Raw genomic sequence first — 57,671 nt, 5'->3', positions numbered from 1 at the left:
CTCGAAAGGCACCAATGTTGGCGCCACGCTTGCGGCAATAAATGGCTTGCACCGTGGTGCGAACCTGATTTTATTGGTTGGTGGTGTTGGCAAAGGTGCAGACTTTAGCCCGCTTGCCCCAGCGATGGCGCAAGCTTGCAAGCTAGTTATTGGCTTTGGGCGCGATGGTGCCAGTATCGCAAACCTCGCTCCAAGGCGTTACGTCTGCGAAACCTTGCAGGATGCCGTTGCCTACGCATATGGCCAAGCAGTGTCTGGTGATGTGGTGCTGTTATCGCCAGCCTGTGCGAGTTTCGATCAGTTTGATAGCTTCGAACACCGTGGTGATACCTTTGTGCGCTTGGTAAAGGAGCTTTAATGAACGCAGTAATCGCGCATTTAAAAGCCTCTATTCGCCAAACTTGGTGGCTGGATCGCTGGTTGTTATTAGCAACCTTGGCGCTGATTACTTTTGGCGTTGTGATGATCACCTCTAGTGCGGTCGATTTTGCTGCCCGCATTGGTGATCCATGGTTCTTTGTGCGCCGCGAAATCGTTTACCTGTGTTTGGCAACCATTGTTGCGATTGCCTGCATGCTCACACCTAGTCACCTAATTTACCGCTACTCAGCGATATTGCTAGCGATAGGACTAATACTGCTGGTTGCGGTGTTGATTCCTGGTATTGGCAAAGAGGTAAATGGCAGCCGGCGCTGGATCCCCTTGGGTTTTATGAACTTCCAGTCTTCGGAAGCGGCAAAAATGTGTTTGGTGGCTTATTTAGCAGCGTATCTCGTGCGCCGCGGCGATGAAGTTCGGTCGGGTTTTTATGGTTTTGTGAAGCCAATTATCATTATGATCGGCTATGCCGTATTGCTGCTGCTCGAGCCGGATTTTGGTGCCACCGTGGTGATTGTGGGTATGACCGGTGGTGTGCTGTTCTTGGCTGGGGCGCAAATTTATTGGTTCTTCTTAGCCATGCTGCTGTCGGTGTTGGCATTGTTTTTAGTGTTTTGGTTAGAGCCTTACCGCATGCAGCGTTTTACCGCGTTTTTAGACCCGTGGAGCCCTGAGCATGTGTTTGGCACCAGTTATCAGTTAACCCAATCGCTTATTGGCATCGGCCGCGGCGGCTGGTTTGGTGTTGGTTTGGGCAATAGTATTCAAAAACTTGCCTTCTTACCCGAGGCCCACACTGATTTTGTTTTCGCCATCATAGGTGAAGAGCTAGGTGTGCTTGGGCATGTCATCGTCTTGGCGTTATATGGTTTATTGGTGTCTCGAATGATGCGCATTGGTTGGTTGTCGGAGCAAGCCGGCAAACAATATGGTGCTTACCTGTGTTATGGCTTTGCATTGATTATGGCTTTGCAGGTGGCTATTAACGTTGGTGTAAATATTGGGCTGTTGCCAACTAAGGGGCTTACTTTGCCGTTTTTAAGTTGGGGTGGCTCAAGCTTGTTGGTTTCCGTTGCCATGGTGGCTATTTGCCAGCGTGTGCATCACGAGTTGCACGCAGGAGGTGAGCAATGAGAGCACTGATTATGGCCGGCGGTACCGGTGGTCACATTTATCCCGGTCTAGCAATAGCTAAAGCCTTAAAAGCCAAACAATGGCACGTATCCTGGCTGGGTAGTCGCACCGGTATGGAGATGGAGTTGGTGCCGGAGCACGACATTGAGATCTCAGCACTGTCGGTGAAGGGGATTCGTGGCAATGGCATTAAACGCAAATTACTAGCGCCGTTTATGATTTCGCAGGCAGTTGGTCAAGCAATGGCTATTTTGCGCCATTTGAAACCAGATGTAGTGATTAGTTTTGGTGGTTTTGCCGCTGGCCCAGGTGGCATTGCTGCACGCTTGTTGCGCATTCCATTATTGGTGCACGAGCAGAATGCGATCGCGGGTACCACCAACCGTTGGTTGACGCGTTTGGGTGGGCAGCCGCTTACTGCTTTTGCTGGCGCTTTACCGAACTCGCTACAGATCGGTAATCCGGTTCGGGCTGAGTTAACGCATTGTCCAGGGCCACAAAGCCGCTGGGTGAGCAAGACTCGCCCACCTTTTAATGTGTTGGTGCTAGGCGGTAGCCGAGGTGCTAAGCAACTAAACGATGTATTGCCTACGGCGCTAAAGAAGCTGGAGCAGGTGAACGTTTGGCATCAAGCTGGGGCAAAGAACTACGAACAGGTAAAAGCTAATCAAGGTGAGTTGCCTGGGCGATATCACCTAGTGCCGTACATTGAGAATATGCGCAAGGCATATGAATGGGCAGATGTGGTCATTTGTCGAGCTGGTGCCTTAACCGTTTCTGAAGTGTCGGCGGTGGGTGTCCCAGCAATATTTGTACCCTATCCACATGCTGTGGATGATCACCAATATCACAATGCCAAACAACTCGTTGATCAAGGTGCTGCCAAGCTAATTCGTGACCACGAGTTAACCGAAGAGGTGGTGCACGCAACCTTGATGCCAATGCTAAACGATAAAGAATTAATGCGCATGGCCATGCTGGCCCGCGCAGCCGCGAAGCCATATGCGGCCAGAGATATGGTTGCTATTTGTGAAGAATTAATAGGAGATGCGCGTGAGCGAGCAAATCACCGTATATGAAGTGCCTGAAATGCGCCGAATGCAGCGTATCCATTTTGTGGGTATTGGCGGCGTAGGCATGTGCGGTATTGCCGAGGTGCTACTGAACCAAGGTTACCAAGTTAGCGGGTCAGATATTCGCCCATCGGCCGCAACCAAGCGCTTAGAGCAACAGGGTGCCAAGGTGTTTATTGGTCACCATGCTAGCAATGTTATTAACTGCCACGTGGTGGTGGTATCCAGTGCCATCAACGAAAAAAACCCAGAGGTGGCAGCAGCTCGTGCGTCTCGCATCCCAGTCATTCCGCGGGCACAGATGCTAGCTGAGTTAATGCGCTTTAGGCATGGTATTGCTATCGCGGGAACACATGGCAAAACCACAACCACTAGCTTGATGGCAACCGTGTTTCACGAAGGCAAGTTAGATCCAACGTTTGTGATCGGCGGCCAGTTAAACGCTGCCGCGACCAATGCCAAATTGGGCACCAGTCGCTATTTAGTGGCTGAAGCAGACGAAAGTGATGCATCGTTTTTGCACTTGCAGCCAATGGTGTCGGTGGTGACCAACATCGATGCGGATCATATGAGCACCTATGGTGGTGATTTTGAAAATGTTAAGCAGGCTTTTGTTGATTTTCTCCACAACTTACCGTTTTACGGCTTGGCCGTACTCTGTATAGACGATGAGAATGTGCGTGAAATACTGCCAAAAATTTCTCGTCCAGTGACCACCTATGGTTTGTCTAATGATGCCGATATTCGGGCGGTTAATGTAACCGAGCTTGGTGTACAAACGCAGTTTATTGCCAAGCGCAAAGGGCACGCTGACTTAGACATTACCTTGAACATGCCTGGTACGCACAATGTACAAAATGCTTTGGCTGTCATTGCCGTGGCAACAGATGAGGGCGTGAGTGATGAAGCCATTAAAGCTGGCTTGATGCGCTTTCAAGGGGTTGGTCGCCGCTTTCACCAATATGGTGATATTGAAACACCCGTTGGCAAGATTACTGTTATTGATGATTATGGCCATCACCCAAAAGAGTTGGAAGTGACCTGGCAGGCACTGCAGAGTGCGTTTCCAGAACGCAGAATCGTTTGGCTCTTCCAGCCACACCGTTATAGTCGCACCAAAGACCTATTTGAAGATTTTGCCAAAGTGCTTTCGCAGTGCGAAAAGCTGCTGCTGCTCGAGGTATACAGTGCCGGTGAAGAGCCGATCCCAGGTGCTGACGGGCGACACCTAGCTGCTGCCATTCGCGAGCGCGGTAAGGTTAACCCAGTATTTATTGAAACAATTGAAGAAGTGACCTCTGTGCTGCCGAACGTTTTACAAGCTGGTGACGTGCTAGTGACCCAGGGAGCAGGTAATGTGGGTGCTTTGGTGAAAGAGTTAGTGAACAAGAAGTTGGGGTTTGAGCAATGAGTCAGTTGTCCATTGCCGTGTTGTATGGCGGAACGTCTGCCGAGCGTGCTGTGTCATTGCAAAGTGGCGAAGCCGTCGCTGAAGGTTTGTTGGCGGCCGGTCATAAGGTTGAGTTGATCGACACACAAGCGCCGTTTATCTCTAGGTTGCTTAATGAATCTTTCGATTTGGCATTTATAGCGCTGCATGGCCGCGGTGGCGAAGACGGTGTCATTCAAGGCCTGCTGGAAAGCATTAAGCTGCCTTACACTGGCAGTGGCGTTGCGGCGAGTGCGCTAGCAATGGATAAGCACTGTAGCAAGGTAGTGATGGCTGCAGCCGGCGTGCCGGTAGCGCCTTCCATTACGTTGAATGCTGATGATGTGGTAGCACCGCATGAGATTGCTGCCGAGTTGGGTTTGCCATTATTTGTTAAGCCTGTTCGCGAAGGCTCTAGTGTTGGTATGAGCAAAGTAAATCAGGCGCAAGATCTAGTGCAGGCAGTGTCGCTAGCGCGAGAGTTTGACCAACAAGTATTGGTTGAAGCATTTCTTGCCGGACGTGAATACTCGGTACCCATTTTAGCGGGGCGTGCGCTACCTGTGATTGGTTTGCAGCCGGCAACAGAGTTTTACGATTATGCCGCCAAATATGAACGAGATGACACGACTTATGCGCTCCCTAGCGGCTTAAGCCAAGCTGATGAAGTTAAGGCACAGCGTATTGCCGAGCAGGCGGCGCATGCATTAGGTTGCCGTGGTTGGTGTCGAGTGGATGTTATGGCTGATGCGCAAGGCGAACTGTTTGTTTTGGAGGTCAATACGTCGCCAGGCATGACAAGCCATAGTTTGGTGCCTATGGCGGCCAAAGCAGAAGGCAAGTCTTTCTCTGAGCTGGTCGACCATATTGCCCACTTGGCCTTGGAAACTGCATGAAACATGGCGCCACTCGCATTCGCGAACCCATGCAGATAAAGCTACCCAAGCCACCTAAGTGGCTTGGGCGCGCATTGTTAGCGGTGACAATTATTGCGTTGGTTTTAGGTGGCAGCTGGTGGAGTATTCGCCAAATTCAGTGGCAGGTAGCTGAGGTTAGGTTGCTATCAAGCCTGCAGTATGGTGACGAGGCCGTGCTGCAAAAGCGACTGCAACAATTTGAGGGGCGCAGTTTATTTGATTTGCCGCTCGTGCAGGTTAAAGAAGCGTTAGAAGCCGATCCATGGATTTATTCGGCCTCGGTACAGCTATTGTGGCCCAATACCATTGAAGTGACCGTGGTGGAGCAGCAGCCGGTGGCGCGCTGGAATGAGCAGTACTTCATCAGTAGCCGGGGCGATGTGTTCGGCCCAGTTGAGCAAAATCTTGGTTTGCCCAAGTTGGTGGGGCCCCAAGATCAAGCTGAAACAGTGGTGGCTGAGTACTTAACATTTAGCCAAATGTTCGCACCACTGAGCGTTGGTATTCGCCAGCTTGAGCTGGCAAAGCGAGGGGCTTGGACTGTGCAGCTAGACAACGGCATCACTATTTTACTAGGGGCCAACAATACTACGGCAAGAATGCAACGAGTTAAGCGTTGGTGGCAGGCAAGTGCGAACGAAAAAAGCATTGAATATATTGATGCGCGCTATGACAATGGCATAGCTATCATGGCGCCGCAAAACGAAGAAGGAAAACAACAATGAGTGCACCGTCAGGGGAAAATATTATCGTTGGCCTCGATATTGGCACATCAAAAGTGGTGTGTATTGTCGGTGCCGTAACAGCTGATAAAGGGTTGGAAATTATCGGTTTAGGCTCTGCTCCGTCGCGAGGCATGAAAAAAGGCGTTGTAAATAACATCGATTCAACCGTGCAAAGTATTCAGCGCGCTGTTGAAGAAGCGGAGTTAATGTCTGGTTGTCGAATTCACTCGGTTAATGTGGGGATTGCTGGCAGTCATATTATGTCGCAAAACTCTATTGGTGTTGTGGCCATAAAAGATAAAGAAGTATCTGAAGCGGATCTTGAGCGTGTAATCGACGCTGCACGCGCAATCGCGCTACCTTCGGATCAGCGCCCGCTGCATGTTTTGCCGCAAGAATATGTTATAGACAACCAAGACGGTATAAAAGACCCGCTAGGTATGAGTGGGGTTCGTTTAGAAGCGCGTGTTCATATTGTTAGTGCGTCAGATAATGCTATTCAGAATATTGAAAAATGTGTGCAGCGATGTAATTTAGCAATGGACTCCATAGTTTTAGAGCAACTTGCCTCAAGTTATGCTGTACTTACAGACGATGAAAAAGAATTAGGTGTTTGTGTTGTTGATATTGGTGGTGGCACAACCGATATTGCAGTGTTTACCGAAGGTGCAATTCGTCATACAGCGGTCATTCCAATTGCTGGCGACCAAGTGACCAACGATATTGCACAAGGTTTCGCCACGCCATCGCAGTATGCGGAAGATATAAAAATAAAATATGCGTGTGCATTAGCACAGCTTGCGCATGAAGAAGAAGTAATCAAAGTACCAAGTGTAGGTGATCGCCCACCAAGGCAACTTAGTCGTCAAGGGTTGGCGGAAGTCGTTGAACCAAGGTATGAAGAAATTTTTACTCTCGTTCAGTCAGAATTACGTCGAAGTGGCTATGAGGAGATGATTCCAGCTGGTATCGTGTTAACTGGCGGTACTTCTAAAATGGAAGGTGCGGTAGAATTGGCAGAAGAAGTTTTTCACTCTCCGGTTCGATTAGCACGACCATTTGGTGTAACTGGCTTAACTGATCAAATTAGTAATCCAATTTATGCAACGGGTGTGGGACTATTACTACACGCGTTACAGCAACAGGCTATACAGGCGTCGCCCACCACTAGGCGTCGCCAGCCAAGCGTGCAAAGCGAAGGTGGCTTTAAGCGCTTGATAGGATGGGTGAAACAGAACTTTTAATGAGAGGATGGCCGCGGGCCAAAAAACTCAGATATTTCACAGGAGCAGGCCATGCAAATGCATGACAACGATTTAAAAAACGATGCTGGGCCGTTTGGCTTTGCCGAAGAACCTGCTGGCAGTGCCGTCATTAAGGTGATTGGCGTTGGCGGCGGCGGTGGTAACGCTGTTACGCACATGGTTCGTAACCAAATTCCAGGCGTTGAGTTTATCTGTGCAAACACTGACGCACAGGTAATTAATAATTTAGAAGGTGCATTGCCGCTACAACTAGGTGGTGCTATTACACGTGGATTGGGCGCTGGCGCAAACCCAGAAAAAGGCCGCCAGGCTGCGCTAGAAGACAAAGAACGCATCATGGAGTCGCTTGAAGGTGCGAACATGGTGTTTATTACTGCTGGCATGGGCGGTGGCACCGGTACGGGAGCCGCACCAGTGGTCGCTGAACTAGCGCGAGAGTTAGGCATTCTAACTGTTGCAGTGGTCACCAAACCATTCAGTTTTGAAGGCTCAAAAAGAACGCGTATCTCGCAAGCTGGTCTGGAAGCGTTGAGTGAACGTGTAGACTCGTTGATCGTCATTGAAAACGACAAGCTGCTCGAGGTACTTGGCGATGATGTTGGTCTGCTAGAAGCCTTTGCAGCGGCAGATAACGTGCTTTTAGATGCCGTGCAAGGTATCTCTGACCTGATAATTCGCCCAGGCTTAATTAACGTTGACTTTGCCGACGTAGAAACCACCATGCGCAACATGGGTCTATCTATGATGGGCGTTGGTGTGGCTGCTGGTGAAGATCGCGCCGAGCGTGCGACCGAGCAAGCATTGCGTTCACCGCTATTGCAAGACGTTGATTTGCGTGGTGCCAAAGGTGTGCTAGTAAACGTTACCGCCGGGACTAACCTTGGTCTTCGTGAGTTCACACAAGTTGGTGATCTTGTGCGCCATGTGGCTGACGATAATGGTGAAGTGATTATTGGTACGGCAATCGACCCTGATCTCAAAGACGAGTTGCGCGTGACCGTTGTTGCAACGGGTATTGGTCAGCGCGATGAGGATGAGCTGACAGAGGCGCCGCAAGTAGTTGCTGAAAACCCAGAGGTGCAGGCTCCGCGTAAGCGTCTAGATACCATTCGCTCGGAAACTCAGGCGAGTAGCCGTCCGATGCGACCTGCAAAAGATGCGCGCCCTGATGTACGAGTCAGTGAGTCGAGTGAGCCTCAGCAACAAGCGGAGCGACCATCACGTAGAGCGGCTACAAGCAGCTCTTCCCAGGATGTGTTGGATATTCCGACATTTTTGCGTCGTCAAGCGGATTAAGAACGCCAGATGAATGGCAGATTGAGCATAACGGTAAAAAAACACTTATGGCTTTGTCAGTCAAATGCTCAATCTGTTATGATCCCGCGCAATTTTGTGACTCGGTTATCGGTACGGCTTAATGCTTAAACAACGGACATTAAAGAACTCTATTCGCGCAACGGGTGTAGGACTTCACTCAGGAAGAAAGGTTTATCTAACTCTGAAACCTGCTCCAGCAAACACGGGTATCGTGTTTGTCAGAACAGACTTAGACAAACCAGTGGAAATTCCGGCCCATGCGGCGAATGTTACGGACACAACGTTGTCAACCACGTTAGAGTTCGAAGGTGAGCGTGTAGATACAGTTGAACATCTAATGTCGGCATTGGCAGGCTTAGGTATCGACAATATCCGCGTAGAAGTTAGTGCGCCAGAGGTACCAATTATGGATGGTAGTTCTGGACCGTTTGTATTCTTGTTGCAGTCAGCAGGTATTGCTGAGCAGGAAGCAAGCAAACGCTTTATCCGAGTAAAAGAGAAAGTTAGCTACCGAGATGGTGATCGGTTAGCTGAATTGTTGCCATATGATGGTTATCAATTGGATTTCCAAATCGACTTTGATCATCCAGTAATCCGCGATGGTGGTCAGCACGCCGAGTTTGACTTCTCAAGCACGGCTTACATGCGTGAAGTATCGCGGGCCCGTACTTTCGGATTCATGCGTGATTTTGAAAATCTTCGCAAGAAAAACCTTATTCAAGGGGCGAGTGTGCGTAATGCCATCGCTCTAGATGAGCATCGTGTGCTCAACGAAGAAGGTCTACGTTACGAAAATGAGTTTGTGCGCCATAAAGTTTTAGACGCAATTGGCGATCTATACTTACTAGGAAGTGGCCTAATTGCCAAGTTCAATGGGGTAAAAAGTGGCCACGGTATCAATAATTTGCTGTGTCGCGCTTTGCTTGCTAAACCAGAAGCATGGGAATACGTGACTTTTGATGATGCCGAAAAGAGCCCAATCAGTTATTTGCCTGCACTAACAGTGGAGTAACTATGCAGTTAATTCTAGTTCGAAACCATGGCGCAAAAGCACGAGTGATATCTGGCTTGTGGTTGCTTGTGGTTGGTTTGGTGCTAGGAGCTGCAATGAGCGCTGGTGGTTATTGGTTGTGGCAGTCGGCGATCAACTATCAGCGCGAGCAAATGCCCGCATACTCTGAGGCAGATTTAGAAAACTTAGTTGCGCAATGGCAAGACGAGCTTAATAAGTCGCAGGCTGTTTTGCAGGCTTCGGCAAACGATGCTCAGCTGCAGCTAGATGCGCTGACGGCGCGCACCGCCTCGCTTCAAGCCCGTATTACTCGTTTAGATGCACTTGGCGAGCATCTATTGGCGGTTAGTAATATCGAGTCGGATGAGTTTAATTTCGGCGCGGATCCTGCTGTAGGTGGGCCAGAAGCCGAAGAGCTAGCTGAATTTACTGCCCCTCAATTCGTAGATGTATTGTCCTCGCTGGAGGCTGACTTACGCGACCGTCAAACCCAATTAGAACTGCTAGAAAGCTTAATTCGTAATCGAGATTTTGAGGCCGCTACTTTTGTTGCCGGTCGTCCGATCGAATCTGGCTGGTTATCTTCTCGCTTTGGTTATCGTACCGATCCATTCAATGGCAAGATTGCTTGGCATTCTGGGATCGACTTTGCTGGCAAAGAAGGCTCGAATGTCATTGCTGTTGCCTCGGGTATCGTCACATTCGCCGACGAACGCTCAGGTTACGGATTGTTAGTCGAGTTAAACCATGGTAATGGTGTGGTCACTCGCTACGCCCATTCAAAAGAACTATTGGTCAACGTTGGCGATGTCATCCACAAGGGTCAGCCGGTTGCACTGATGGGTAGCACTGGGCGATCAACTGGCCCGCATGTCCATTTTGAAGTCCTCCGCAATGGTAAGCGTGTTGACCCACTTACCTACATTCAACGCAGTGCTAGTCGATAAGACTGATTCGCGTCACATTTCTGTTGCACTAATTGCTTTCTGTTGGTTGAAATCAAAAAATTAGCCATCAATATAATGGTTAATATAAGCCGTTTATGGCTTGGCGCATCAAGACAGCCTCTATTTTTCTCGGTATAGTAAGGGCAATTTCTGCGCAGTGACGGAAAAGCAGGTATCTATGTTAAATCAATTAGTTAAGTCAATTGTTGGTAGCAAAAACGATCGTGAAGTGAAAAAGCTGCGTCGCGTTGTCCAGCAAATTAATTCTCTCGAAGATAACATCGCCCAACTGAGTGATGCGCAATTCCCCGAAAAAACCGCTGAGCTAAAGCAAAAGGTCGCAGACGGTGCTTCGCTCGACAAAGTGCTGCCAGAAGCGTTCGCGATTTGTCGCGAAGCCTCTAAGCGTGTTATGGGCATGCGCCACTTTGACACCCAGCTAATTGGTGGCATTGTTTTGCATAACGGTAAAATTGCCGAGATGAAAACAGGTGAGGGTAAAACCTTGGTTGCAACACTTGCTGCCTATTTAAATGCACTGAGTGGTGGCGGTGTGCATGTTGTAACGGTCAATGATTACTTGGCGAAGCGCGATGCTGAGTGGATGCGGCCTCTTTATGAGTTTTTGGGCTTAACGGTTGGGTTTGTGGTGTCGCAGCAGCCGGCGGACGAGAAGCGTGCTGCTTATCAGTCCGACATTACTTATGGCACCAACAATGAGTTTGGCTTTGATTACCTGCGCGACAACATGGCATTTAATGGTGATGACCGCATGCAGCGCGGGCACGTTTTTGCGATTGTTGATGAGGTAGACTCGATCTTAATCGACGAAGCGCGTACACCGCTTATTATTTCAGGGCCAGCTGAAGATAGTTCAGCGCTTTATGAGCAGGTAAACAAACTCATGCCTCTCCTTACTCGGGAAGTGCCTGAGCAAGAAGGTGTTGAGCATGTACCTGGTGACTACACTGTTGATGAAAAACAGCGCACAATTGAGTTGACCGAATCAGGTCATGAAAAGGTTGAAGGCTTGCTACGAGAAGCCAAGCTGCTTCCTGATGAAGAAAGCCTATATGCCGGCAGTAACTTGCAGTTGTTGCACCATGTGAATGCGGCGATTCGCGCCCACTCACTGTTTCAGCGCAACGTTGACTATCTGGTTAAAGGCAGTGAAGTCATTATTGTTGATGAACACACTGGTCGTACTATGCCTGGACGTCGCTGGGGCGACGGTTTGCACCAGGCCATTGAAGTAAAAGAAGGTTTAAAGCCACAGCGCGAGAACCAGACGTTGGCATCGACAACCTTCCAGAACTACTTCCGCTTGTACGACAAACTGTCGGGCATGACAGGTACGGCGGATACCGAGGCGTATGAGCTGAACCAAATTTATGGTTTAGACGTGGTGGTTATTCCAACCAATAAACCAATCGCGCGTAATGATATGAACGATTTGGTTTATGCCAATGAAGACGACAAGTACGCAGCCGTTATTGAAGATGTAAAAGCCATGGTGGCGGCAGGGCGCCCAGTACTCGTTGGTACGGCCTCGGTGGAAGCATCTGAAAGACTGTCGTCGGCGCTGAAAAAAGCCAAAATTAAACACAACGTACTGAACGCGAAGCAGCACGCCAGCGAAGCGGATGTTATCGCGCAAGCTGGTCGAGCGGGTGCGATTACCATTGCCACCAACATGGCCGGTCGTGGTACCGATATTGTACTGGGTGGTAAATTTGAAGCTGACTTGGAAGCACTCGGGCCAAACCCGACGGAAGAACAGGTCAAAAAGGCAAAGGCAGAATGGCAAGAGCGCCATGATGCGGTCATTGCTGCCGGTGGTTTGCACATTATTGGCACCGAGCGCCATGAATCTCGCCGTATTGATAACCAGCTACGTGGCCGTGCTGGTCGCCAAGGTGACCCAGGCTCGAGCCGATTCTACCTGTCATTAGACGATCCGCTTATGCGCATCTTCATGGGCGACAATATTCGCCGCATGATGGAGTCTATGGGCATGAAGTCTGGTGGTGAGCCCATTGAAGCCAAGATGGTATCGCGGGCGGTAGAAAAAGCGCAGCGCAAAGTAGAAAACCGAAACTTCGACATTCGTAAGCAGCTCCTTGAGTATGATGATGTGGCGAATGACCAGCGCACCGTGGTATATGCCCAGCGCAACGAAATTATGGATGCCACTGAAGTTCAGGACCTTGTTAAGAGCATTCGCCGAGCTGTGGTAACCGACGTGGTGAGCGAATTCGTGCCTGAGCAATCGGTGTTTGAGCAGTGGGACTTGGAAGGGCTTGAAAAAGCATGCCAAGAAAAGCTTGGGACTCAAGTTGAAGCACAAAAATGGTTCGCCGAAGACAAACAGTATAGTCATGAGCGCTTTGTCGATAAAATTACTGAGTTGCTAGAAGAGATCTACCAGCAAAAAGAAGAAGTTGTTGGTAGTGAGGCGCTGCGTCGATTTGAAAAGCAGATTACGCTACAGGTACTTGATCAGCACTGGAAAGAACACTTGTACGCGATGGACTTCTTGCGCCAAGGTATTCACTTCCGTGGTTACGCTCAAAAGAACCCTAAGCAAGAGTATAAGCGTGAAGCGTTTGAACTGTTCCAGCAGATGCTGCAGCAGATTCGCCACGATACCATTCGTGTACTGAGCTCAGTTAAAGTGCGTACAGCCGAAGAGGTGCAAGAGGAAGAGCGTCGCAAGCGTGAACAAGTTGCTCGTCAAATGCGCTTCCAGCACGATCAAGCCAAGGGTATCAATGAATCCAATGACGCGGCAGCCGAGCAGGAAAAGCCAAAGACGGTTCGCCGAGACATGCCTAAGGTAGGACGCAACGATCCATGTCCGTGTGGATCGGGTAAGAAGTTTAAACAATGCCACGGTAAATTAAGTTAAGGAACTATCATGGCCGTCGGACCAGAAACAATTAGCCAGTTACTGCCAGTAGCTGGCGTAGAGATTGCTATTGCCCAAGCTGGGGTGAAAAAACCAGGTAAAGATGATGTGACGGTCATGCGCTTATCGCCTGCGACCTCAGTAGCAGGGGTTTATACAGCGAATGCGTTTTGTGCAGCGCCAGTTGTAGTGGCCAAAGCGCATGCGAGTGAAGCAAACCCACAAGCGCTGCTAATCAATACCGGAAATGCCAATGCTGGCACAGGTAAAAAAGGTCATGAGGCGGCACAGCAAAGCTGTGCAGCGCTTGCTTCGGCTTTAGGTTTGTCGCCAGAGCAAGTATTGCCGTTCTCAACGGGTGTAATTGGTGAGCCATTACCTGTTGCCAAGATCACAGCGACGTTCGCCAATCTAGCGTTTAGCGCGGACAACTGGAATCGCGCTGCCAGTGCAATTATGACCACAGATACGCGCCCGAAGGGGATCAGTAAGCAGATTGAGATTGACGGCAAGCTGGTCACGATTACTGGCATTTCGAAAGGGTCGGGCATGATTAAGCCTAATATGGCGACCATGCTGGCCTATATCGCTACCGATGCTGAGGTTGCTCAGCCTCGCTTGCAGCAAATGCTGAGCCAAGCGAATGAAGCAAGCTTCAACCGTATTACTGTTGATGGTGATACCTCGACCAACGATGCCTGCATTGCGATGGCGACCGGTGCCTCGGGTGTCGTGATCAATGATGACTCGCAGGCTGCGTTTTTTGCTGCCTTCAATGAAGTCATGACATACCTAGCCCATGCCATTGTGCTAGACGGTGAAGGGGCAACTAAGTTCGTTGCGATCAAAGTAAGTGGTGCGGCGACTACGCCAGAAGCGCTCGATGTTGCTTACACCATTGCCCATTCGCCTTTGGTTAAAACCGCCTTGACCGCATCCGACGCAAACTGGGGCAGGATTCTGGCCTGTGTTGGGCGTGCAGGGGTAGAGAATTTAGACCTGGCTAACGTTAATATTTGGCTAGATAACGTGCAAATTGTTGATACAGGTGGACGGTGTGATAGCTATGAAGAAGCCGCTGGTAGCTCGGTCGTCGCGCAAGAGCGCTTTACGATTCATGTAAGTTTAGGGCGTGGTGAAGTGGTAGAAACCGTTTACACTACAGACTTAAGCCATGAGTACATCCGTATTAACGCGGAATATCGAAGTTAAAAGCTCTTGCTGAGCAGGGTGAACGCGCTGGTTATTACTTCTCCCCGTTAAGTTGTTTTGTAGCTGCTACACTTGCCTTACCTAAATGATGGAAAAATCTCATGTTGGTAAGGCAAGGACTTTCTCTTAAAACTCAACTCTATCTGTCCATTTGGCTGATCGTGACCCTATGCTTTGGGGTTGTATCGTTTTTATACATTGAACAGCAGCGCAGTTTTCTAATCGAGAACCAAAGTGCTCAAGTGAACAATACAGGCCGATTGGCTAAAAGCTTGTTGCAGAGTCAGGCAAGCTTAGATCAGTTACAAGTGATCTTGGGTGAGCAGCTTAACTTTTTTATCGATCGAATTGAGCTTGCAAACGGTGATGAAACGATCGCTTTGGTTGGCGAGCCTTATGTGGCAAATATTTGGGACACGTTCTGGCAGCTGCCGTCTCCCGAATATAGGGCGGCTGTGCCAGTTCAATCTGGGAACTGGCAAATTACGGTTACTGGAGGGACTGTTGTTGCATCTGCGCAATTGACTGAATTGCTAATCACTACGATGCAAATATACCTGCTGTGTTTGCTCATTGCTTTGCTTGCCTTTGCGTTGATTGCTCATGCAATGTTGTCACCCTTGCGTTCCGTTATTGCCATGGCCAACGCTATAGTTGGTAAGCGCTTCCAACGGTTTGAGTTCCGTTCATTCACCAAAGAGTTTTCGCTGTTGCAAAAGGCGCTCAATCATATGATTGATGCGATTACACGCACCATTAACGAGCAATCGGATTTTGCTGAGCAGTTACAGAACTCACTATTTATTGATGATTTAACGCGTTTGAAGAATCGCAAAGCATTTGATGCGAGCTTTCAGAACTTCCACGAGCACTATACAAGCCATTGGATTTTGTTAATCCGAGCCGACGGATTAGAAAAAGTCAATCATGAGTTGGGTCACCGAGAAGGCGACGAGTTATTAGTCGAGGTGGCGCAGTGCCTGCAGCACTATTTTGACGGCGTCAGTGTGTTCCGCCTATCTGGTGCCGAGTTTGCGGTGGCAATAGATAATATCGAATTGATCGATGAAGATAGCATTGATTTGTTGACCCAGCAGCTGCAAAACATTTCCGGTGCTCAGCCAGTGACATTTATTATGGCTGCAGCGCGGTGTGAGCCGTCGATGGCCAGTAAAAATATATTGATGGCGCTCGATGCTCGGTTAATGGAGAGGCGAGTGTCGCCCCATGCACCACTGATGATTGAAGGACGTTTGCCAATCTATGAGAACTATAGTTCATGGAAAGAGGTGATAGAAGACCTGATTTCGACTAAATCAGTGAGTTTGGATGTACAGTATGCCGCTGAGTTATCAGACTCAGGCACTACGTATGCGGAAATTTTCGCTCGTTTTAATTTGTCACAACATGTGGATGTGGCGGCCCTGTTTTCCCTTGCCGATCGGTATGATTTATCCGAGCAGCTAGACCGAGCGGTTGTTGAACGCGCGTTGTTAAGCGAGCTCACGCTTGCGACAGCATTTGGTATTAATATTTCGGCTCGCACCCTTCTTAGTGATTCGTTTGTAGCCTGGTTGGCAGGCTTTGCTGAGCAACTAGCTGAGCGCGAAATTGTGCTCGAAATTGGTGAAGAAGTCATTGTGCGCCATCCTCAAAAAGCCCGCCAGTTTGTCGAACAGGTGTCTAGTTTGGGGGTAAGTGTGGCCATTGATCGCTTTGGTTCAAGTATGCAGTCGTTGCGCTACTGGCAAAACTTAAACGTTAGCTATGTAAAAATGGACGCTGGCTATATTGAAGAGGTGGTAAAACACGACGATCAGGCGGTGTTGTTGAGGTACATTGTAAGTATGGCTCATAATGCTGGCATGAAAGTCATGGTGTCGCAGTTGCAAAACCAAGCGCTAGTACCCATCTGTCGCGAGTTATCGGTTGATATGATTCAAGGTCGTGCCGTGGTCCCACCTGCACCATATATCGTTTAGTTAAAGGTCATTGCACGGTAAACTATGTTCTCCAGTTCACGTACTTGTTATGGAAGTGACAAGAAGGGCATAAAATGAAGTATCAGGGTCGCACCAATTACCAACACGGAGAGCATGACCATATAGGTTTGCTGATCGTCAATTTAGGTACACCAGAAGCACCAACAACACCGTCAGTTCGCCGTTATTTAGCTGAGTTTTTGGCGGATCCGCGAGTAGTGGAGATTCCTCGATTGCTGTGGCTGTTGATTCTGCATGGCATTATTTTACGTGTACGTCCGAAGCGCTCAGCCGCCAACTACCAAGAAGTTTGGATGGACGAAGGCTCGCCATTAATGGTCTACAGCAAGGCTCAGCAGCAAGCATTGCAGCAGCGCTTCGGCCAGTTGAACGTTAAGCTTGCCATGCGTTATGGTAATCCGTCGATTCCTGATACCGTGGAGCAAATGCTCGCGCAGGGCGTCAAAAAGCTACTAGTGCTACCCTTGTATCCACAATACTCGGCAGCTACCACGGCTACGGTATTCGATAAACTGAGCCAAGACTTGCAAAAGCGTCGGTGGCTGCCAGATATGCGTTTTATCTCGCACTACCACGACTTTCCACCCTATATTGAGGCAATGGCTAAGCATATTGAAGCGCATTGGCAGCAGCATGGTCGAGGCGAGAAGCTGGTGTTGTCTTACCATGGTTTGCCAGAGCGTAACCTAAAGCTTGGTGACCCCTACCACTGTGAATGTTACAAAACATCGCGTTTGCTAACTGAGCGCCTAGGGCTCGATAAAGCGCAAGTCATGACCACCTTCCAATCACGGTTTGGTAAAGCCAAATGGTTAGAGCCCTACACCGATGCCACAATGAAGGCTTTGCCTGGCCAAGGGGTAAAATCTATTGATGTCTTCTGCCCAGGTTTTGCAGCGGATTGCTTAGAGACGCTAGAAGAAATTGAAGGCGAAAACCGGGAATATTTTGAGCAAGCTGGCGGTGAGACATTCCACTACATTCCTGCCTTGAACGCTACCGACGGTCATATTGATGCATTAGCAGACTTGATTGAGCTGAACCTGCAAGGCTGGCAGCTAAATAACGACGATAAAGCCTTGCAAGCCAAGCTTGCCAAAGAAATGGGTGCTTGATGGCTGGTATCATTGTAACAATTCTTGCCACCATTATCGTCGTACTCGGTGCGGGTGTGGGCTTAGCAAAGTTTGCTAAGCCTTGGCACCGTCGCGATCAGCAAGCATTTGAGCGGTTTATCGAGCGCGTGCTCGCTGGCAAGGCAAACGACCTTGAGTGGTCGGGCTTTCTGTCGGTGGCTGTGCACCATAGTGAGTTTCTTGAGCAAGTGCGCCTGCAAATTCTTGCCATTGAGGCGAAACATTGGAAAGGCGCTGGTCGCAACCCCTATTTGCTTACTAAAGCGGGGCGTGCAGAGTTGGAAGCCATTCTTGAAACCCTCAAAGCGCACGCCGAGCGCGAGTTTTAACCTCGCGCTAATGCTGCCAGCAAGGTGTTTACGAAGGCTTGGGGTTGTTCAACATGTAGCCAGTGGCCGGCGTTTTCAATGCATTCCATCTCAGCTTGCGGATAGTATTTGTGTAGCGCTTTTAAGCCATCCTGATCGATGTAAGTTGAATCAGCGCCATAAATTAAGGTGGTAGGGCCGCCAAACTGTTGCGTTAGGCTTGGTGCACCCGAAATTGCTTGTTGATTGGCTTTTAGTCCTGGCACATCGAATCGCCAAGCGAAGTTTTCATCATCTCGGTAAAGACTTTTTAGCAAGAATTGGCGCACCATTTTCATTGTTACACCACCTTGTTCTAATTGCTGTTCGGCTTGGCGGCGATTTTCTAAAGCCTGTAAGTCAATGCCTGCTAGGGCCTCGAAAATATGTTTGTGATGCGGAGGGTAAGCGATTGGTGCAATATCAGCGATAATTAGGTTGCTAATTCGATCAGCTGCGATGTCGGCGATCTTCATTGCAACCTTACCGCCAAGCGAATGACCCACTAATGGAAACTTGTCTAGTCCTTGTTTGTCAGCCCATTTCAAAATCGAGCTAGCGGCTCGATCATGGCTCCACGTGGGTAAAGCATCAGAGCGGCCGTGTGAGGGGAGGTCTGGGGCTAGAGTTTGCCAGCCTGATAATTTGCTTGCAGTACCACGCCAGTTTTCGCCAGCGCCAAATAACCCGTGTAAAATAACAACTGGCTGGCCTTTGCCATAACTTTCGTGATGTAACATTTGGAATCTCTCTTATGCAATGTCGTTCTGGCTGCGGAGCATGCTGTATCGCGCCGTCAATCTCAAGTCCAATTCCAGGCATGCCAAATGGTAAACCAGCCGGTATGCGCTGTGTGCAGCTAGATGACAACAACTTATGCAAAATATTCGGCCAGCCTGAGCGGCCAGCCGTTTGTAGTCAGTTTATCGCCGAAGAAAGTATTTGTGGTGATAATACTCGCCAAGCGCTCGAGATCATCACCCAGTTAGAGCAACTAACCTAGCAGTTGCTCGCCATTTTCGGCTAACTCGGATATTTCGGTAATCTTTACGGTATCGTCGGCCGCTAGGTTTACTCGCTCAAATGCACTCACCGTGCTCCAGTCCGCTTGCATCATTGGCCCTTGCACGAGCTGATCAACTATCAAGCAAGCCACTTGTACAACATCGGCGATCGGATTTCCCGGGCCGCGATTTAAATCCGTATAGCCAAGTGGAACCTGACATAAAATCTCTGGGAACTCCCAATGCTGAAGAATTTTTTGTCCAAGTTCGCCCTGCAACGCATCAATGGCGCGATTTAACGAGATGCCATCACTGATTAAATCAGGTCGTTCTTCGGCAAAAGTGAGGATAGGCAGAGCCCCTATGTTGTGCATTAACCCTGCTAATGTAGCTTCGTCTGGGGTTACCTCATCATAATTGCGAGCTATGGCATTGGCAGCGGCAGCAACTTTTGACGTTTTTTGCCAAATATCACGCATACGACGATCGATCACAGATGATGTCGCTTGGAATAGTTGCTCCATTGCAAGGCCAATGGCTAGATTGGCCGTGTAGTTCATGCCCAAACGAGATACCGCCATGTTGAGATCGCGGATTTCGGTGGCAGCGCGCAGTAATGGGCTATTGGTCACCCGCACAATCCGTGCAGAAAGGGCAGCGTCTTGACTGATTACCTTGGTTAAATCACCGATGCTTGCGTCTGCATCTTGAGCAATGTCTCGCACGCGCAGGGCAATCTCTGGCAGCGTTGGCAGGGTTAAGTCATCTCGATCAATGGCCGCAAATATTTCTTGGCGGATAGTGTTTACTAAATCGGTCATGGTGTTAGCCTTAATGAAAACGATCTGTCTGTCGCGTCATCGCGATAGCATCGGCAGAAAAAGAAATTGCATCCGTCTCTGCAATTAAGCCTAGCACCCAATGCTTCGATTGTAGTGTGGCGCTGCGAAATACCTTGCCTATTTGTTTTCCGAGATCATCGACGATGTCGGCGTTTTCTAAAACCGGTTGCTCAGCACTAAAGCGTGCCAGCTGGTGTTTTACTTTGCCTTTGTAGTGCACACGAGCAACAATTTCTTGCCCTGTGTAGCAGCCCTTTTTAAAGTCGATGCCGGCAATGTCTGCCATACCCAGCGCTTGTGGCAATAAGGTTTCTGTTTCTTCTAGCGTCAACAGGGCAATGCCAGCTTCTAGCCAGGCACCTGTGAGATTAGTTTCTTCACCAGCAAGCTCGATTGCACCGAAAACACGCCAAAGTTTTCCGGCTTGATCAATTTGCATCGCTGCCTGACCATTTAATGACGCCATTTGCCATTGTTGCCCTGGTGGGAGAGCAATGTTGTCCAGTTGCGCGAAGTAAATATCGCTGTGGCCAGATTCAAACTCACCAAAATCGACCTTATAGAAAACGCCGTACTTTTTAAGGCGGGCGAGCGTGATGTCATAAAGGCTTTCGTGCATGGTTAAGAACCAAGTGTCGCCTTGCTTATGAATCAAGAACTGACTGATCATGCGCCCTTTAGGATTACAAAGTGCTCCTATTACGCCTTGTGACTCGGATAGGTTGCGAACTTCGCAAGTGGTTTGTCCATGCAGTAAGGCCTCAACCCCATCGCCAGTGAGTTGAAGTGTTCGACAGTTTGGTTGGCGGTCGATCAACATAAGGTCGCTATCCCAATCTATGTGTTTTTCTATACAATGGGGGCACAAGGCCCCATGCACAAGGTGTTGACGTAATACATTGTGCAACGATAGTGGTTTGACTGATTAAGGTAGTGTAGTAATGAATGAAAATGAGATTCGCAACCGCATTTTTTGGCAAAGCCGTCGCGGTATGCAAGAACTGGATTTGATTCTAGTGCCATTTTTGCAAGAGGGTGGCTACGATGAGTTATCGGACACCGACAAGAAGCTTTACGTAACACTACTGCGCGAAGAAGACCAAACTCTGTTCGACTGGTTTTTAGGCAAAGGCGCCCCAGAACACCCGGATGCGTTGCATATATTAAATATTGTGCGTGCTTGGCACGGGCGTACTGCTAAAAAGTATGACGCTTGAGGTCTGGCCGCAACCTTCAAAGCTAAAACCCTGGTTTGCTGGGGGCGTTGTGCTGATTGCGTTTGTGGTGGGGTGGTTTGCGCCCTGGCCCATTCGGCTACTGTTTTGGTTGCTGGCGCTTACTTGGTGGGGGTGGCAGGCCGTGTTTAAGCCGCTGCCACTGCGTATCAGCAAAGATCAAACATATGTGTTTCGCCAACAAGCTTGGCAGCCGGTTGATTTAAGGCGCTCTCGGTGGGGTGTGCTCTATATTTCCCTGAAAGTTGGGAAACGACCTTACTGGTGGCGCTATTGGCGCGACAGCCTGAGCGAAGAGCAATGGCGCAGGCTGTCGATTTGGGTGAAACACGGCGTGTTAGAACCGTGATTCTGGTAGTAGGATCGTATCTTTGATGGTTCGGCGCTTTTCTGGATAGTCAATCGAGTAGTGTAAGCCGCGAGACTCTTTACGCCGCATCGCCGATTCAATAATCAGCTCTGCTACAACGACCAAGTTGCGCAGTTCAAGCAGATTATTTGAGATGCGGTAGTTGCTGTAATACTCATCGATTTCTTCTTTCAGTAATTGCACACGATGTTTGGCCCGCTGAAGACGTTTTGTTGACCGAACAATGCCAACGTAGTCCCACATAAAGCGGCGAAGTTCGTCCCAGTTGTGGGCAATCACCACATCTTCATCTGAGTTGGTCACTAAGCTAGCATCCCACTCGGGGATACGGGTTTCACTATGTTCCAGTGGGTTGTTGGCAATATGGCGTGCCGCTTTGATGCCATACACAAAACACTCAAGCAATGAGTTGGAAGCTAGCCGGTTAGCACCATGCAAACCGGTGTGGCTGCACTCGCCAATGGCATACAAGCCGTCGATGTCGGTTTGGCCATGTTCGTCGACCACTAACCCACCGCAGGTATAGTGTGCTGCTGGTACGACTGGAATCGGAGCTTCGGTGATGTCAATGCCAAACTGCAAACAGGTGTTGCGAATCGTAGGGAAGTGCGACTCGATAAAGTCTTTGCCCTTGTGGCGAATGTCTAGATACAAACAATCGGCACCTAAGCGCTTCATTTCGTGGTCAATGGCTCTAGCAACAATGTCACGCGGCGCAAGTTCGGCGCGATCATCAAACTTGTCCATAAAGCGCTCGCCATTTGGCAGCGTTAAAATGCCCCCCTCACCGCGCACCGCTTCTGATATCAGTGCCGACTTAGCTAGTGGGTGATACAAACAGGTTGGATGAAACTGATTAAACTCCATATTGGCGACTCGACAGCCGGCTCGCCAGCCCATGGCAATGCCATCGCCAGATGCGCCATCTGGGTTGGAGGTATAAAGGTAAACTTTACTGGCACCACCGGTTGCCAAGACAACTTGGCGAGCGCGAATGGCTGATACGGTTTCGGTTTCACGGTTTAACAAATAGGCGCCAATACAGCGATTGTGGCGCTCACCTAACTTGCGCGTGGTAATGAGGTCGACGCCAATGTGTTGGTCGATTATTTTGATGTTCTGCCGCTGGGCGACACGCTGGATGAGCGTTTTAATAATGGCCGCACCGGTTGCGTCAGCGGCATGTAGCACCCGGCGAACTGAATGGCCACCTTCTCGGGTTAGGTGAAATGCCGTGCCGTCGGTTTTGGTAAAAGGAACGCCTTGTTCTATTAGCCAGTGCATGGCCTCTGTGCCAGCGGTTACAATTCGCTCCACGGATTCTTTGTTGCACAACCCCGCACCAGCATTGAGTGTGTCGTCAACGTGGGCTTCTACGGTGTCGTCTTCATCGAGTACGGCCGCAACCCCGCCTTGTGCCCAAGCGGAAGCCCCGGCGCCAGGGTGGTCTTTGGTTACTACTGCTACCTGATAATGTTCAGGCAGGTTTAAAGCAAGAGTGAGGCCAGCGGCGCCGCTGCCCAAAACAAGTACGTCATAGACTTGCTGATCTAGCATGAGGAGAGTCCTTAACCAAAGTTAACCTCGTATTATAGGAAGCTGAATAGCATCTTGAAGCGCGCTCGGCGATAATCCTGATACGAGTCAGTTGGAGATGACCATTATGTTAACAGAATCTGCGCAAGTCGTCGCTCATGAAGGCGATGGTGTTTGGCTGAAAACGCTGCGTACCAGTGCCTGTGAATCTTGTAAAGCAAAGTCTGGCTGTGGTCAGCATGCAATGGCAAAGCTGACCGATGGTGAGCGTCAAGAACGTGCGACGCAAATATTTGTGCAAGCTGAACCAAAACCAAATATTGGCGATTTTGTCACCGTCGCAATTCCTGAATCCGCCATGCTGCGTTCAGCCTGGACGATGTACGGTATTCCTATGCTGTTATTGCTCGTTGTGGTGGGCGGTTTGAACATGTTGGGCGCTTCAGAGCTGGTGCAAATGCTAGCAGCTATTGTGAGCCTGACTGCGGGCTTAACAATTGTGCGCCAATTAGGGCAAAGATGGTTGAGTCAATCGGACATGCACCCACGTATTATCGAGTAGTAGTTGCACTGTTTATTGGAATAGGAGAATTGCAATGAAAGTGATGCGCTTATCGAAAGTGCTGGTAGTTGTGGTGATTAGCTTTTTGGCCACTGCTTCAAAAGCTAATTTGCCCGATTTCACCGAGTTGGTTGAAGAGCTATCCCCAGCAGTGGTGAAAATCACTGCCACGGCTGAAGCCCAAGTAGGCACTCAGCAACAAATACCACAGATATTTCGCGATTTTTTTGGCGATAGTTTTCCACAATATCGCTCACCAACCCCTCAGCCTCGTAACTCACTCGGTTCAGGGTTCTTGATCTCCGACGACGGTTATGTACTAACCAATAATCACGTGATTGATGGCGCTGATCAGGTGTCAGTGCGCCTCACCGATGGTCGCGAATTAATGGCCGAAGTGGTGGGTACCGATGCCCAAACCGACTTGGCCTTGTTAAAGCTTGAAGAGCGTGATTTACCTGAGCCAGTAGAATTTGGTGATTCAGAGGACTTAAAAGTGGGCGAGTGGGTGTTGGCAATTGGCTCACCATATGGGTTTGAATATTCTGTAACGGCGGGTATTGTTTCGGCCAAAGGTCGAGCCCTGCCAAACGACAACTATGTGCCGTTTATTCAAACGGATGTTGCCATTAACCCTGGTAACTCAGGCGGCCCGCTCTTTAACCTAGACGGCGAAGTGATTGGTATCAATAGCCAGATCTTTACCCGAGATGGCGGTTTTATGGGCTTGTCATTTGCGATTCCAAGTAACCTGGCTGAAAGCATTGTCGCCCAGCTTAAAGATGGTGGGGTTGAACGTGGTTACCTAGGGGTTGCCATGGATGAAAAACTCAATGACTCACGCGACGGCCCAATTTTGGCTGAGATTCTTGGCCTAGATCGCCCTGAAGGTGCGCTGATTGCTAAGGTTTACCCTGGTACGGCTGCCGAAGCGGCTGGTATTCAACAAGGTGATGTCATTCTTTCATTCGACGGCAACCCAATTCGTCGCTACTCAGACTTAGCGCCACTCGTTGGTTTAAAACAGCCAGGCGATGAAGTAGAAGTGGGCATTGTCCGTGACGGTAAGCGTATTCGCCTGGATGTGGTATTGGGTGAGCGTGCCGACATGACGCGTGCGTCGGTAACCACCACAGAACCAGAATCTAATCGTCTTGCTATTGCTGTGCGCGCTCTGACTGATGAAGAGTCGGATCAGCTGCAAGGGGAAAACGGTGTGCTTGTCACGCAAGTTGGTGACGGTCAGGCCCGTCGAGCCGGTGTGATGCCCGGTGACATTATTACCAATGTTGCGGGTCAATCAGTGTCGACGCCACGCCAGCTAGAGCAGGCGCTGGATGACATTGATCGTGACAAACCGTTTGCTATGCGTGTTGTGCGCCAAGGTCGAGCGATGTTTGTTGCCATTCGCCCATAATAGCGATTACCACGGCGGGCTAGCGACCAACGTAACTACTAGCCCGCCGCCTTGTGGATGATTGCCTTTTCGCAATTTTTGTCGATATCTTGTCTGTTCACGTGTTCGACAATAGTCAATTGGCTTGGAATTCGTTAAACTCGCGATCCATTTTGTGGTAACGAGTAGTGGTTCTGTGAGCGATCTTTCTCATATTCGAAATTTTTCAATTATTGCCCATATCGACCATGGTAAGTCGACCTTGGCTGACCGTTTTATTCAGGTGTGTGAGGGGCTTACCGATCGTGAGATGGCCGATCAGGTGCTTGACTCAATGGATATTGAGCGTGAGCGTGGTATTACCATCAAAGCGCAGAGCGTGTCGCTAAACTACACCGCCCGTGATGGCAAAACTTACCAACTTAACTTTATTGATACCCCAGGGCACGTAGACTTTTCTTACGAAGTATCGCGCTCGCTAGCAGCCTGTGAGGGTGCATTGCTAGTGGTCGATGCGGCACAGGGGGTAGAGGCGCAATCGGTTGCTAACTGCTACACAGCCATCGAGCAAGATCTTGAAGTACTCCCTGTATTGAACAAGATCGATTTGCCGCAAGCGGACCCAGACAAAGTAAAAGAAGAGATTGAAGAGATCATTGGTTTAGATACCAGTGAAGCGGTGTCGTGCTCTGCGAAAACCGGCTTAGGTGTTGAAGATGTACTGGAGCTGCTGGTGAAACGCGTACCGCCACCGGTTGGTGATTACGACAAGCCCCTGCAAGCCTTGATCATGGACTCTTGGTTCGACCCATATCTTGGGGTGGTATCCTTGGTTCGCATTAAAGAAGGCGTGTTGAACAAGCGTGACAAAATTCTAATCAAGTCGACCGGTAAAACCTGGAATGCTGATTCGATTGGCATCTTTACACCAAAACGCACCGAGAAAGATGTGTTGCGCGCTGGTGAGGTAGGCTTTGTTGTGGCGGGTATTAAAGACATTCACGGCGCGCCTGTGGGTGATACGATTACCCATGCAAAAACCCCTGATGTCGACCGTATCCCAGGCTTCACGCGGGTTAAGCCTCAGGTGTATGCCGGCATGTTCCCTACCTCGAGTGATGACTATGAGGACTTCCGGGAAGCGCTCGACAAGTTAAGCCTAAACGATGCCTCATTGCAGTTTGAGCCAGAAACCTCAGATGCATTGGGTTTTGGTTTCCGTATTGGTTTCCTTGGCATGCTGCACATGGAGATCATTCAAGAGCGCCTAGAACGTGAATACGATCTAGACCTGATTACCACTGCGCCAACGGTAGTGTATGAGATCGTGCAAACCAATGGCGAGACGGTCTATGTGGAAAACCCATCAAAATTGCCACCAACTCAAAACATTGAAGAGTTCCGTGAACCGATTGCTCGTTGTAGCATTTTAGTGCCACAAGAATTCCTTGGTAATGTGATTACCCTGTGTATTGAAAAGCGTGGTATGCAGGTAGATATGCAGTACACCGGCTCACAAGTTCAGCTTGTGTACGATATCCCTATGGCAGAGGTAGTACTGGACTTCTTTGATCGCTTGAAGTCGACATCGAAGGGGTTTGGTTCGCTTGAATTTAGCTTTGAGCGTTTCGAAAAGTCGAACCTTACCAGACTAGATATTTTGGTGAACGGTGATCGAGTTGATGCGCTAGCATTAATTATGCACCGTGATCATGTGATGCGTCGTGGCCGAGCGGTTTGTGAAAAGATGAAAGAGCTGGTGCCAAGACAAATGTTCGATGTCGCCATTCAAGCGGCGATGGGCAATCAAGTCATTGCCCGCACCACGGTTAAGGCGTTACGTAAAAACGTAACGGCGAAATGTTATGGTGGTGACGTTTCTCGTAAGAAAAAACTCTTACAGAAACAGAAAGAAGGTAAAAAACGGATGAAGCAAGTTGGCAATGTGGAAATTCCACAAAGCGCATTCCTTGCAGTACTCAAGGTGGACAATTAATGTTAGGTATTCCCTCGGTGATTTACACAATGGTGCTGTTAGCACTATTGGCTTTTTGGTTGGGCGCTACCCTATTTTTTGCTTGGCAAAGAATTACAAAAGCGTCGCTAGCCTTAGCGGGAGAACAAAGCCACGAGCAAGCGTTGGCAAAACTGCAAGAACCAAAATGGCTCGAGGGAATCGGTTGGGCGGTCATTGTATTGTTGGTACTGGCCGTGTTTACCGGCATTAGAGAGGGCAACGACCTAACACTGACGCTCGTTGTAGCAACCATTATTTTGGGCTTGGTTCGTTTGTTAGACTTTTTAGTCTTAGCAAAACCAAGAGCAAAACTTGCTGCTACAACGGGTAATGAGCAAATCCAGCAGGCCGCTAAGTATGGTGGCAAAATGCTGTCTTGGGGTCGAGATTATTTCCTAATTATCTTTATCGTTTTGCTCATTCGCTCATGGGTGTTTGAACCGTTCAAAATTCCATCAGCATCGATGCGCCCAACCTTGATTGAAGGTGACTATCTGGTTGTGTCGAGATTTAGTTATGGCATCTACTTGCCAGTGCTGAATTACGAGCTATTCGATATTGCCGACCCTGAGCGTGGGGATGTTATTGTCTTTACGCCACCGCACGATGCATCGCGCTACATTAAACGCGTTGTGGCTGTGCCAGGCGACACCGTTAGATACGATTATCAAAGCAAACAATTGTTCGTTAATGGCGAGCGCGTGGTGCGTGAACTCGTGCCAGGTGGCAGTGAAACGCTCACGATGACCCGCGAAGACGGCCGCGAGCAGTCGGCGAATGTGCTGCGTTATCGCGAGCAGTTAGGTGACGTAGATCATGATATCTTTATCAACCCAGGTACAACGTCGGCCTTCACCGGTATTTCTGTATTCGATGCCAATCTTCGCCAGCTAAGCCGTGGTGTGACCGTACCACAAGGCAAATACTTTGCCATGGGTGACAACCGTGATGCATCGCTAGATTCGCGTTATTGGGGTTTTGTTGACGAAACCATGATTGCTGGTCGAGCAGAGTTTAAGTGGATGTACTGGCCATCGTTCTTCTCATTACCGCAGTTCCATCGTGTTGGCGCGATTGAATAATTAAGGAAACTACTATGTCTAAACAGCGCGGATTCTCACTATATGCCATTGCATTCTGGATTGCTCTGGCGTCGTTTGCGGGCCTACTTTTTGTTAAGTTTATGCCCATCTATGCCGATCAGTTTTACCTGAATGGCTTTTTTGAAGATGTGATCGAAGAATCTTATGCTGAAGACTTTGGTAAAAATGAGTTGCTTACCCGTATTCAGCGCCGAATGCAGATCAATAACTTAGACAACATCGACTTAAAAGACGTGACTAAGTTTGACGGCGAACAAATCATTGTTGAATACACAGTGCAAACGCACATTATTTACAATATCGATGCCGTGGTAAGTTTTAGTAAGACCTATAACTGGAATCCTAATTGATGGCCAGCATCAAACAGCTACAAAAACGAATCAACTATCACTTCCAAAATCCCGAATTTCTTGAGCAAGCCCTAACGCACCGAAGCGTTGGGGCAAAAAACAATGAGCGCCTAGAATTTTTGGGCGACGCCATTCTAAACATGGCGGTTGCGAGAGATCTCTACCAGCGTTTTCCAAAAGCACGTGAGGGGCAAATGTCTCGCTTGCGTGCATCTATGGTAAAAGGCAAAACATTGGCAGAGATCGCTCGTGAGTTTGAGCTTGGTGATTATTTACGTTTAGGCAGTGGTGAGCTTAAGAGCGGTGGCTTTCGTCGTGAGTCGATCCTTGCCGATGCCGTCGAGGCAATTATTGGCGCCATTAGTCTAGATGCCGACTTGGTCGTCGCTGAGGCTAAAACATTAGAATGGTATGAAAGCCGCCTGCGTGAACTAACGCTTGAAGATGTTCGCAAAGATAATAAAACCCGCTTACAGGAATATTTGCAGGGTAAGCGCTTAGCATTGCCAGAATATGAGGTGATTAGCATCACTGGTGAGCCACATTGTCAGGAGTTTACTGTGCAATGTCGGTTAGAAGATGGCAGTGAGAGCATTGCAGTAGGAAGTTCAAGAAAATTGGCAGAGCAAAAATCTGCGTTAGCGCTGTTAGAGCAGCTAGGAATTATTGATGACTGAAACGTATGCAGGCATCGTTGCCTTGGTAGGCCGCCCCAATGTTGGTAAGTCAACATTGATGAACCACCTAATTGGCGAAAAAATCTCGATTACCTCGCGCCGCCCACAAACAACACGACACCAGGTAATGGGTGTGTTAACCGAAGGGGCGCGACAGGTCATTTTTGTTGACACACCGGGTATGCACCAAAACCAAGAGAAGGCGATCAATCGATACATGAATAAGGCGGCAGAAAGTGCCGTGCGTGATGTTGATGTCATCTTGTTCATGGTCGACAGCCTTGCGTGGACACCCGACGACGAAGCAGTGTTGGATAAGCTTAAAAAAGTAAATCGGCCGATTTGGTTAGTGATCAACAAGATCGATAAAGTAAAAGATAAAACCGAGCTGCTGCCACATATCGAGAGTCTTACCAGTAAGTTTGAATTTGCCAAGATTTTGCCGGTTTCCGCCCTACATGGGCACAACCGCGATGAGTTGGCCGAGGAAATAACTGGTGCCATGCCAGAAGGACCATTTTGGTTTCCAGAAGATCAGTTAACTGACCGCAGTGAGCGCTTTTTGTCAGCCGAAATTGTGCGTGAGAAAATCATGCGCCAACTCGGTGATGAAGTGCCGTATTCGGTGGCAGTGGAAATTGAACGGTTTGCCGTCGAAAACGATATCCTTCATATTCATGCCCTAATTCTTGTAGAGCGCGATGGTCAGAAACGCATCGTAATCGGCGATAAAGGTAGTCGTATCAAGCTGATTGGCAGTGAAGCCCGTAAAGACATGGAAAGGCTTTTTGGTCACAAGGTGATGCTCAACTTATGGGTGAAAACGAAACGAGGTTGGTCCGACGATGAGCGTGCCTTACGCTCGCTCGGCTACGACGCCGACTAATCAAGCAGGCTGGTTGTTAGCTAAGCGCACTGTGGCAGCAGAACGCATGCAGAGTGCTTGGCTAACCAATGATTTTGGCGTTATTCGCTTATTTAGCTGGCCATCTTTGTTGCAGTCAGTGCTGCCCTTTCAGCCTTTTTCTTTGCAGTTTCAAGGTGAGCAGTTAATAAATGTGCGTGCCAGTGGTGCAACACTGTGGCCGGTGTCGGCCAACATGCTGTTTGCCCAGTACTGCAATGATTGTTTACGGCTATTATTAGCTGAGGGTGAGCCGAGTAACTTGGCAGCCAGTTATGGTGAGCTGCTCGTCGCCATGCAGCACCAGCCGTGGCAGGAATTGTGGCATCCATTTGAACAACAGCTATATCAGCAAGCGCTCGCACTCGGAACGGCGGAGTCGAGTAACTGGCAGCAAACCTTTATTGCTAGTTTGCCCGTTGCGGTGCGCCCATTTATTGAAAAACAACGAAATATCTTGGAGTCAATGCAGTGAAACCGCTACTTTTAGGCGTTAATATTGACCATGTCGCCACAGTGCGTAACGCCCGTGGTACCCAGTATCCAGACCCTGTGCAAGCGGCGTTTATTGCCGAGCAAGCCGGTGCTGACAGTATTACAGTGCATTTGCGTGAAGACCGCCGCCATATTACGGATCGTGATGTCTATTTGCTGGCGCAAACCTTACAGACCCGTATGAATTTAGAAATGGCGGTCACCGATGAGATGATCGCGATCGCCAGCAAGGTGAAGCCAGCCAATATCTGCCTGGTACCAGAAAAGCGTGAAGAGGTGACCACCGAAGGTGGCTTGGATGTGCTTGGCAACCTAGCGCGCATTACCAAGGCTTGTGAGGCGCTGACAGGTGTTGGCAGTGAAGTTTCTTTGTTTATCGACCCTGATATCGCCCAAATTGATGCCGCCAAAGCCGCGGGTGCACCGGCCATTGAGCTGCATACAGGTCGTTATGCAGATGCCGAGTCTGAGCAAGAACGCGAGCATGAACTGGTTGCATTACAGCAAGCAGCGACCCACGCTCATGCGCTTGGCTTAATTGTTAACGCCGGTCATGGTTTGGGCTACCACAATCTAGCGCCAATTGTGCAAATTGCCGAGTTAAATGAGCTAAATATCGGCCATGCGATTATAGGCCGTGCTGTATTTAGTGGCTTAGCCCAAGCGGTTACCGATATTAAGGAGCTGATGAAGCGATGATTCAAGGTATGGGGGTGCACTTAGAAGAGTTGTCTGTTGTGCAAAGCGCGTTTGATCGTAATGGCGAAAGCCTAGTGCGCCGAATGCTCACGCCACAGGAACTTAATATTTGGCAAACTCACCGTCATCCGGTTGTCTATTTAGCGACGATGCAAGCGATCAAAGAAGGACTAGCCAAAGCCCTTCATACCAAAATTGGTCAAGGCGTAAGTTACCGGGATATTTCTGTCGAATTAACGGAACCGGTTTCAGTATGCCTAGAAGGTGGCGCTGACGTGCGGTATCAGCGCCACGGTGGTGGTCAGTGGTTAGTGAGCTACTGTGTGTCGGCACAGTTCGTTACCGCTACCGTGTTGCTGCAGCAATAAGATGCGCTTGCCAATCTGACTTATTAATCTGGCTGACGGCCTCGATGGCAGCCATTACGTCGGCCAAACTATCGAGTTCGTCAACACCGGACTTTAATGCCTCTTCACACTGTTGCAGTGCCTTACTTAGGCGAGGTAAACCACATAATTTACTGGCCCCATGCAACTTGTGTACAGCATCTAGCCTGTCCTCGCTAGCGGGTGCACTGGTTTCTATTTGGCTAATCATATCTGGTAGTGCCGCCAAAAAGTCATCCATCATATGCTCGGCTAAATGTGCTTTGCCACCCGATCGACGCACGGCAAGTGTGGCATCAAAATCTAGTTCTGTTTGATTGCTGCCTGCCTGTTGCTCGACCACACTGTCCTCCGGTAGCTCTTTCATTTCAAGCCGGCTCTGTAGTACTTGCTCAAGGTTGTTGATATTAATTGGCTTGGAAATATAGTCGTCCATACCTTGATCCAATAACCGACGCCGCTCATCCGCCATAGCATGGGCGGTGACTGCAATAATTGGAATCTTGGCATACTGTGGCATTTGGCGAATGCGCTGCATGGTTTCTACCCCATCCATTTCCGGCATGCGAATATCCATTAAAATCATATCAACTGGTTCGCGCGTGACTAAGTCGATGGCGGCATGGCCACTGTTGGCGGTTAGCATTCGTATTGGTGCTTCAGCCAGTAACTCTTTAAGCAAGAATAAGTTAGCTGGGTGGTCATCTACAGCCAGTACGGTTGGCACTTGCTCTAGTTGTGGTTTTTTCGATTCAGTGCGGCGCGTTAACAGGTCTCGGCTCATCACAGGATGCACTAGGGTATTAATGCCTTGATTAATTAATTGCTCAACGGCTGATTCGTGGTGCCAAGGTAGTACCACAGTTAGTTGGCGCGTTTGGCTTAAATGAATGAGACGCTGCCAAGGCAGCTCATTGGGATTATCGACCCCTAAAAATAGTGGTTCACCCTCTGGTGTTTCGGCGCAGGTAGCAGCTCGATTGACGGCAAAACCACTATAGCGCAGCACATTGACTAGGGCGTTATCGCGCAACTCATTGCTTTCGCATACCCAAGCATCACGCAGCACGGTGTTTTCCACTAGCGTGCCAGTTTTGCCTGCTTGAATGGTCAGTTTAAAAACCGAGCCGCGGCCAATTTCTGATTCAACACTCACATCGCCGCCCATTAACTCAACGAGCTTGCGACTAATACTCAACCCCAAGCCAGTGCCACCGTGCAGGCGAGTCACATCGCTTGCGCCTTGCTCGTAGGAGGAGAACAGCTTTTTGCACTGCTCCTTGCTCATACCCTTGCCCGTGTCGGTAACACTAACCATTAGGCGCCAAATATCTTCAAGCTCCTCTTCGAGCATCACACGCACCACCACTGAGCCCTTCTCGGTAAACTTAATAGCATTGCTAACCAAATTGGTAACTACCTGTTTAAGGCGTACTTCGTCACCAACAATATGATGCGGAACTTCCTCAAACACCATTAGGGCTAGGTCGATACGTTTTTGATGGGCCTGCGGTGCTAGCATCGACATCACCGACTCAAGCGCATCGCGCAGCACAAACTCGCGCTTTTCAAGCTCAAGTTTGCGCGCTTCAATTTTCGAAAAGTCGAGCAAGTCGTTAATTAGCGTCAGTAGCCAGTCGGCCGATGCCAAAACGGTTTGCATGCGCTCTTGCTCTTTCTTAGGCAAGTTCGACTTAACCATTAGCTGAGTTAAGCCATGAATGGCATTCAGTGGCGTGCGCATTTCATGGCTCATATTGGCGAGGAAGCGGGTTTTCAGCTTGGCGCCATTTTCAGCCTCTTTTAGCGATTGTTCTAGTTTGATGTTTTGGCGTTCAAACCCTTCTAGTGATGTTTTTAAATCTTGCGTGGCGACGTCGATGCTCTGCTGCATTTCATCGCGCGCAGCTTGCAGCTCTGCGACCAGATGGTTAATGGTATATTCTAAGTCACGCAGTTCATTGGATGAGCTAGTGGTCTCGAGGCGTGTATCGTACTCGCCCTCGCGAATGTACTGTGTGGCTTCAACAATTCGCCGAATCGGTTCCGCCGCACTGCGAGCCACTGCAATGACCAAAAAGTACAGAATGATCAACGCGACGATGGTGAAGCCACTGTTAATCATAATGGTGCTGTAGGCATCAATGCGGGTGTCAGAAAAATCGAAAGTGATCTCTACCCAGCCTGCATGAACTTCCCCTGGCTCAAGGGTAATTCTATAGCGGGCAGCGAACTGGTTGTCGATTAATGATTGCTGGTTCGCTTGTAGCTGATCGAGTGGCGGTAGAATATTGCCATCACCTGTGTTGCCCAAGCGGCGGGCAATGTCTCCATTGGGTTGGTATAACACGATCGATCGTGCCCGGTCATTGGCATAAAAAGAGTGCAGTAAATCGAAAAAACTCTGGTTGTCGGTTTGCCAACTGAACGGTTCGCCAGCATATTGCTGCTGCCCAGCATATTGCAGCAATTTGGCAAATTGTTGGGTGTAGCGAGCTGCTTCGGCTTGCACTTCCTTGCCAGTGTCTGCCACTTGTTGACTGGTTAAAATAGTCGTTATCAGAACGATAATGATAAACGCGGGCGCTAGCGTTATCAGCGCTAGTCGGCTATGCAGGGCAAGTTTCATGCAATTTCTCCTTCACTGCTAGCAGATTAACACACCCACTTGCACAGATAAAAACCACAAATTGCATTGGCAATCTCTCATACACAATTCAGTCGCGCTGGCGTATCATACGCCCCAAATTATCGGGGGGTCGCCATGCAATACGCCACCATAGAGTCATTAATTGGTCAAACGCCACTGGTTCGCTTGCAGCGAATTGGGCAGCACACGTCGAATACTATCCTGTTGAAGTTAGAGGGTAATAACCCTGCCGGATCGGTGAAAGACCGGCCTGCGCTGTCGATGATTCAACGAGCAGAAGCACGTGGCGACATTCAGCCTGGTGATACTCTGATCGAGGCCACGAGTGGCAACACCGGCATTGCCTTGGCCATGGCCGCTGCCATTAAAGGGTATAGAATGGTGTTGATTATGCCCGACAATATGACCGAAGAGCGCAAGGCGGCCATGGCTGCTTATGGCGCCGAGCTCATTTTGGTACCCAAAGAGCAGAGTATGGAGGGGGCGCGTGACCTTGCCCAGACCATGCAGCAAAACGGCGAAGGCAAGGTGTTAGACCAGTTTAATAATCCAGACAACCCGATGGCGCATTACACCGGTACCGGGCCTGAGATTTGGCAACAAACCCAAGGCCAGGTTACCCATTTTGTTTCATCTATGGGGACAACAGGCACCATTATGGGTACCGCTGGCTACCTAAAAGAGCAAAACCCAGATGTTCAGATCGTTGGTCTGCAACCGGCAGAGGGTAGCCAAATTCCAGGTATTCGCCGCTGGCCGGTTGAATACCTTCCAGGTATCTATGACGGTGAGCGCGTCGACCAAGTATTGGATATCGCACAAGCCGATGCCGAAGCGATGGCGCTGCGCTTAGCCCGTGAAGAGGGCATTTTTTGTGGCGTCAGTTCAGGTGGTTCGGTTGTTGGGGCACTACGTGTAGCGGAGCAAGTAGAGAACGCCACCATAGTTGCCATTATATGTGATCGTGGTGACCGATACTTATCCACTGGGCTGTTTAATCGCTAATGCAACTACAAATAGATACCTTTAGCCATGATGGTCGTGGCATAGGCCGCGTGCAAGACAAAGGCAAGCGCTTTGGCAAAACCTGTTTTGTTGAAGGCGCCTTGCCTGGTGAAACCGTATCGGTTGAGATCAGCAAAGAAAATCGTCGATTAATTGAAGCGAGCCTAGCAGACATTGACGTGCCGCACCCGCAGCGAGTGCAACCTGAATGTCGCTATTATCAGCAGTGCGGCGGCTGTCAGTTACAGCATGCCGACATTGCACTGCAGCGCTCGCTCAAAGAGGATGTGCTCGTTGGTCAGTTTCAGCGCTTGGCACAACTCAACGATATTCAGTTGAGTGAATCCTTAGTCAGTGAACCTTGGCATACACGCCGGCGTGTGCGTTTTTCAATAAAAGGAGAGACGCTTGGCTTTAATGGCCGCGGCAGTAATAAAATTGTCGACATCAAAACCTGCCTAATTGCCGATCAGCGGATTAACCAGCATTTACCCGACATTAAGCGGCTACTGCCCATGTTAAAAGGGGCGACCGGGCTAGAAGTTATTGCTAATGAGCCTTTAGTGGTTGATGTATTAGCAAAGCAGCCACTTGTTGTATCGCCAGAGCTAGCGGCCTACTGTGAGCAAAAGCAACTTTCACTATGGCATAAGGGTAAGTTGCTAGCAGGGCCTGCTGGCGAGTTAGCGTATCAGATTGATTCGGTGACCTTTCAGTATAATGCGAGCCATTTCTCGCAAGTGAATGCGGCGATAAACGAACAAATGGTTCGCCAAGCGCTCGCTTGGGCTGCACCTAAAGCCAAAGAAACCGTTTTGGATTTATTTTGTGGTATTGGCAACTTTGCCTTGTCGTTTGCCCCGCACGTGAAAGCTGTTGTTGGGGTGGAAGGCAGTGAACATAGCATTCAACAAGCGCAAGTTAATGCCCAGTTGAATCAGCTAAGCAACTGCCAGTTTTTGGTTGATAACTTGTTTGAACCAAGCAATACCTGGGCAAGCACTGCCGCTGACATTGTTGTGCTAGATCCGCCTAGAGCTGGCGCACAGCAAGCCGTCGACCACTACCCTTGGCAAGGCAATGAGAGAATTATTTATGTATCTTGCGACCCAGCAACCCTGGCGCGAGATGCTAAGCTATTGACCAGCAAAGGATTTGCTTTGCAACAACTCGCAATGATGGATATGTTCCCGCAAACACGCCATATTGAAGCCATGGCGCTGTTCGCGGCGGAATGAGACTGGAGTAAGCATGGTTAAGGTACGTGAGGAGCAGCCCATTGAACGGGATGGCTCGCTCAACCTAGACGCTTGGCTGAACCGCCTGCAAAAACATGTGGCAATTATCGATCCGGAGCGCTTAAGCCGTGCCGCCGAGATTGCCAAAATCGCTGAACAAGAAGCCATTGCCGCCGAACATATTTGGGCGGAAGGCAATTCAAGCTTTCTGACTGGCCTAGAAATGTGCGAGATCCTCGCCGAACTGCACTTGGATGAAGAATCCTTGGTGGCGGCCATGCTCTATCGCACGGTGCGTGAGGGTAAGTTGGAGCTGTCGACTGTTCAAGATCAGTTCGGCCCTGAAGTGGCCCGCCTCATTGCAGGCGTGCAAAACATGGCCGCAATCCACTATAAGCATAAGCAAACGCGCAAGGCAGTCCTTGGCCAGCGCACAAATCAGTCGGACAATGTGCGCAAAATGCTGGTCAACATGATTGATGATGTGCGAGTGGCATTAATCAAAATTGCTGAGCGGACCTGTGCGATCAGGGCAGTCAAAAATGCGCCCGCCAGTAAAAAATACCGTGTGGCGCGCGAGGTTTTCGATATTTATGCGCCCCTAGCGCACCGGTTGGGGTTAGGTACACTCAAATGGGAGCTAGAAGACCTCTCGTTTCGCTACATTGAGCCAAACGAATACAAAAAAATTGCCCGCCGCATTAATGAAAAGCGCCTACAACGCGAAGACTTTATTCGCAACATGGTGGCTTTTATCAAGCAGCAGCTCGAAGATATTCAGCTGCAAAATTATAAGGTGAAGGGGCGGGTTAAGCATATTTACTCCATTTGGCGCAAAATGCACCGCAAAAACCTACCGTTTTCGCAGGTTTATGATGTACGCGCTGTGCGCATACTGGTTGATAACGTTGCCGACTGTTATCGAGTGCTTGGGCTTGTGCAAAATCTCTGGCGCCAAATCCCTAGTGCCTTCGATGATTACATTGCTAACCCTAAACCAAATGGTTATCGCTCATTGCATGCAGCTGTCATTGGTCCAGAAGGTAAAGTCGTCGAAATTCAAATTCGCACGCATGCTATGCATGAAGAGGCCGAGCTCGGGGTGGCGGCACATTGGCGTTACAAAGGCAGTGATGAAGAAGGGCGTAGCCAAAGTTATGAAGAAAAGATTGCTTGGCTGCGACAAGTTCTTGAATGGCATGAAGAAGTTGGCACCGGCGTTGGCCCGATTGACTTAGGCGATACCATTCAAAGCGACCGCATCTATGTGCTCACACCAGAGGGGCATGTGGTTGACTTGCCAATGGACGCAAGGCCGCTGGATTTTGCCTATAAAATTCACACCGAGGTAGGGCATTCGTGCCGCGCCGTTAAAATTAATGGCCATTTTTCACCACTAAACCGGCCTTTGCGCAATGGTGATCAAGTCGAAATTGTTGCCAGCAAAGAAGCGCGTCCAAGTCGTGACTGGCTCAATCCAGATTTAGGCTATGTCAAAACCAGCTCGGCAAAGTCGAAAATTGGCCAGTGGTTTAAAGATCAAGCCCGCGACCAACAGCTTGCCGAGGGCCGCTTGGCCCTGCATCGTGAGCTCTACCTACATGGTTTGCCACAACCTGACCTTGATGAACTAGCACGAGCGTTTAACCATGACCGGCGTGAAGAATTTTTGATGGCGCTGGGGCGTGGTGATATTGCCAGCGCCACCATGGTGCGTAAAGTTCAGCAAATGCTTGGCGCGCACGATGTTGAGTTTTCTGGCGAAGGCGAGCTTGGCATTATTGGCGCCGGTGGTCGTGATGTGCAGTTAGCAGACTGTTGCCGGCCAACTGAACATGATGAAATTTTGGGTGAGTTGTCACCAGATCAACAGACAGTAAAAGTGCACCGCGCAGACTGTGCGCAGCTATTATCGTCGGTTGGGCACGAGCACAGAATTCACAATCACATTGCCTTATATTGGGGCCAGGTCAAGTCGACATCATTTAGTGCGCATATGGAGTTAATTGCCTGGAACCGCACCGGCTTGTTGCGCGATGTATTTTCCGAAGCCGCCGAGCTTGAAGTAGATGTGGTGAGTGTAAACACCAATACCAATAAGGTAAGTGGTATCGCGAACATGTTGATTGAAGTGGATGTGGATCGTTTAGAGCGACTCAATACCCTAATTCACCGATTAAACTCGCTGCCCAACATCATATCGGTGCAGCGTAAGCGAGTGCAGCAGTGACTTACCAAATTGACGACTTGCGCACCCTGATGACACGCTTGCGTGATGCAACAACCGGTTGCCCTTGGGACATTAAACAAACCTACGCCAGCATAGTGCCGCACACGCTTGAAGAGGTGTATGAGGTGGTTGAAGCAATAGAGAACCATGACTACGACAATCTAGAAGAAGAACTAGGTGACTTGTTATTCCAAGTGGTTTTTTATGCGCAAATTGCTAGCGAAGAAAATCGCTTTGATCTATCTGGTGTTATTCATCGTGTAACTGAAAAGCTGCTGCGCCGCCATCCACATGTGTTTCCAGATGGCACCTTAAACAGCCAGCGCCAGCCAGATGACAATCCTGATGAGTTAATGGTGAATGCTAATTGGGATGCCATTAAAGCCAGTGAAAAACCCAAGCCGGACAGTATCTGTGATCAGGTGCCGCGTGCCCTGCCGTCGTTGCAACGCGCCTATAAACTGCAAAAAAAGGCTGCCAAACAAGGCTTTGATTGGCCCGACACGGATGGGGCATTAGCCAAGCTAAAAGAAGAAATAGATGAACTAGCACAAGAAACAACACCTGAGCGTTTGCTTGATGAAGGTGGTGATGTGCTGTTTTCGTTGGTGAACCTGCTGCGCAAACAAGGTATCGACCCGGATATGGCGATGCGCCATGCTAACCAGAAGTTTGAACGCCGCTTTCGCCATATTGAATCGCAAGCTGAAAAACCATTAACGCATTACACCCTAGATGAACTAGATCACTGGTGGAACGACGCTAAGGAGAAAGAACGTGGGCAATAAACTCGTTTGGTCATCTGAATTTGGCGGCGACGTACGTAAAGACGAAGAAGTGGAGGAGGGTCTGATAGAAGGCCCAGCCCACGTGCGTCGAGAAACCAAAGCGCGCGGTGGCAAAACAGTGGTGACGATTGGCAACTTAGCGCTGGATAAAAGTGAAAAAGCAGCGCTATGCAAGCGCCTGAAAAAGCGCTGCGGCACAGGCGGCACTGTAAAAAAAGAAGGCCACATCGAAATCCAAGGCAACGTGCTCGACGCCGTATTAGACGAACTAAAAAAAGCCGACATCCCCGCCAAACAGGTTGGTGGGTGAGGCCCGGTCGCGCGCAGCGCGAACAAATGCACGAGGTGCATTTGTAGGGCCGAACGCCAAGCCATGGATGGCACTCCTGCTAGGACATCCATGTCCGCAAGCGAATCATGCTCCTGCGATTCGCCCTTACGGACATCCATGTCCGCAAGCGAATCATGCTCCTGCGATTCGCCCTTACGGACATCCATGTCCGCAAACATTCGCGGTGCGAATGATTTACGGACCTACCGAAGGTAGTATAGGGAGCTCGTGGTTATAAATTATCGTCTTCTTGGAAATTGCACGATGTTTTTAGCGTGAATTCGCACAGGCTGTACTTCGCATTGGCCGTGATTTTTTTGTAAGCGTGGGCGAAAACGTGCAAAGGTTGCATAGGCCCAGTCAAAAAGCTGTTTAAGACCAGGTAGTTTGGTTGGTGCCACTAGCCAGCCGAGACCAATTTCGCGATAAATAAGGCGAGTCGCATCCATTGCCGTGTGCCATTGGCCATTGTCGTCCAGCACATGGAGCTCTGCCATCATCGCGGGCATGGTTTTGCCATACACCGAGGGGTTGAATACAGGCACACTAATATCTTGGAAGAGCATTCGCCCTGGTGAAACCTTCTTTTGTAACCAAGATACTTCGGAAGCACACAATGGGCATTGTCCGTCGTAAAAAACTGTCATCATAGCGAGCGCACCCTGATATATCTAACGCTGATCAATACGCAGGTAATGCTCATTTAGATTAATGGGTTTTGCAAGAAAGGTTTTGTAAAAATATTACCAATTTGGTTTGGTAACGGTTTTGTCAATTAAGCTAAATTCGTTTTTCGCTCGGCAACTGAAATAGTGCTTAAGGGTCCATTCTACCGATCGGAATGCAATTTCATGCCAAGGCACATCTTGTTCACTAAACAGTGCTATTTCGGTTGATTCTGGCGTGGTTTGCCAAGTTGGTTCAATGAGGTCGGCAAGGTAGAAAGTATGTACCTGATTGCAAAACGGTAAGCTCAAGCAGCTAAGCAACCGCAAGTTGGTTACCGGTGCGTGCGACTCCTCTGCCGTTTCACGCAGTGCGCCTTCAATGGTCGATTCGCCATTTTCCATAAAGCCACCGGGCAATGTCCACATGCCGTGCTGTGGCTCAATTCCACGCTTACACAGCAGTACCTTGTCTTGCCATACCGGCAAGGTGCCAACGATTAAACGAGGGTTTTCGTATTCAATATGGTGGCATTGGGTGCATACGGCACGAGGGTTGTGGTCTCCCTCTGGCACTATATACTCTGCTTTGCCGCCGCACTGCGGGCAAAATTTGATCATCCTATCACTCATGAGCTCAGACAAAGTGCTTGCAGGGTACCACCGCTAAAGAGGATTGGCTATGGATGCGTGGATTGAGAAATTGCAATGTATTGCCACAATGCCGCCTAGCGATACGGCCGTGGCTGGCGTTCTTGTGTTGTTGTATCAACACCAGCAGCAGTGGCATTTGCTGCTAACCAAACGAGCACTAACGCTGCGCAGTCACGCTGGGGAAATATCATTTGCCGGCGGTATGATCGAGCCGCAAGATCAGGGTGATAGTGCGATGGCTGCACTGCGTGAAACCCAAGAAGAACTGGGCATTCAAGCACTGCCATGCCTACTTGGTGCGCTGCCAGCAGTGCGATCGCGCCGTGGCACCTCGGTTCAACCTTGGCTAGCATATTTGCCGAGCAAACCAGAGCTGGCACCCAGTGCCGATGAAGTAGCTGAAGTGCTGCATTGGCCGGTTACCGATTGGTTAGCCCGCGAGCCCAAATGGCAACCGATTACGCATGCGATTCAAGGCCCTGAGTGGCGGCTGCAATCACATAGAATATGGGGGCTGACGGCGTTTGTATTACATGGCCTGCGCGAGCAGGTGCGGGCTTAAAAAACTGTACAGCGGTAAATATTTGTCGGTCAGCGCCAAATATTGTCACTATTTATGCTAAAAACCCGTCAAATCCGCTTGCCTAGAGAACTATCAAGCCAGTAGACTGCACGTTCTAGCTACGAGAAGTTGGCAATGGAATCATCAAAAGTTTATCAAGTTCTGATTTGTAGCAATCAGGTTGGCTTATCACAAGCACGTCACGACCTTCGTGAAATTCTAGCTGAGCGTCGCTGCGTGGCGACCGGGCTAAGTGTGCCTGCCGATGCAGACGAACAACTGTGGGTGCTCAATAGTCAGCAACTGCGAGATGCTGATTATGTAATTGTGTTGATGGGTGGCAGCTATGGCGCGATCACTGAAACAGGTGTTGGGCATGTTCATAGACTGTTTAGTCAGGCTATTGCCCTGAATAAGCCTGTGGTGAGTTTAATTAAAATGGACTCGCAAGAAGACGCAACAGATCCTGTTGATGCCATGCGAGCGAAAAATTTTTTGGCTCAGTTGCAACGCCAACCACATGAATATTATGCCGATGTGCAAACTTACCGCGAAGCTGCATCACGAGCAGTTGAGCGCATGCTCAGTCAGGCACCGGCGCGCGGCTGGCAACCCGTTGGAGCCACCAATGCTAGTGAGTTATCGCAAGAAGTTGAACGCCAGCGGTTAGAAATAGACAAGTTGCGCCGTGATTTGCAGGCCATGACGGCGAAAAGCTTTGAAGCTTGGTTAGACGAAGACGTGATGTCTAGCACGCAAGTGCTTAATTTTTCGGTAAAAAAATACCAAGACGGCAATGTATCGACCATACGCGAAACGGTAACGGTGACTGGCGAGCAGCTGCTCACTACACTTGCGCCTGCCATGGCCACACCAGCAACCGATGCCCATATATATGTTGGCTTTTGCGAACGTCTATTAGAACGTCTGCTAAATCAGTTGAAGGTGCGTTTCCCGGATGCGCATGCATTTTTGCAGCTCAAGGTGGTGAGTGAAGACTTCGATAAAGTGCGCGCTTGGGGTTACACGCTAAACCTAATGGAGAATAGTGATGGGCGCTGGCGCCTCACGGCGCACGGCACCCATCAGATGTCGTTGCTACTGTCCTTCAGTCGCTGAGTCAAAAAGGGTGCTAAGTGCCGCATAGATACTGCCAAGGATAAACCCCGCCAGTAACACGGCACCTACGCTGACACCAAATTGCCAAACAATCAAACCAGTTATTAACGACAGCGCTAACCAAAGTGGGAGCATGTGGCGCAAGAAGGTATCCTTGCATGCCAGAGTTTCCGACAAGGGTCGGTAGCCAGTGACGGAAAATATTAACCCAATCACTAATTGGCAGTTGGCGATAACGCCAATCGCAAAGCCGACTACTAGCGCAATAAGCAAAATCAAAATGTCTACGGCCATGATATAAGTCCTCCAGTGACGGTTCCGTTCACGGCAATAGAAACTATATCCCAGCAAAATGTAAACAAATGGGTAGTTTGGTATCAGTCGGTTTTCATTTTGTATTCGCACAAATCTTCAATTAGGCAACTACCGCATTGAGGCTTACGTGCTTTGCATACATAACGGCCATGCAGAATGAGCCAGTGATGTGCATCTAATAAAAATTCTTTTGGTACCAAGCGCACCAAGCGGTCTTCAACCTCTCTTACATCTTTGCCTTTGGCGATGTTGGTTCGATTGGCAACCCGAAAAATATGCGTATCCACGGCCATAACAGGCCAGCCAAAGGCTGTGTTTAACACCACGTTGGCGGTCTTTCGGCCCACGCCTGGCAGGGCTTCTAGCGCTTCGCGGCTTTCTGGTACCTGGCTGTTGTGTTGCTCAATGAGAATTTTACAGGCTTTAATCACATTCTCGGCTTTGCTATTAAACAAGCCGATGGTTTTGATGTACTGCTTTAAGCCTTCCACGCCCAAGTCATAAATCGCTTCTGGCGTGTTGGCAACTGGGAATAATTTGCGCGTCGCTTTATTAACACCAACATCGGTTGCTTGCGCCGATAAAGTGACAGCTACCAAAAGCTCGAAGGGCGTTTGCCATTCAAGCTCGGTTTGTGGTTTGGGATTATTTTCACGAAAGCGGGTGAAAATCTCGGTTCTTTTCTGTTTATTCACAAATATGCCCTGAAAATAGCCTGAGCGAAGCATGCTAACAGGCTATCGATTCACTTGACTAGCCTATGCCATTCACTTGAGAAGCCCTACAGGTGGTGCCGGCGTGTTTATAATCAAACTCCGCTAGCACCATCTTTGCGCAAGTTAATAGCATTCTTCGACTAGCTTGTTACCCGTACTCGCTTGCTACCGGCTTGCACTGGGGCGGCCTTGGCTTTTGCAGCTGCTTCAATTTTGGCATCAATTATGTTTTTTACGGCAATAATTAAACCCATCAGCACAAAGGCCCCAGGTGGTAATACCGCAAACAGAAAGTCTGGGTACTGCTCCCCAAATAAATGCAGTTCCCATGATGAGGCGCTGGCACCGAATAGTAGCTCCATGTTGCCAAACAAGGTGCCTGTGCCGAGTACTTCGCGCATGGCACCCAAAAGCACGAGTACGGCTGAAAAACCAACGCCCATCATCAAGCCATCAAAGGTGGCTGGCAGTAGGCTGTTTTTGCGGGCAAAGCCATCGGCTCGACCGAGAATGGCACAGTTGGTCACGATCAATGGAATGAAAATGCCGAGTACTTGATACAGCTCGTAGGTAAATGCCTGCATGAGCAGCTCTGCACAGGTCACTAAGCTTGCAATAATCATCACAAAGGCTGGCAAGCGCACGGCGTCACTAACGTGGTTGCGAATCAGCGATACGGCAGCGTTTGAGCCTACTAATACCAAGGTGGTGGCCAGGCCTAGACCGAGTGCATTAACAACCGAGCCAGTTACTGCAAGCAGCGGACACAGGCCAAGTAGTTGAACCAAGGCTGGGTTGTTTTTCCACAGGCCATCGAAGGCGATCTTATTAAACTCTGTCATGATTGACCTCCTCGAATTAGTAATCCTTGCTGGTTAGCTTGAAAGTACTGCAAGCTGTTGCGCACGGCATTAACGATGGCTCTTGGCGTAATGGTTGCGCCCGTTAGCTGATCGAATTCGCCGCCATCTTTTTTAACCGCCCATAGCTCTGGCATTGGCATTGTTAAAGACTTGCCGTCGAACTGTAGAATCCAGTCAGATTTCTTTATTTCAATTTGATCGCCCAAGCCTGGCGTTTCTTTGTGATGCGCCACGCGCACACCCCATAACTCGCCATCGGCCGCGATACCCACTAGCAACTCAATGGTCTCGGTGTAGGCATTCGGTGCGCTCACCGGCAGAATAATGCCAGCGATGTTGCCCTCACTGTCTAGCACTTGCCAGCCGTTATCAGTCGTGGCTTTGCCAATAAGCGATAACTCGTTGTTAGACAGCGCGACCTGCTGGTTGAGAATGTCTTGCTGCTTAAATGCTTCGGGTAGCAAGTCAACGAGCTGGCGCGCGGCGAATTCGGCTTGGTTATCAGCAATTTGTGTTTTGGTGCTTTGCTGTGTGGCGGCAATTAACCCTGCCGTTAACAAGGCAAACAAGCTGAGGCCAATGGCATTGCGAATTATATTTTGTTTAAGTTCCATTCGTTGCGCTCCTATTTGTGACCTTTGTGCGCCTTGGTATGCCCATAGGTGCGCGGTTTGGTGTAGTGGTCAATGAATGGTGCGGCGAAATTCATCAAAAGGGTGGCGAAAGCAATCGCATCTGGATAGTTGCCCCAGGTGCGAATCACATAGGTGAGCACGCCAACGCCAGCCCCGAATACGAGCTTGCCGCGATTACTGGTGGCACAACTAACAGGGTCGGTAATAATAAAGAAAGCACCCAGCATGGTTGCACCGGCCAGCAGGTGAATGCTTGCTGGGGTGAAACTGTCGCTATCAATACCAAATACCAGTGATAACAAGGCGAGGGTGGCAATCATGCTCACTGGCAGATGCCAAGTAATGATGCGCCGCCAAATCAGCACCAAGCCACCGGCAAGCCAAGCAAGGCTAACCCACACCCAACCAGCGGGTAGCCAGCCGTTAAATAGGCTGCTGGCGAGTATTTCGTCCGCCGTTTGGGTCGCCAGATTCAACTTATAATAATCTAGTGGGGTGGCACCTACCCAGCCATCTACCACATTGCCAGCAAAAATGGCTCGTAAGGTATCGCCTATGCTGACGTAGACGTCCACGACAGGCCAATTAGTGGTCATTTGAACTGGAAACGACACCAGCAGTAGGGCGTAAGCAAGCATGGCTGGATTAAACGGGTTTTGCCCCATGCCACCAAAAATATGCTTGCCAAATAATACCGCTGTAGCGGTGCCAACGACAGTAATCCACCAGGGTGCAAACGGCGGTAGCGAGGCAGCCAGTAGCGCTGCCGTGACCACCACACTTAAGTCGGTAATAAAGAACTTAATTGGTCGTTTGCGCAGCGCCAGTGAGCCTGCTTCCAGCAGTAGTGCTGTGACTACTGCTAGGGCGAGGTTGATAAGATAGCCGTAGCTAAAAAACACTGTTAATGCAATGAAGCCAGGAATCATGCACAACAACACGGTACCCATAACAGTGCTAATTTTCGTTGGTTTGGCACTATGAGGTGAAGATAGGGTGATGAGCGGCATTATTCCTCCAGCTGTGCTAGTTCAGCTTGCATTTTTTCAAGTCGTTTTGCGGTAGCATCGCGACCTTTTTCAATCGCAGATACATCCTCACCGGCGGCTTGTGCGTCGGCCAGTTTCTGCTCTATTTTTGCCAGCCGCTCTTGCTGCTTGGCAACTTTGCCGCGCAGTTCATCGGCGCTAGGTCCTATGCCCGCGGCACGTTTGGCAGCTGCTTCTTTTGCTGCCGCAATGGCTTTCGCCCCCACATCATCTGCCGGTGCTTGCTCGGCTTTGGCCTTATCCAGCTCGGCTTGTGCTTTGTTAAGCCTTGCTTGCGTTGCTTGCATGCCCTTTTCAATAGCGCTGGTATCGTCGCCATTGTCTTGCGCGGCTTTCAGCTTCTCGGCAATCTTTTGTAAGCGCTGGCGCTGTGTGGCAACCTTTTTTTCCAAGTCTGCTACCGACGGGCCAACCCCTGCGGCCTTGGCGGCAGCCTGGCGCTTGGCGCGCTCAACGGGATCATCTGCTTTGGCTTTGCCTTCCGTTAGCGCTGTTTTTGCTTTTGCTAACTTTTCTTCAAACTTACCTAAAGCACGCTCATAAGCCGGTAAATTACCTGGGTCGGTTTCTTTGGCCTCATTGAGCTTAACAATGGCCTGATCAACTTTTGCCTGGGCGCTGGCAACGGCTTTTTCTAAGGCTGCAATATCGATTGGTCCAGACTGCGCTGCTACCTTGCTGGTGGCTTTGGCAATGGCCGCTGGTGCTGCGCTACCTTCTTTTTTCTTCGCTTCAGCGGCTTTGCGAGCAGCTTCGGCACGGGCTTGGCGCTTGGCTTCTTTTTCCGCTTTTTCGGCTTCTAAGCGTGCTTGGCGAGCCTCGAATCGAGCTTTGGCGCGTTCCGATTTTTCATGCTCTGCTTGTTCACGGCGAATTTCGCCTTTGCCAAAGCGGTAATACTGCACCAGTGGGATATCACTTGGGCAAACATAAGCACAGGCACCGCACTCAATGCAGTCGAACAAGTTCTGTTGCTCAAGGCGTTCGAGCTCTTTATTTTTTGCATAGAACAGCATTTGCTGCGGCAGTAAGCCAGCTGGACATGCTTGTTCACAATGACCGCAGCGAATACACGGCATTTCAGGGCCAGCTAATGGTAACTCTTTGCGCGTGGGCAACAGCAAACAGTTGGTTGTTTTGATCACCGGTACCTTGGCATCGGCTAAGGCCACACCCATCATAGGGCCGCCCATTACCAAGCGGTCGGCCTTTTGCCAATCGACATTATGGGCCTCGAGCAACTCATTCATGGGGGTGCCAATGAGCACCTCGCGGTTGCCAAGTTGGCCAACGGCATCGCCGGTTACGGTTGTGATGCGGCTGATTAGTGGCTCATCTTGCACTACGGCCCGGTACAGTGCAGCAGCGGTACCAACGTTCTGGCAGACAATGCCTAAGTCGGCTGGAATACGCCCACTTGGTACTTCTTGACCGGTTAAAATCCAGATCAATTGCTTTTCGCCACCGCTTGGGTACTTGGTGGCAAAAGTTTTGATGATAAAGCGTGCAGCCAAGGAGTCTGGTATCGCAGCTTGCATTGCCGCGATGGCTTCGGGTTTATTGTCTTCAATACCAATTAGCACCCGTTCAACCTGTAATAGGTCGGCCATAATTTGCGCGCCAGCGATGATTTCATCGGCCCGCTCGCGCATAATCATGTCATCAGCAGTTATATAAGGCTCACACTCGGTACCGTTAAGCACCAATGTATTGATGCGCTCAGGATCAAAGCCAAGTTTGGTTGCTGTTGGGAAACCCGCGCCACCTAGGCCAATGACACCAGCAGCTGCGATGCGAGCAAAGATGTCGTCGCGAGGCATGTCGCGCCAGTTTTGCCAAGGCTGACGCTCACGCCATTGATCCTTGCCATCTGGTTTTAGCACAATTGCCATTGCCGACATGCCCGATGCATGAGGAATGGCTCTGTTTTCAATAGCGCTAATCACACCAGAAGTCGGTGCGTGCACGGCAGCGCTTACATTGCCTTGGCATTCGGCTAGTAGCTGGCCTTTTAATACGGCATCGCCTACTGCAACCACCACCTTTGATGGGCTGCCAATATGCTGTGACAACGGCAATACCAACTCAGTTGGGATAAAGGGTTCAGCAATTGCACTGGCCGTTGATTGATGTTTGTTTTCTGGTGGATGAATACCGCCAGGTAATGCCCAAACTTGTTTCGCAATCGCGTTCACTGGCGGCCTCCATCGGTAGCAATTATGTTGGCATCTGGCTTGTTCCAGTACCAAGTGTTGAGCGTTGTTTCTACTGGCACCATATCAATGCAATCTACTGGGCACGGGTCAACACACAGGTCGCAGCCGGTGCACTCATCGGCAATCACGGTATGCATCTGTTTGGCGGCGCCAACAATGGCATCGACTGGGCAAGCTTGAATACATTTGGTGCAGCCAATGCATTCGTCTTCGCGAATAATCGCTACTTGCTTAGGTTTTTCGGTACCATGCTCGGCATCCAGTGGCTGTGGTTCTACATCTAATAAATCGGCCAGTGCCAAAATGGTGCTTTCACCCCCGGGAGGGCACTTATTAATGTCGTCGCCATTGGCAATGGCCTCGGCATATGGGCGACAGCCAGGATAACCACACTGGCCGCACTGTGTTTGTGGCAAGATGGCATCAATTTGTTCAACAATTGGGTTGCCTTCGGGGCGGAATTTAACCGATGCAAAACCCAGCAAGGCGCCAAACAATAGGGACAAAATCCCTAGGGCAGCAATTGCGACTAAAATCGTAATCATTTATGTCTCCTTACACCAAGCCTGCAAAACCCATAAAGGCTAAAGACATGAAACCGGCTGTGACCATGCCGATTGCCGCCCCTTGGAAGGGCTTTGGCACGTCACTTAAGTTGATGCGCTCGCGCATGGCGGCGAAAAATACCATCACCAGCGAGAAACCAACGGCTGCACCAAAACCATAAAAAAGGCTCTCAACAAAACCGTGCGACTTGTTGATGTTCAGCAATGCCACGCCTAGTACCGCACAGTTGGTTGTAATCAGTGGCAGGAACACACCAAGCACGCGATAAAGCAGCGGGCTAGTTTTGCGAACCACCATCTCGGTGAACTGCACCACCACGGCAATCACTAGAATGAAGCTAATGGTGCGAAGAAAAGCCAGATCAAGTGGCAATAAGATCCACTCGTACACTAGATAACTCGATACGGAAGACAGCGTGAGTACAAAAGTCGTCGCCAGCGACATGCCCATCGCGGTTTCCAATTTATTTGAAACACCCATGAATGGACACAGTCCCAAAAATTGCACTAGGACGAAATTGTTTACCAAAATGGTACTGACCAGCATGATTGCATAGTCGCTCATTTGCTCACCTCCATACTCAATGGCGGGTATTATCGTGATTCCTCTTATTCCAAACAAGGAAAAAGCCTGAGTCGGTTAGTCAAATTTTTTATAACATTAGCGAAGAGGCTGAACACACTGTTTACCAAATGCCCAATGTGCGCCGACAAAATTGGTAATCGGCCGTCCATGACGTCACAATATGGGTAGTTGTGAATAAAGGGGATCACATGCCGCGGTTGTTGCTGTTGCTTACGTGCACCATGATTGTTGGATTGCTTAATGCGGCTTTATTGCCGCCTTTATCACCGGCGGTGCTTGGGCAATTAAATCAGATTACCGAGTCGTCACGGTTTACCAAACAACAGGATGGCTTGATTGTGAGTGCGCAAGAAGAACTCGCGCTAGCTGAGCAAGCCATTGAGCAAGCGCAAATTGCAACGACCCTCAGCGACAAGAAAAAACACGTTGAAGACATGGCGCATGCAATCGACCCGCAGTTTACGGGCGGGCGCGGGCCGGGTAATGGTGACGGGCTGGTCTATTTAATGCCGGCATTGGTGACCCGGTTAAGTTATATCGCTCAGCAACCGGCCATTAGCTTTGACATGTCGAACTATGCATCGTTAGCGGTACAAACGGCGCAGGCTATTGCGCAGGAAGCCGGTAAAATCACGCCAATTGTGAGCGACATCCGCACCAGTGATGATCTGTTTGAGGTGAATATCCTAGTCAATCAGCTCGCTGAGATTATCAGTGATTTGCGCGCTGGTAGTGCCGGTCAACCAGGGTTTGAACTATTGGCGTTGCAAGTCAATCAGTTAAAACAAGCAGCCGAAGCGATGCCACAGCAATGATGGCAAACACTTGGCTTTTGTCCGCCTATCAAGCCGACAGCCACCAAGCTTGGGTGCGTTGGCTTAGTCAGAATGTTGTAGCCGATTGGCAAGTGTTTACTCTGCCAGGGCGACATTTTCGCTGGCGCATTCGTGGTAACCCATTAAGTTGGTTAGACGTATTGCCAGCAAAACCTCCAGAAATGCTGTTGGCGACCTCCATGGTAGACCTTGCCACCCTAAAAGGCATTATGCCGCAGCTCAATGGGGTAAGGTCTTGCTTATACTTCCATGAGAATCAATTTGCTTACCCAGTATCGAACCAACAACACAGCTCCATCGATCCACAAATGGTGCAGTTATACAGCGCTCTGGCCGCCGATGAGCTAGCGTTTAATTCGCAGTTTAATCTCGATTCTTTTGTAGCGGGTGTTGAAGCCTTGTTGGCCAAGATGCCAGATCATGTGCCAACCAGTGTTGGCCAGCGAATATTGGACAAAGCGCGTGTATTGCCCGTGCCAGTGCTACCAATTGAAGCGCGGCCAAAACGGCCGTTAATTGTTTGGCCACACCGTTGGGAATATGACAAAAATCCAGAGCGTTTGGTTGAGATATTAACCTTATTGGCGACCGAAGACGTGCCCTTTCAGCTTGCGTTATTAGGCGCGCGAGGAAAGCGTCCAGTCCCTGCATTAGAGTTAATTCGACAGCGCTTTGCCAATCACATCATTGCTGATGGGCGGGTCAGTCGCGCGCAGTATCAGCAGTTATTAGGCGAAGCTCAGGTGGTGATAAGTACGGCAAAGCACGAGTTTCAAGGCTTGGCGGTGCTGGAAGCCGTGAGTGCAGGGTGTATTCCTGTGGTGCCCAATGATTTATGTTACGTTGAACAATATCCAGACAGCTATCGCTTCAACAGCAACAACGAAGCGGTTGCCCTAATCAAACAAGCATTAGCGGGTGAACTTGCCACGGTTCAAGTTAAGCCGTGGCTGCAATCAAGCTTAACATCAGCTTGGCAAAAATGGCTGCAATAGGGTTTTTGTGCCAGCTCAAAGGTTAATAAGGATAATCTGGGTAATCGTCGTAGTTGAAGTCGCCCCAATCACCATAAGCGTTATTGCTACCACCGCGTGGCTCGGTTAGCCATTGCAGGCCAATGTATAAGTATTCGGCTTGCGCCGGCTCGGCGTAGGTTTGAATTTGATGGGTTTGGCGGCGATAGCCAACGTGAACGACAGACCGGTTGCCTAATAAGCCAGGTAGCTGAATTTTGGCATCGACAAACCCAGAAGGAAGGCCGAAGAAATAGCGCGTTTGCCCAGATTTACCATAGGTGCCAACGAGCGCTTCCACGCCGTAACCCACGGAAAAATAGGTGAAGTCGATGCTAGGAAACAGGTGTAAGCCGAAGTGACTCGCTTCATAAGTATTATCGATGATCTCGCCATCGGCCGTTTGGTAGCGATAGGTTTGGTTAAAGGTGCTAAAAGCTAAACCACCGTTTAGATGTAAATATTTAAATGGGTGAACCGAAACGCCAAACTCTCCGCGTGCTAAGCCTGAAGAATACAAGTCTACTCTATAGCCTGGAATGTCTTGGATTAGCGCATCAAACTCAGGCGTATTTAGCACAACGCCACCCAGAGAAATGCCGCCATTAAAATAGCTCGCACCCTTAGGTTCAGCCGAGGCATAAACCGCTATGCACATTAATGAAACGATAATTGGCAGTTGTTTTATCATGCAATTAACTTCTTACGGCGTCCTAATGGGTGAGGCATACATTGCAATACATGTGAGTTCCATCGCTAAAAAATACGCATTGTTGCTTCATTCGTCTAGGGAATTCTATGGTGAACTGAGTTCGATTATTGTGCGCGAAGTCTACTAGTTTGCCACCAAAAGGTAGTTTGGTACTGATTTCAATGTAAATTAGAACGCTGTTAGCTGGTTGTTTATAATTCGTTCACCCACGGCTTACGGCATGTAGTAGGGCGTACCGGCTCGCAGATTCAAACGGCGATGTTGGTAATATTGCTTGCCTAACCACGCCGCCTAACTTGGCTGCCTACCTTCGTTGCCTAAACACGGGAGTCCAATTCATGTACCTATTATTTATGCTACTGCTGATTACCATCATGGGTTCATTGACGCTATTGTGTGCTGCTTGGTTACAGGTTCATTGGCATGCTGTGGCGGCAGCATTGTTAGGTGCGCCAATTGTGTTGATGATATTCGGTGCTGGTTTTGGTCTGGCTTTTTTCTTAGGTGCGCTAATTGCCATGCTTGCGATGGCGGCCTACCGTTGGCAGTTTATGTTAACCCTTTGGCAGGCTTGGCAAGCATTGCCGGGCAGACCGCAAGCTAAGGCCAGCTTCTTGCTCAGCCAGCTAGTAAAACACTATAGTGCTTATTTGTATCCAGTGGCACAAAAAGTCATGCCAGCAAAAGTCGACATGGCCAGCAAAGGCCAGCATGTTTTGGTTGAGCGGTTAGTGGCAGCGGTACAAGCGCAAGATTTTAGTCGTGCTTCGGCGTTGGTTAATCGTTTTGGGCTGGCGGGTCGGCAAAGTTTTTTACAGGTAGCACTAAACGAAAATCGGATCAAAGAAGAAGATTTAGCCGAATGGCTGGCGGTTGACAAAAAACAGAGTATGGCAGCCCTGGCGCTTTGCCACCTATTAGGAAGACAGTTGTTATTAGATGCTGGTAACAATGATCTGAAGCGCCAACTGATGCGCTATAAAAAGCGCTTATCGCAGGTAGAGCTTCACCCTTATGAGGCCGCTATGTTGGGGCTGCGAACTTGTGCGCACCGTAGCGATAAAATTCTAGCTGCTTACAAAGCACTTCACCAAATAGCACCTTATAACTTGCCTGCAATGTTACTTGTATTAGAGCGCTTAAGTTTTATCGATGATCAAGACACGGCGAAAAAGCTTATCCAGCAGTTTTTAGCAAAAGCCAATAGCGCGCCACAAGTATATGTGTTGCCCGTTGTTTGGCAGTTGCACCGCAACCAGTTGCAGCTTGCCATGGTTAATAAATGCATGGCATCGATGAAAGGCAAGTTAGGCGAGGCACATAAATTCACTGTACTGAACTACTTAGCAAGCGCCTATTTTTTGCTTAAGCAAAAACAAGCCTGTGGCGCTTTAATCAAACAAATCGATGGCCACTACCATGCCCCTGCTTGGCAATTTGGTGCTAAAGGCTTAGCTGCTCTAGGGCCTGAGTATCAGGTAGCCGCTTGCCTTAAGTGGTTGAAGCCAGCGAAGGCAAAACCTCGGTTGATGAAAAAATCTGCACAGCCGGTTCATGGTTAGCTGGGCCGCACGCTGTTGTTGGCTCTCAAGATATCAATGGCGCGCTAATTCTCTGGTGTGAAGGGCTGCGAAACGGTATTATACGCGGCCTTATTTCTGCCATATCAGCCCGAATCTTGGGCTAATATGGAGACCATTGATAAATCTATCGGGAGTTAGATCGTGAACATTCAAGCATTACTGGCAGACAAAGTCACCCAAGCTCTGGTTGCAGCAGGCGCACCAGCGGGCAGCGATGCACATGTTCGACGATCAGCTAAGCGCCAGTTCGGTGATTACCAAGCCAATGGCGTAATGGGCGCAGCAAAGCAGCTTAAAACCAACCCGCGTGAACTAGCGGCCAAGGTTGTTGAAGCGCTCGACCTTGATGGCATTGCCAGTAAGGTTGAAGTTGCTGGCCCTGGGTTTATCAATATTCATTTGGCACCTGAGTTTTTAGCTGAGCATGTGGCGCTTGCCGTAAAAGATGAACGCGCTGGTATTGCCAAGATATCGCAGCCGCAAAAAGTGGTGATTGACTACTCAGCCCCTAACGTTGCCAAAGAAATGCACGTGGGCCACCTGCGTTCAACCATTATTGGTGATGCACTGGTACGTACCCTAGAATTTATGGGGGATGACGTTGTGCGTGCCAACCACATTGGCGACTGGGGGACACAGTTTGGCATGCTGATTGCCAACCTTGAGCGCGTTGAGAAAGAAGGTGGTAGCCAGGCGTCAATGGAGCTAAGTGACCTAGAAGGCTTTTACCGCGAGTCGAAAAAACTCTATGACGAAGATGAAGCCTTTGCTGAGCGTGCTCGCAGCTACGTGGTGAAACTGCAAGGTGGTGACGACTATTGTTTGGCTATGTGGCGCAAGCTTGTCGATATCACCATGGCCAGCAACCAGGCGGTATATGATCGCCTAAATGTATCGTTAACCAACGAACACATTATGGGTGAGAGCCTTTACAACGAATACCTAGCACCCATTGTGGCTGACCTGAAAGAGAAAGGCTTGGCCGTAGAAGACGACGGCGCTCAGGTCGTGTTCTTAGATGAGTTTAAGAACAAAGATGGCGAGCCAATGGGTGTGATCATCCAAAAACGTGACGGCGGCTTCTTGTACACCACAACCGACATTGCTTGTGCCAAGTATCGTTATGAAGTGTTAGGGGCTGACCGTGTGTTGTACTTTATCGACTCGCGCCAAGCTCAGCATTTGCAACAAGTGTGGACCATTTGTGCCAAGGCTCAGTACGTGCCCGAAACCGTATCACTTGAGCACCACGCCTTCGGCATGATGCTAGGCAAAGACGGCAAACCATTTAAAACTCGAACCGGCGGCACCGTGCGTTTGGTGGACCTACTTGACGAAGCGCTAGAGCGTGCAACCAATTTATTGGCTGAGCGTGATAACGACTTTAGCGATGAGCAAAGAGCAGAAATTGCCGAAGCTGTGGCGATGGGCGCAGTTAAGTACGCAGACTTATCAAAGAACCGCACCACAGACTACATCTTTGACTGGGACAACATGCTGAGCTTTGAAGGCAATACCGCGCCTTACCTGCAATACGCCTACACGCGTGTACGCTCGGTATTTGCTAAAGCTGGCGTTGCACCAGCGGCGGTATGTGGTGATGTAATCGTTGAAGCAGAGCAAGAGAAGATTCTGGCGACAACTTTGCTGCAGTTCGAAGAAGCGATTCAAGCAGTTGCTAAAGAGGGGACACCGCATGTACTGTGTGCCTACTTATATGATGTAGCTGGCGCTTTCTCAAGCTTCTACGAAGCCTGCCCAATATTAAAAAGCGAAGATGACGCGTTAAAAGCTAGCCGCTTGCAACTTGCTGCCCTCACAGCCAAAACCATGAAAATTGGCTTGGATCTGTTAGGCATAAAAGTACTAGAGCGCATGTAACCGTTTTAGTTTTCAGCATGGTTGCGGCGTAGGTTTACAAACCGCAGGTTTGGGAAACATGGACCGTGGCACAACACGTTGCCCGGCTCACGCCGTGCAACCCACGTGTGGGTTTTAAAAACCGAAGGTTTGGGAAACATAAGACCAAGCTCGCCTTTCTAAAAAACTTAAAGGACTAACCCATGTTTGCCTACCAAGTGAATGAGCAAATTGAGCTGCATTTTTTAACCCACGATTTCGCTGAGCCGCTGTTTGAGCTGATCCAGCAAAACTTCGATATGCTAGCGGAATGGTTTCCTTGGCCTGCGTTCACTAAAGAAGTGGCCGATAGTGAGCAGTTTATTCAACGCCAATTAGAAGCCTATGCCCGCCAAAAAGTATGGCCACTAGCTATAGTGGTGAACGGTGAACTAGCGGGGATGACTGACTTACACAACATCAACCGCGATCACCGCTCAGCCGAGGTTGGCTACTGGCTCGCGAGTCGATTTCAAGGCCAAGGCGTGGTAACAAAAGCCCTCGCTGCAATGCTACCCCTAGCATTTGATCTATATGATCTGCACGTCATTCGCATCGACGCCGAAGAAGATAACCTAGCAAGTCGCAATGTGGCAGAGCGTTTGGGGTTTCAGTTGGATGGCGTGATTCGTGGCAAAATAGTGCGCGACCAACAACCACGCGACCTAGCTGTGTATAGTCTGCTGCGCAGCGAAATTTCCTGAACCCAAACTGTTTCATTACATTCATATAATTAATCAGTATTTGTTCTCAAGAAATAAAAAACGGAATATAGGCGCATGTTTTTATAACTGAACCGATAAAGGAGTTTCAGACCATGCGCGTTTACGACGACAATTCATTGGCAATTGGCAACACCCCCTTGGTTAAGCTCAACCGAGTTGCGCCAGAGGGCACCACGATTTTGGCTAAAATTGAAGGCCGCAACCCGGCTTACTCGGTGAAGTGTCGAATTGGCGCCAACATGATCTGGGATGCCGAGAAGTCGGGCAAGCTCACCCCAAATACCACCATTGTCGAGCCAACGTCTGGTAATACTGGTATTGCACTGGCGTATGTGGCGGCAGCGCGTGGTTATAAGTTGGTACTTACTATGCCTGCATCTATGAGCTTGGAGCGTCGTAAGGTGCTAAAAGCACTAGGTGCTGAGCTGGTACTTACTGAGCCCGCAAAAGGTATGAAAGGTGCGGTTGAAAAAGCCAAAGAGCTTGCCGATGAAAAAGGTTATTTGCTGTTGCAACAGTTTGATAACCCTGCCAACCCGGAAATTCACGAAAAAACGACAGGCCCAGAAATCTGGAACGATACCGATGGTAGCATTGATGTGTTTGTTGCAGGCGTGGGTACCGGCGGTACGGTGTCTGGTGTCAGTCGCTATATCAAAAGAACGCAAGGTAAGGCGATTCGCTCGGTAGCCGTAGAGCCTGCAGAAAGTGCCATTATTGCACAAGCACTAAAAGGCGAAGACATCACACCAGCGCCGCATAAAATCCAGGGTATTGGGGCTAACTTTATTCCAGGCAACCTAGATTTAAGCGTGATTGACCACGCCGAAGCGGTATCGAGTGAAGACGCCATGGCCATGACGCATCGCTTGATGAAAGAAGAAGGCATTCTGTGCGGCATCTCTTGTGGTGCGGCCGTTGAGGCGGCTGTGCGCGAAGCGAAGCGCCCTGAGAATGCTGGTAAAACCATTGTTGTGGTACTACCAGACTCGGCCGAGCGCTATCTAACTTCGCCATTGTTTGCTGGTCAGTTTGGTGAGCAAGAGACAGTTCAGTAATCTTTGTTATCATGGCCAAAAAGACTATGGCCATGATGATGAGAAACCTACTGATACTCGCAGTGTTAGTGCTTACCGGTTGCGCTAGCCTGCCCGACCAACAAATGCTGCAAGGCAGTGCGGTGCTTAACTCAGGCGCACCGCTCAATGCGCCCATGCAGCTTTCGGTTAGTGCCCGCAGTGGCGATATGCTGGTGGCCAACCAAACTCAGATGATCTCTTTTTTGCCCGCTTATTATTCATTAAATGTGCCAGTGGCGAGCAGTGATATTCGCTTA

Annotated in this window: 58 protein-coding genes (2 of these 58 running past the window's edge); 42 read left to right on the top strand and 16 right to left on the bottom strand. The window is 49.5% G+C overall.

Going from position 1 to position 57,671, the window contains the following annotated elements; translation table 11 throughout:
* The 15 genes from murD to DUW71_RS04385 all read left to right on the top strand — a co-directional run.
* Positions 1-358, top strand: partial view of a UDP-N-acetylmuramoyl-L-alanine--D-glutamate ligase gene (murD, locus tag DUW71_RS04455; protein ID WP_119394032.1) — the end only. It extends 968 nt beyond the left edge of the window; only the last 358 of its 1,326 coding nucleotides appear in the window; the start codon falls outside the window, past its left edge; its stop codon occupies positions 356-358.
* Positions 358-1,512, top strand: coding sequence for a putative lipid II flippase FtsW (gene ftsW, locus DUW71_RS04450; protein WP_119394031.1), 1,155 nt, complete (start codon positions 358-360; stop codon positions 1,510-1,512). Before murD ends, ftsW begins: the two co-directional genes overlap by 1 nt.
* Positions 1,509-2,591: an undecaprenyldiphospho-muramoylpentapeptide beta-N-acetylglucosaminyltransferase gene (gene murG / locus DUW71_RS04445; RefSeq protein ID WP_119394030.1), complete on the top strand. Its 1,083-nt coding sequence runs from the start codon at positions 1,509-1,511 to the stop codon at positions 2,589-2,591. The genes ftsW and murG overlap by 4 nt, the downstream gene beginning before the upstream one ends.
* Positions 2,560-3,996 (top strand): UDP-N-acetylmuramate--L-alanine ligase, encoded by a 1,437-nt coding sequence (gene murC, locus DUW71_RS04440; protein ID WP_119394029.1) that lies wholly within the window; start codon positions 2,560-2,562, stop codon positions 3,994-3,996. The genes murG and murC overlap by 32 nt, the downstream gene beginning before the upstream one ends.
* Positions 3,993-4,910, top strand: coding sequence for a D-alanine--D-alanine ligase (locus tag DUW71_RS04435; protein ID WP_119394028.1), 918 nt, complete (start codon positions 3,993-3,995; stop codon positions 4,908-4,910). Before murC ends, DUW71_RS04435 begins: the two co-directional genes overlap by 4 nt.
* Positions 4,907-5,656, top strand: a complete 750-nt coding sequence (locus DUW71_RS04430; RefSeq protein WP_119394027.1) for a cell division protein FtsQ/DivIB — start codon at positions 4,907-4,909, stop codon at positions 5,654-5,656. The genes DUW71_RS04435 and DUW71_RS04430 overlap by 4 nt, the downstream gene beginning before the upstream one ends.
* Positions 5,653-6,900, top strand: coding sequence for a cell division protein FtsA (ftsA, locus tag DUW71_RS04425; RefSeq protein ID WP_119394026.1), 1,248 nt, complete (start codon positions 5,653-5,655; stop codon positions 6,898-6,900). Before DUW71_RS04430 ends, ftsA begins: the two co-directional genes overlap by 4 nt.
* Before the next feature lie 51 nt (positions 6,901-6,951).
* Positions 6,952-8,217, top strand: a complete 1,266-nt coding sequence (gene ftsZ, locus DUW71_RS04420; RefSeq protein WP_233546025.1) for a cell division protein FtsZ — start codon at positions 6,952-6,954, stop codon at positions 8,215-8,217.
* Positions 8,218-8,338: 121 nt separating this feature from the next.
* Positions 8,339-9,250: a UDP-3-O-acyl-N-acetylglucosamine deacetylase gene (gene lpxC, locus DUW71_RS04415; protein WP_119394025.1), complete on the top strand. Its 912-nt coding sequence runs from the start codon at positions 8,339-8,341 to the stop codon at positions 9,248-9,250.
* A gap of 2 nt (positions 9,251-9,252) precedes the next feature.
* Positions 9,253-10,197, top strand: coding sequence for a peptidoglycan DD-metalloendopeptidase family protein (locus DUW71_RS04410; protein ID WP_119394024.1), 945 nt, complete (start codon positions 9,253-9,255; stop codon positions 10,195-10,197).
* Positions 10,198-10,375: 178 nt separating this feature from the next.
* Positions 10,376-13,105: a preprotein translocase subunit SecA gene (secA, locus tag DUW71_RS04405; RefSeq protein ID WP_119394023.1), complete on the top strand. Its 2,730-nt coding sequence runs from the start codon at positions 10,376-10,378 to the stop codon at positions 13,103-13,105.
* 9 nt (positions 13,106-13,114) lie between these two features.
* A complete protein-coding gene (gene argJ / locus DUW71_RS04400; RefSeq protein WP_119394022.1) occupies positions 13,115-14,317 on the top strand; it encodes a bifunctional glutamate N-acetyltransferase/amino-acid acetyltransferase ArgJ in 1,203 nt (400 codons plus the stop codon).
* A gap of 101 nt (positions 14,318-14,418) precedes the next feature.
* Positions 14,419-16,299, top strand: coding sequence for an EAL domain-containing protein (locus DUW71_RS04395; protein ID WP_119394021.1), 1,881 nt, complete (start codon positions 14,419-14,421; stop codon positions 16,297-16,299).
* Between the two features lie 74 nt (positions 16,300-16,373).
* Positions 16,374-17,435 carry a ferrochelatase gene (hemH, locus tag DUW71_RS04390; RefSeq protein WP_119394020.1) on the top strand — a complete coding sequence of 354 codons (1,062 nt, stop codon included), beginning with the start codon at positions 16,374-16,376 and terminating at the stop codon, positions 17,433-17,435.
* A complete protein-coding gene (locus DUW71_RS04385) occupies positions 17,435-17,785 on the top strand; it encodes a hypothetical protein (protein ID WP_119394019.1) in 351 nt (116 codons plus the stop codon). Before hemH ends, DUW71_RS04385 begins: the two co-directional genes overlap by 1 nt.
* On the opposite strand, the gene DUW71_RS04380 is transcribed toward DUW71_RS04385, so the two are convergent.
* Positions 17,782-18,543, bottom strand: coding sequence for an alpha/beta fold hydrolase (locus tag DUW71_RS04380; protein WP_119394018.1), 762 nt, complete (start codon positions 18,541-18,543; stop codon positions 17,782-17,784). The genes DUW71_RS04385 and DUW71_RS04380 overlap by 4 nt on opposite strands.
* A gap of 14 nt (positions 18,544-18,557) precedes the next feature.
* Here DUW71_RS04380 and DUW71_RS04375 point away from each other — a divergent pair, with 14 nt between their 5' ends.
* Positions 18,558-18,806 (top strand): YkgJ family cysteine cluster protein, encoded by a 249-nt coding sequence (locus DUW71_RS04375; RefSeq protein ID WP_119394017.1) that lies wholly within the window; start codon positions 18,558-18,560, stop codon positions 18,804-18,806.
* Here the strand turns inward: DUW71_RS04375 and DUW71_RS04370 are convergent.
* Complete coding sequence (locus DUW71_RS04370) at positions 18,798-19,628, bottom strand: HDOD domain-containing protein (protein ID WP_119394016.1); 831 nt, start codon at positions 19,626-19,628, stop codon at positions 18,798-18,800. The two genes, DUW71_RS04375 and DUW71_RS04370, sit on opposite strands and share 9 nt — an antisense overlap.
* A 10-nt stretch (positions 19,629-19,638) precedes the next feature.
* Positions 19,639-20,469, bottom strand: coding sequence for a CAF17-like 4Fe-4S cluster assembly/insertion protein YgfZ (ygfZ, locus tag DUW71_RS04365; RefSeq protein ID WP_119394015.1), 831 nt, complete (start codon positions 20,467-20,469; stop codon positions 19,639-19,641).
* A 121-nt stretch (positions 20,470-20,590) separates the two neighbouring features.
* Between ygfZ and DUW71_RS04360 the strand changes: the two genes are divergently transcribed.
* Complete coding sequence (locus DUW71_RS04360) at positions 20,591-20,866, top strand: FAD assembly factor SdhE (protein WP_119394014.1); 276 nt, start codon at positions 20,591-20,593, stop codon at positions 20,864-20,866.
* Between the two features lie 49 nt (positions 20,867-20,915).
* Entirely contained in the window at positions 20,916-21,233 is a 318-nt protein-coding gene (locus DUW71_RS04355) for a hypothetical protein (protein WP_158583869.1), read from the top strand.
* Here the strand turns inward: DUW71_RS04355 and nadB are convergent.
* A complete protein-coding gene (gene nadB, locus DUW71_RS04350; RefSeq protein WP_119394012.1) occupies positions 21,222-22,811 on the bottom strand; it encodes an L-aspartate oxidase in 1,590 nt (529 codons plus the stop codon). The genes DUW71_RS04355 and nadB overlap by 12 nt on opposite strands.
* A 106-nt stretch (positions 22,812-22,917) precedes the next feature.
* Between nadB and DUW71_RS04345 the strand changes: the two genes are divergently transcribed.
* From DUW71_RS04345 to acpS, 10 genes are all read left to right on the top strand, one after another.
* Positions 22,918-23,352, top strand: coding sequence for a SoxR reducing system RseC family protein (locus DUW71_RS04345; protein WP_158583868.1), 435 nt, complete (start codon positions 22,918-22,920; stop codon positions 23,350-23,352).
* A gap of 34 nt (positions 23,353-23,386) precedes the next feature.
* Entirely contained in the window at positions 23,387-24,769 is a 1,383-nt protein-coding gene (locus tag DUW71_RS04340) for a DegQ family serine endoprotease (protein WP_233546023.1), read from the top strand.
* A 175-nt stretch (positions 24,770-24,944) separates the two neighbouring features.
* Positions 24,945-26,744, top strand: coding sequence for a translation elongation factor 4 (gene lepA / locus DUW71_RS04335; protein WP_119394145.1), 1,800 nt, complete (start codon positions 24,945-24,947; stop codon positions 26,742-26,744).
* Positions 26,744-27,847 carry a signal peptidase I gene (gene lepB / locus DUW71_RS04330; protein WP_233546022.1) on the top strand — a complete coding sequence of 368 codons (1,104 nt, stop codon included), beginning with the start codon at positions 26,744-26,746 and terminating at the stop codon, positions 27,845-27,847. Before lepA ends, lepB begins: the two co-directional genes overlap by 1 nt.
* A 14-nt stretch (positions 27,848-27,861) precedes the next feature.
* The gene (locus tag DUW71_RS04325; protein WP_119394010.1) at positions 27,862-28,218 is read left to right on the top strand and encodes a DUF4845 domain-containing protein; all 357 of its coding nucleotides are present in this window, start codon (positions 27,862-27,864) and stop codon (positions 28,216-28,218) included.
* On the top strand, positions 28,218-28,895 hold the full coding sequence (gene rnc / locus DUW71_RS04320) for a ribonuclease III (RefSeq protein ID WP_119394009.1): 678 nt from the start codon (positions 28,218-28,220) through the stop codon (positions 28,893-28,895). The genes DUW71_RS04325 and rnc overlap by 1 nt, the downstream gene beginning before the upstream one ends.
* The gene (gene era / locus DUW71_RS04315) at positions 28,888-29,781 is read left to right on the top strand and encodes a GTPase Era (RefSeq protein WP_119394008.1); all 894 of its coding nucleotides are present in this window, start codon (positions 28,888-28,890) and stop codon (positions 29,779-29,781) included. Before rnc ends, era begins: the two co-directional genes overlap by 8 nt.
* Positions 29,741-30,274 carry a hypothetical protein gene (locus tag DUW71_RS04310; protein WP_119394007.1) on the top strand — a complete coding sequence of 178 codons (534 nt, stop codon included), beginning with the start codon at positions 29,741-29,743 and terminating at the stop codon, positions 30,272-30,274. The genes era and DUW71_RS04310 overlap by 41 nt, the downstream gene beginning before the upstream one ends.
* Entirely contained in the window at positions 30,271-30,993 is a 723-nt protein-coding gene (gene pdxJ / locus DUW71_RS04305; RefSeq protein WP_119394006.1) for a pyridoxine 5'-phosphate synthase, read from the top strand. The genes DUW71_RS04310 and pdxJ overlap by 4 nt, the downstream gene beginning before the upstream one ends.
* Entirely contained in the window at positions 30,990-31,361 is a 372-nt protein-coding gene (gene acpS / locus DUW71_RS04300) for a holo-ACP synthase (RefSeq protein WP_119394005.1), read from the top strand. Before pdxJ ends, acpS begins: the two co-directional genes overlap by 4 nt.
* Here acpS and DUW71_RS04295 read toward each other — a convergent pair.
* Complete coding sequence (locus tag DUW71_RS04295) at positions 31,339-34,008, bottom strand: response regulator (protein ID WP_119394004.1); 2,670 nt, start codon at positions 34,006-34,008, stop codon at positions 31,339-31,341. The genes acpS and DUW71_RS04295 overlap by 23 nt on opposite strands.
* 135 nt (positions 34,009-34,143) lie before the next feature.
* On the opposite strand from DUW71_RS04295, the gene cysM reads away from it, so the two are divergent.
* From cysM to DUW71_RS04270, 5 genes are read left to right on the top strand one after another with little or no spacing between them, the layout of a single operon-like run.
* Positions 34,144-35,034 (top strand): cysteine synthase CysM, encoded by an 891-nt coding sequence (gene cysM / locus DUW71_RS04290; RefSeq protein ID WP_119394003.1) that lies wholly within the window; start codon positions 34,144-34,146, stop codon positions 35,032-35,034.
* A complete protein-coding gene (gene rlmD, locus DUW71_RS04285; RefSeq protein WP_119394002.1) occupies positions 35,034-36,272 on the top strand; it encodes a 23S rRNA (uracil(1939)-C(5))-methyltransferase RlmD in 1,239 nt (412 codons plus the stop codon). Before cysM ends, rlmD begins: the two co-directional genes overlap by 1 nt.
* Before the next feature lie 13 nt (positions 36,273-36,285).
* Positions 36,286-38,502, top strand: coding sequence for a RelA/SpoT family protein (locus DUW71_RS04280; RefSeq protein WP_119394001.1), 2,217 nt, complete (start codon positions 36,286-36,288; stop codon positions 38,500-38,502).
* On the top strand, positions 38,499-39,290 hold the full coding sequence (mazG, locus tag DUW71_RS04275; protein ID WP_119394000.1) for a nucleoside triphosphate pyrophosphohydrolase: 792 nt from the start codon (positions 38,499-38,501) through the stop codon (positions 39,288-39,290). Before DUW71_RS04280 ends, mazG begins: the two co-directional genes overlap by 4 nt.
* Positions 39,280-39,600 (top strand): translation initiation factor, encoded by a 321-nt coding sequence (locus DUW71_RS04270; protein ID WP_158583867.1) that lies wholly within the window; start codon positions 39,280-39,282, stop codon positions 39,598-39,600. Before mazG ends, DUW71_RS04270 begins: the two co-directional genes overlap by 11 nt.
* A 260-nt stretch (positions 39,601-39,860) precedes the next feature.
* On the opposite strand, the gene DUW71_RS04265 is transcribed toward DUW71_RS04270, so the two are convergent.
* On the bottom strand, positions 39,861-40,271 hold the full coding sequence (locus DUW71_RS04265; RefSeq protein ID WP_119393998.1) for a thiol-disulfide oxidoreductase DCC family protein: 411 nt from the start codon (positions 40,269-40,271) through the stop codon (positions 39,861-39,863).
* Positions 40,272-40,364: 93 nt separating this feature from the next.
* Positions 40,365-40,907, bottom strand: a complete 543-nt coding sequence (locus DUW71_RS04260; RefSeq protein ID WP_233546020.1) for an NUDIX hydrolase — start codon at positions 40,905-40,907, stop codon at positions 40,365-40,367.
* A 61-nt stretch (positions 40,908-40,968) separates the two neighbouring features.
* Here DUW71_RS04260 and DUW71_RS04255 point away from each other — a divergent pair, with 61 nt between their 5' ends.
* Entirely contained in the window at positions 40,969-41,502 is a 534-nt protein-coding gene (locus DUW71_RS04255; RefSeq protein ID WP_119393996.1) for an NUDIX hydrolase, read from the top strand.
* A 135-nt stretch (positions 41,503-41,637) separates the two neighbouring features.
* The gene (locus tag DUW71_RS04250) at positions 41,638-42,621 is read left to right on the top strand and encodes a DUF4062 domain-containing protein (protein WP_119393995.1); all 984 of its coding nucleotides are present in this window, start codon (positions 41,638-41,640) and stop codon (positions 42,619-42,621) included.
* Here DUW71_RS04250 and DUW71_RS04245 read toward each other — a convergent pair.
* The 8 genes from DUW71_RS04245 to rsxA all read right to left on the bottom strand — a co-directional run bounded on the left by DUW71_RS04245 (position 42,601) and on the right by rsxA (position 49,546).
* Entirely contained in the window at positions 42,601-42,915 is a 315-nt protein-coding gene (locus DUW71_RS04245; RefSeq protein ID WP_119393994.1) for a hypothetical protein, read from the bottom strand. The two genes, DUW71_RS04250 and DUW71_RS04245, sit on opposite strands and share 21 nt — an antisense overlap.
* Positions 42,916-42,998: 83 nt before the next feature.
* Positions 42,999-43,631, bottom strand: coding sequence for an endonuclease III (nth, locus tag DUW71_RS04240; protein WP_119394143.1), 633 nt, complete (start codon positions 43,629-43,631; stop codon positions 42,999-43,001).
* Between the two features lie 161 nt (positions 43,632-43,792).
* Entirely contained in the window at positions 43,793-44,494 is a 702-nt protein-coding gene (locus DUW71_RS04235) for an electron transport complex subunit E (protein ID WP_119393993.1), read from the bottom strand.
* A complete protein-coding gene (gene rsxG / locus DUW71_RS04230; protein WP_119393992.1) occupies positions 44,491-45,129 on the bottom strand; it encodes an electron transport complex subunit RsxG in 639 nt (212 codons plus the stop codon). Before rsxG ends, DUW71_RS04235 begins: the two co-directional genes overlap by 4 nt.
* Positions 45,130-45,140: 11 nt before the next feature.
* Entirely contained in the window at positions 45,141-46,160 is a 1,020-nt protein-coding gene (locus DUW71_RS04225) for an RnfABCDGE type electron transport complex subunit D (protein WP_119393991.1), read from the bottom strand.
* Complete coding sequence (gene rsxC, locus DUW71_RS04220; RefSeq protein WP_158583866.1) at positions 46,160-48,394, bottom strand: electron transport complex subunit RsxC; 2,235 nt, start codon at positions 48,392-48,394, stop codon at positions 46,160-46,162. Before rsxC ends, DUW71_RS04225 begins: the two co-directional genes overlap by 1 nt.
* On the bottom strand, positions 48,391-48,960 hold the full coding sequence (gene rsxB / locus DUW71_RS04215; RefSeq protein WP_119393989.1) for an electron transport complex subunit RsxB: 570 nt from the start codon (positions 48,958-48,960) through the stop codon (positions 48,391-48,393). The genes rsxC and rsxB overlap by 4 nt, the downstream gene beginning before the upstream one ends.
* Before the next feature lie 10 nt (positions 48,961-48,970).
* Positions 48,971-49,546: an electron transport complex subunit RsxA gene (gene rsxA / locus DUW71_RS04210; RefSeq protein ID WP_119393988.1), complete on the bottom strand. Its 576-nt coding sequence runs from the start codon at positions 49,544-49,546 to the stop codon at positions 48,971-48,973.
* A 209-nt stretch (positions 49,547-49,755) separates the two neighbouring features.
* Here rsxA and DUW71_RS04205 point away from each other — a divergent pair, with 209 nt between their 5' ends.
* Complete coding sequence (locus DUW71_RS04205) at positions 49,756-50,382, top strand: hypothetical protein (RefSeq protein WP_119393987.1); 627 nt, start codon at positions 49,756-49,758, stop codon at positions 50,380-50,382.
* A complete protein-coding gene (locus tag DUW71_RS04200) occupies positions 50,379-51,398 on the top strand; it encodes a tRNA-queuosine alpha-mannosyltransferase domain-containing protein (protein WP_119393986.1) in 1,020 nt (339 codons plus the stop codon). Before DUW71_RS04205 ends, DUW71_RS04200 begins: the two co-directional genes overlap by 4 nt.
* Positions 51,399-51,420: 22 nt before the next feature.
* Here the strand turns inward: DUW71_RS04200 and DUW71_RS04195 are convergent, their stop codons facing one another.
* A complete protein-coding gene (locus DUW71_RS04195; protein ID WP_119393985.1) occupies positions 51,421-52,107 on the bottom strand; it encodes a hypothetical protein in 687 nt (228 codons plus the stop codon).
* A 359-nt stretch (positions 52,108-52,466) separates the two neighbouring features.
* Here DUW71_RS04195 and DUW71_RS04190 point away from each other — a divergent pair, with 359 nt between their 5' ends.
* The 5 genes from DUW71_RS04190 to DUW71_RS04170 form a co-directional block, all read left to right on the top strand.
* Positions 52,467-53,690, top strand: coding sequence for a hypothetical protein (locus DUW71_RS04190; protein WP_119393984.1), 1,224 nt, complete (start codon positions 52,467-52,469; stop codon positions 53,688-53,690).
* A gap of 162 nt (positions 53,691-53,852) precedes the next feature.
* Entirely contained in the window at positions 53,853-55,592 is a 1,740-nt protein-coding gene (gene argS / locus DUW71_RS04185) for an arginine--tRNA ligase (RefSeq protein ID WP_119393983.1), read from the top strand.
* A gap of 182 nt (positions 55,593-55,774) precedes the next feature.
* Positions 55,775-56,314 carry a GNAT family N-acetyltransferase gene (locus DUW71_RS04180; protein WP_119393982.1) on the top strand — a complete coding sequence of 180 codons (540 nt, stop codon included), beginning with the start codon at positions 55,775-55,777 and terminating at the stop codon, positions 56,312-56,314.
* A 113-nt stretch (positions 56,315-56,427) separates the two neighbouring features.
* Positions 56,428-57,393: a cysteine synthase A gene (gene cysK, locus DUW71_RS04175; protein WP_119393981.1), complete on the top strand. Its 966-nt coding sequence runs from the start codon at positions 56,428-56,430 to the stop codon at positions 57,391-57,393.
* Positions 57,394-57,425: 32 nt separating this feature from the next.
* Positions 57,426-57,671: the 5' end (the start) of a hypothetical protein gene (locus DUW71_RS04170; RefSeq protein WP_158583865.1), read on the top strand. 339 nt of this gene lie beyond the right edge of the window; 246 of the gene's 585 nt are visible here — the first part of the coding sequence; the start codon lies at positions 57,426-57,428; the stop codon falls past the right edge of the window.

Origin of the sequence: Salinibius halmophilus, from assembly GCF_003577475.1 — a bacterium.
Taxonomy (GTDB): Bacteria; Pseudomonadota; Gammaproteobacteria; order Pseudomonadales; family Natronospirillaceae; genus Salinibius; species Salinibius halmophilus.
This window is presented reverse-complemented; position numbering and strand designations above follow the sequence as displayed.

Bases quoted from the DNA above. Each gene is read 5' to 3' on its own strand.
- lepB (WP_233546022.1), top strand. From the start codon at position 26,744: ATGTTAGGTATTCCCTCGGTGATTTACACAATGGTGCTGTTAGCACTA.
- rlmD (WP_119394002.1), top strand. From the start codon at position 35,034: ATGCAACTACAAATAGATACCTTTAGCCATGATGGTCGTGGCATAGGC.
- DUW71_RS04225 (WP_119393991.1), bottom strand. From the start codon at position 46,160: ATGCCGCTCATCACCCTATCTTCACCTCATAGTGCCAAACCAACGAAA.
- ftsA (WP_119394026.1), top strand. From the start codon at position 5,653: ATGAGTGCACCGTCAGGGGAAAATATTATCGTTGGCCTCGATATTGGC.
- DUW71_RS04430 (WP_119394027.1), top strand. From the start codon at position 4,907: ATGAAACATGGCGCCACTCGCATTCGCGAACCCATGCAGATAAAGCTA.
- ftsW (WP_119394031.1), top strand. From the start codon at position 358: ATGAACGCAGTAATCGCGCATTTAAAAGCCTCTATTCGCCAAACTTGG.
- DUW71_RS04255 (WP_119393996.1), top strand. From the start codon at position 40,969: ATGGATGCGTGGATTGAGAAATTGCAATGTATTGCCACAATGCCGCCT.
- lpxC (WP_119394025.1), top strand. From the start codon at position 8,339: ATGCTTAAACAACGGACATTAAAGAACTCTATTCGCGCAACGGGTGTA.
- secA (WP_119394023.1), top strand. From the start codon at position 10,376: ATGTTAAATCAATTAGTTAAGTCAATTGTTGGTAGCAAAAACGATCGT.
- DUW71_RS04370 (WP_119394016.1), bottom strand. From the start codon at position 19,628: ATGACCGATTTAGTAAACACTATCCGCCAAGAAATATTTGCGGCCATT.
- era (WP_119394008.1), top strand. From the start codon at position 28,888: ATGACTGAAACGTATGCAGGCATCGTTGCCTTGGTAGGCCGCCCCAAT.
- rsxA (WP_119393988.1), bottom strand. From the start codon at position 49,546: ATGAGCGACTATGCAATCATGCTGGTCAGTACCATTTTGGTAAACAAT.
- rsxB (WP_119393989.1), bottom strand. From the start codon at position 48,960: ATGATTACGATTTTAGTCGCAATTGCTGCCCTAGGGATTTTGTCCCTA.
- cysM (WP_119394003.1), top strand. From the start codon at position 34,144: ATGCAATACGCCACCATAGAGTCATTAATTGGTCAAACGCCACTGGTT.
- DUW71_RS04200 (WP_119393986.1), top strand. From the start codon at position 50,379: ATGATGGCAAACACTTGGCTTTTGTCCGCCTATCAAGCCGACAGCCAC.
- DUW71_RS04265 (WP_119393998.1), bottom strand. From the start codon at position 40,271: ATGATGACAGTTTTTTACGACGGACAATGCCCATTGTGTGCTTCCGAA.
- rsxG (WP_119393992.1), bottom strand. From the start codon at position 45,129: ATGGAACTTAAACAAAATATAATTCGCAATGCCATTGGCCTCAGCTTG.
- hemH (WP_119394020.1), top strand. From the start codon at position 16,374: ATGAAGTATCAGGGTCGCACCAATTACCAACACGGAGAGCATGACCAT.
- ftsZ (WP_233546025.1), top strand. From the start codon at position 6,952: ATGCAAATGCATGACAACGATTTAAAAAACGATGCTGGGCCGTTTGGC.
- DUW71_RS04295 (WP_119394004.1), bottom strand. From the start codon at position 34,008: ATGAAACTTGCCCTGCATAGCCGACTAGCGCTGATAACGCTAGCGCCC.
- nadB (WP_119394012.1), bottom strand. From the start codon at position 22,811: ATGCTAGATCAGCAAGTCTATGACGTACTTGTTTTGGGCAGCGGCGCC.
- DUW71_RS04435 (WP_119394028.1), top strand. From the start codon at position 3,993: ATGAGTCAGTTGTCCATTGCCGTGTTGTATGGCGGAACGTCTGCCGAG.
- DUW71_RS04250 (WP_119393995.1), top strand. From the start codon at position 41,638: ATGGAATCATCAAAAGTTTATCAAGTTCTGATTTGTAGCAATCAGGTT.
- DUW71_RS04385 (WP_119394019.1), top strand. From the start codon at position 17,435: ATGGCTGGTATCATTGTAACAATTCTTGCCACCATTATCGTCGTACTC.
- DUW71_RS04410 (WP_119394024.1), top strand. From the start codon at position 9,253: ATGCAGTTAATTCTAGTTCGAAACCATGGCGCAAAAGCACGAGTGATA.
- DUW71_RS04325 (WP_119394010.1), top strand. From the start codon at position 27,862: ATGTCTAAACAGCGCGGATTCTCACTATATGCCATTGCATTCTGGATT.
- DUW71_RS04235 (WP_119393993.1), bottom strand. From the start codon at position 44,494: ATGACAGAGTTTAATAAGATCGCCTTCGATGGCCTGTGGAAAAACAAC.
- DUW71_RS04190 (WP_119393984.1), top strand. From the start codon at position 52,467: ATGTACCTATTATTTATGCTACTGCTGATTACCATCATGGGTTCATTG.
- DUW71_RS04395 (WP_119394021.1), top strand. From the start codon at position 14,419: ATGTTGGTAAGGCAAGGACTTTCTCTTAAAACTCAACTCTATCTGTCC.
- DUW71_RS04195 (WP_119393985.1), bottom strand. From the start codon at position 52,107: ATGATAAAACAACTGCCAATTATCGTTTCATTAATGTGCATAGCGGTT.
- cysK (WP_119393981.1), top strand. From the start codon at position 56,428: ATGCGCGTTTACGACGACAATTCATTGGCAATTGGCAACACCCCCTTG.
- murG (WP_119394030.1), top strand. From the start codon at position 1,509: ATGAGAGCACTGATTATGGCCGGCGGTACCGGTGGTCACATTTATCCC.
- DUW71_RS04380 (WP_119394018.1), bottom strand. From the start codon at position 18,543: ATGTTACATCACGAAAGTTATGGCAAAGGCCAGCCAGTTGTTATTTTA.
- murC (WP_119394029.1), top strand. From the start codon at position 2,560: ATGCGCGTGAGCGAGCAAATCACCGTATATGAAGTGCCTGAAATGCGC.
- DUW71_RS04340 (WP_233546023.1), top strand. From the start codon at position 23,387: ATGAAAGTGATGCGCTTATCGAAAGTGCTGGTAGTTGTGGTGATTAGC.
- DUW71_RS04180 (WP_119393982.1), top strand. From the start codon at position 55,775: ATGTTTGCCTACCAAGTGAATGAGCAAATTGAGCTGCATTTTTTAACC.
- DUW71_RS04345 (WP_158583868.1), top strand. From the start codon at position 22,918: ATGTTAACAGAATCTGCGCAAGTCGTCGCTCATGAAGGCGATGGTGTT.
- acpS (WP_119394005.1), top strand. From the start codon at position 30,990: ATGATTCAAGGTATGGGGGTGCACTTAGAAGAGTTGTCTGTTGTGCAA.
- DUW71_RS04245 (WP_119393994.1), bottom strand. From the start codon at position 42,915: ATGGCCGTAGACATTTTGATTTTGCTTATTGCGCTAGTAGTCGGCTTT.
- DUW71_RS04375 (WP_119394017.1), top strand. From the start codon at position 18,558: ATGCAATGTCGTTCTGGCTGCGGAGCATGCTGTATCGCGCCGTCAATC.
- argJ (WP_119394022.1), top strand. From the start codon at position 13,115: ATGGCCGTCGGACCAGAAACAATTAGCCAGTTACTGCCAGTAGCTGGC.
- ygfZ (WP_119394015.1), bottom strand. From the start codon at position 20,469: ATGTTGATCGACCGCCAACCAAACTGTCGAACACTTCAACTCACTGGC.
- rnc (WP_119394009.1), top strand. From the start codon at position 28,218: ATGGCCAGCATCAAACAGCTACAAAAACGAATCAACTATCACTTCCAA.
- DUW71_RS04280 (WP_119394001.1), top strand. From the start codon at position 36,286: ATGGTTAAGGTACGTGAGGAGCAGCCCATTGAACGGGATGGCTCGCTC.
- DUW71_RS04260 (WP_233546020.1), bottom strand. From the start codon at position 40,907: ATGATCAAATTTTGCCCGCAGTGCGGCGGCAAAGCAGAGTATATAGTG.
- DUW71_RS04360 (WP_119394014.1), top strand. From the start codon at position 20,591: ATGAATGAAAATGAGATTCGCAACCGCATTTTTTGGCAAAGCCGTCGC.
- DUW71_RS04310 (WP_119394007.1), top strand. From the start codon at position 29,741: ATGAGCGTGCCTTACGCTCGCTCGGCTACGACGCCGACTAATCAAGCA.
- DUW71_RS04205 (WP_119393987.1), top strand. From the start codon at position 49,756: ATGCCGCGGTTGTTGCTGTTGCTTACGTGCACCATGATTGTTGGATTG.